Genomic DNA, 57,671 nt, shown 5'->3' on the forward strand with positions numbered 1-57,671 from the left:
ACCTCCTTATTTTTCTGGCATTTGAAACACAGAATAGCTTTGAAAGCTTTCCATCTCATAATTTGCTATCTCCCTCATATTTGATACTCCTACACATTGAGTCAGCTGTTCTTGTATTTCATCTAAAACTTCCATAGCTCTTTCTTCTGTTTCATATTTTCCTAAGGTCCAATTTCTGCACATAATTGTATTACCTACTACCTCAAGTGAAGTTACATCTATTAGTTCTTTTCTACTTTGGCTTCTAATCCACATTGTTTACTCCCCTTTCAACTATTTCATTAATTTTATTGATTATTGTTCTACATAAGTATCTTGATTGCTTGTATTTTAAAATTTCATCTTCAGTTATCTGTGATGATTCAGTTAAATCGTGTTGTCTTATAATAATGTCTCTATCTTTTATCCTTTCTTTAAGTGCTGCTATAATTTCCTCTAATTCTTCATCCTCAAAATCAAATACCTTTTCAGGATGATATTTTTTTATGCTTATAGTTACATTCTTTGAATCTACTGAAATTTCTAATGGATCTCCTTCTCTAATTCTTAGAGTTCTTCTAATCTCTTTAGGAATTACAACTCTACCTAATTCATCTACTCTTCTAACTATTCCTGTGTGTTCCACTGTTACACCTCCTCCCTACACCAATCAGGATAAATTGGATATAAAATAAATCCATACTTCTCATGCTCATACTCAACAGTTCCAAAGCCTTCTTCTCCTTCAAAACTAACTTCTTTTCCATCTATCAAATCTACATGATGACTTAGTACCTTCTGTATCTTTTTAGGTGCATGTCTTTTAAAAAGCTTTTTATCAAATATTATTTTCAAGCCTGTCCCTCCTATCACTAAAAACTTATATTTGTAGTTTCATACCAAAACCTTAAACCTTGCCAGCTTGGTTTAACACCATTGTTTATACATTTTTGCATATAATACTTTAAATATTTGATATTCATTACTTAGACCTCCATTTTCGAAATTACTAAATAATTATCATCAAGTTCCTCGATCCTTAGCTTGTTTCCTTTGTTGTAAAAGCTGCGAACGATACAACTGTTTTCAACAAATACCTCTAAAATTATATTCATCATATCTTCTACAACAGCTACCTTTGCATTTTTAAGTGAAACAAACACTTTATCTAGCATTAATACTTCATATTTATTAAAATCTATTGATAATATTTCTGTTGTATCTAATGATTTTCTTTCCATTTTTTATGCCTCCTTTGAATTTTTACAATGCTCTAGAAATGCATCTCCAAAAACTTCTACTAATGGTCTATAAAATTCATCTTCATCTACTTCCCTTACTTCTTTAATTTCTCTCTTCAATTCTTTTCCTGTATGTCTGCATATTGTTACACTTAACACTTCTATTTGCATTTTGATTCCCCCTATCATTTGATATTTCGTTTTTACTTATTAAGATTGTCCCAAACACCCCTATATGGTAAAATCTAGTAAAGGGGGTGACTTCATTGAAATGGTACTACATTCTAATTTTTACTTTCTTCTATAAGCTACTTTTTAACATTAATGCTTATTTAAAAACTAAGTTTTACTTTAAAAGATACGAACATTGGGTTTCTAAACCGAATGAATCTTTATTAACACACGAAGAATCTATTAAAAAACTTTTCAAACTAGCCAATCTCAAAGATTCTAGACGTCCGTATGTCCAACAAATTACTAACATGCATATATATAAAGATACTGTTTCTGTTATTGACAATATGTTTGCTAGAAGAGCTGATATACAGCATGGAATAATCGGAATGTTTCAAGCGTCTATTGGTGTGTTTCGTAGTCGCATATTAGAGACATTCAGTCCATTCTATTGGATAAATCTTCTATTGTTTTTACCGAGAAATATTTTAGATTACTTAAAGTTCGACCCTGAGAAGGCAAGCTATAGAATTTTAAATGTTATTTTTACCGCCACTTGGTGGATTTTCATCACTTCCTTTTCCATATTTAAGGATCAAATCAAGGTTATGGTAATCAATTTTATAGAAGTACTCCCTTAACATCCTTTCAATTGCATCCAATCTTTTATTTAGGACTACTGCTAAAGATATAATAGTCGTATATACTACTACAGTAGCCCAAAACACCATATCATTAGTCATCCCTCCTCACCTCCTCCTATTTGATACTTCATTGTCTTTCCCCCAATATTCTCCTATAATATAAGTACAGGCTCTGCCAAGCTAAGTACTAAAGAAAGGAGAAATTATATGGTAAATCTAACCAGAGATGCCGATAAACTTTTATGTTGCATATATAAGCAATATTTAGAAAGAAGAAAATCTGGCTATTTAAAACTTCAAGCTAAAAGATTCGAAAAAAATTTTTATACTGAGGATAAAAATATATCTTCATGGAACTGCACAGATGTTTCTGATACATTGTTGGAACTCGGTAGAACAAAATATATTCGTCTTTATATTGGTGCTGATTTTGATTTAGAAGATTCTGCCATTGTCTACATGGAAAATCGTTTTAAAAATGGTCTTATTGAAGTTGTAGACTTCATTTCTAAGCTAATTCCTTAAAGCTCTTCCATCGGGATAAAACTTATTTTTATAATTGATTTCCCATACGCCATTCTTAAAAACAATTACTAACTCATGACATTTATCTGAGAATGGCGTTCCATTTATTTTATATACCTTGTTGGGAATATCAATTTCTATGGTTTCTAGCTTTTCCACCCCTCTCACCTCCTCTCATTTGATTTTACTTATTTATTTTTCGTTTGCTCTCTTATTGTGAACTTGCAATCCAAAAAAAATTTCATCCGTCGATACATTAAAAAACTTTGCAATTTTTCTTGCCCTTGCTAGACTTGGAGTCCTCTCCCCTGTCTCATACATGGCTATAGAACTCAATGGTATTCCTGTCGCTTTATGAAGCTCTATCTGAGTCATATTTTTGTCTTTTCTATATTCTCCTAAAGTTTTCAAACCTTCACCTCCATTTTCTCACCCATTGTGAAGCACCTTGTATTTTTATTATATCACGTTACGTGAGTATGTCAAGCACTTTTTGTATCTTTCTCTCTTTACGTGATTATTGCTTTTAACTCTTGAGTTTGCTCACATGTGGTGATATATTTTATATATAAACTATTACAAGGGGTGAGAATATTGAAAGAAATTTTAAAACATTTAAGACAAGAAAGAGAGATAACACAAAGAGAATTAGCTAAAAAATTAAATATCTCTCCTAGTACCATAGCTATGTATGAGACTGGACAAAGAAAGCCAGATTCTGATATGTTAGAAAACATTGCGAATTTTTTCAATGTTTCAGTTGACTATCTTCTAGGTAGAACAGATATAAAAAATCCATCTGAGGAAATATCTAATGCTGTAGAAAATGACCCAGAACTACTAGACTTCTGGAATGAATTAAAAGAAAGAGAAGATTTGCAAGTATTATTTAAACAAACTAAAGAATTAACCCCAAAGGGAATACAACAAATTATAAGAATTATAAAAGCTATTGAGGATGAAGAAGATAGAGAGAATTAATAGCATATTAGGGTTTAAAGGGGGAAATATAGATGAACATAGATATACTAGATAAAAGCTTACTTAAATCATTATTAGACGAAACTATATCATTCCATGAAATCATGAACGCATATAATGTTAGAACTTCAATAGCATTTAATATTCCAGCTAGTATACTAGGTTTTGTATATGTTAGCAGGCGAGGAAATTATCACTTAATACTTAATGGAAATGTTAACTATAAAACTCAATGTAGGACTTTTGTCCATGAGATTAAACATATTACATATGATTTGCCTAAAATTGGATACATAGTAGGTTTAGATATGCAACATACTTATTTTGAAAATGAAGCTGATATGTTGGCAGAAAAGATAATTACATATTTATAAATAAATTAGATTATAAGGAGGAAATAAGAATGTCTAAAATTTATTATCGAGTAGTAGAAATATTGGATGAACATTCAATATTAGTTAATTATGGAAGGGAATCCGGAGCAAATGAGGATGATGAAGTTAGAATTATATCTAAAGGACCAGAAGTAATAGATCCAGAAACAAATAAATCTCTTGGGACTCTAGACTCTATAAAAGCCGTATTAACAATAGTAACGGCTTACGATAAGTTTTCTTTGTGTAAAAAAATACAAGTGACTACTAAAAATGCTCTTATAAGTCCATTATCTCAATTTGACGTTACTTCTAAATCTATCAAAACAATAAATGTGGATAAGAACAGTATCTCTAATAAAGAATTACCTAATGACAAAGTAATAAAAGTTGGTGACAAAGTTGAAATTTTATAATACTTTATATATATTCCAGTAAGTTATATATCTATTATCGTTATTGCTTATTGATTACCGTTATTATTTATGATATAATGTAACTAAGTTAACTAGCCGATACTTAAATGGACGGCTCAGAAAGCCCCTGTTACATTATTTTGTAACAGGGGCTTTTGGTTGTTTAAAATAATTGATTAGGAGAATCTTAAATGGACAAGCCTTTTTTGACATTTGATGAACAAATTGAAAAATTAAAAAATGATTACAATCTAATAATAGATAATTATGAATTTGCAAGAGAAGCTCTATCTTCTATATCTTACTACGATCTTGTTAATGGATATCAATCTATTTATATGATAGATGCTGAATATATAGAGGGTACTACTATTGAACACCTAACTTCTACACATATATTCAATAAAAATATTCAAGGTGTGCTTTTTAAATATGCCACTTATGTAGAGAATTCTTTTAAAACCTTACTATCTCATATAATTGCAGAACGTTTTACAGAGCATCAAGATGAATATTTAGATATAAAATATTATAAAAAAGGTAAAAATAGTGACCAAAAAACAAAGCTAAGAAAACTCTTAGATAAATTAAAAGGGATCTGTAAGGAATGTGAAGATACACCTACTCAATATTATAGGAATACTAAAGACCATATCCCACCTTGGATACTCTTCCGAAATATAAGTTTTTCAGATACAACGGATCTATTTTATTTTTTAAAGCGAGAAGAGAAAGAATATCTATTTACCTTTCTAAGCATTTTAAATACAGATACATTAGAATTTCAGGATAAAGTCAACATAATGCTTAGTTCACTTAAAGTAGTTAGAAAGTTTAGGAATAAAATTGCACATAACTTAAACTTTTTAGCTTATAGGAAATCTTCCCTCAACAAAAAGGCAAACTTACTTTACGAAAATACTTTGTTTTCAGAGAAGGAAATTACAACGACCTTTAATAATGTATGGGCTATGGTTGTCTCTATAGTTATCTTACTCAATAATAAATATCTATCTCAAAACTTCTTGGCTGAATTTCAATCATTTATGAAGTTTGACGAAAACCTTATTGAAATATACTGTAAAGTTACGGGAATCCCCTTAGACTATGAGAAAAGAATTTGGGATTATATGGATACCTTGGAGTTTTAAAAATCTAATAACTGATAAAAACTTCTCTGAATTAATATATTCAGAAATAAAAAAAGACCCTGAAAACATTATTCAGCATCTTAAAAATAGAATAAATGAAAAAAGTTAACCCCAGGGGCAAAGGAATTCTCGGTTCATCACCTACTCCCATTCGGGAACCCAGCCTTATCCATCACGAGTTAACTTTACTGTATCTATAGTATAACATTTATTATATAAAATGTCAAAACCTATAGTACACTATATTATATGCAATTATTGTATTATTATTACAAAATATTAAAATTAAATATCCCCCATAGTGCTACCAACACTATGGGGGACAAGCCGAGGTTAATGATATAACCCTAAGCTATACAATACTTTTCAGCTTAATTATACCATTAATCACAAAAATACTAAAGAGGTGATTTTATGGAAAGTGCAGTTATTTATGCTAGATATTCAAGTGATAATCAAAGAGAAGAATCTATTACAGCTCAAATAAGAGCAATAAAAGAATGGGCTAAAAGAGAGAAGTACAATATCATTGATATTTATAAAGATGAAGCTCAATCAGCTACAACTGATGATAGAAAAGATTTTTTGAGAATGATAGATGACAGTAAAGAAGGTCTGTTTAATGCAGTAATAGTACATAAGCTTGATAGATTCGCAAGAAATAGGTATGATAGTGCATTTTATAAAAGACAATTAAAGTTAAATGGAGTCAAGGTTATATCTATTTTAGAAAATCTTGATGATAGCCCAGAATCTATTATATTAGAATCTGTACTCGAAGGAATGGCAGAGTATTACAGTGCAAATCTTGCCAGAGAAGTTAAAAAAGGAATGAGAGAAACTGCTCTACAAGCAAAGCATACTGGAGGTAATCCTCCTCTAGGATATGATGTAGGTCAAGATAAAACCCTTATTATAAATGAACATGAAGCAATAGCCGTAAAAATAATATATACAATGTATTCTAATGGTTATAGCTATGGAGATATAATAAATGAGTTAAATAGTAATGGATTTAAGACTAAAGCAAATAAACCTTTTGGCAAAAATAGTCTATATGAAATATTAAGACAAGAAAAATATACAGGTACTTATGTATATAACCGTAGGGTAAAAGGACTCAATGGTAAATATAATAATCATAAAAAGAAACCTAATAACGAAATTATAAGAATTGAGAATGGATGCCCTCAAATTATAAAAAAAGAGGAGTGGTTAAAAGTGCAGGAAAGAATGAATGGTAATAAGAAAATTGGCGGACAAAATACAGCCAAAGTAGATTACCTCCTATCTGGAAAAATATTTTGTGGAAAATGCGGTGCTGCCATGACTGGACATGGTACTTCTGATAGTTCTACCAAAACCAGATATTATTACTATGTCTGCAATAATAAAAAAAGAACTAAGCAATGCGATCTTAAAGGAATTAGAAAAGATGATATTGAAGCCATGGTACTGGATCATCTTTGGAAATATGTATTTTGTGATGAAATGATAGAAAAATCTATAGATAAAATATATGCTTATGCAAATAAGAAAAAAGAAGGTGTTCCTAATTTATTAAAATCATATCAGGATAAACTGTCAGAGATAAATAATTCCATAGATAAGGTAATAGAATTATTAATGTCTGGGTATAAAAATGCTAGTTTAAAAGAAAGACTTGATGGATTAGAACAAGAGAAAAAAGAACTGGAAAATTTAATTATTAAAACAGAATTAAAACTCAATAAAGTAGATTATACAAGAGAAGAAATATCTACTTTTATGTACGCCTTTAAAAATTTCAGATCTATGCCTGCTGCCCAACAAAAAAAGGTTATCAATATGTTTGTTTATAGAGTTGTCATCTATGAAGATAAGTATGATATGGAGATTTTCAATAATCCGATAGACAGTAACAAGAATAAGAAATTTAGACAGCAACGTGGCACGGTTCACCCCGACCATCGACAAAAGGAATTAAACGAAAGTTTGATTCCTTTTTTATTTTTTGTTTTCATATTAATTCCACAATAATATTATATAATTTCTTTAATCTTAATTGATTTTCAATTATCAGTGATTATAATTGTTAACTGATTGTAATATGTTTGTAACCAAATTGATATATTTAAACTATATAATGAAAGGGACAAGCAATATGGCTTACATAAAATATTAAGAGGTGAGATTATGAGAAAAAGTTTTAAAAAGGTCTTTGTGTCTTTATTAGCTGCTACAACTGTTTTTACATCTACTGCACCAGTTTTAGCCAATAAAATTACTGTAAATATGCCCTATACTATATATCAAAATATTGAAAAAAATAATATTTCTGCAGGCGTAGTCCATGAAAAGATAATGAAATTTACTACATCTGGATGGTGGAATATAAATGTTCTTAGGATTAATCTATTAAACCCCTATACAGAATTAAAGGGTTTAGTAAATCCAAACGGTTTACCAAATAGGGATAAGGTTAGTTCTATGGTAGAAAAACATAATGCTGTTGCTGGAATAAATGGTGACTTTTTCAACTATAGCCCATTACCTTCAACTTTAGGTGCATTAATAGATAATGGTGAGTTATTGACTGACCGTAGAGATGATGCAACACCAGCACTTCCTGGTTTTTTTGTTGATTTTTTGAATAATGCTAAAATCGACTATTTTAAAAGGACAATGGAAGCTAACAATGTTACAACAGGCGGTAAAATAAATATAAATGCTGTAAATAACGTATCCACATATTTTGATGTGGTAACCCTTTTAAATAAACACTGGGGTTCTAAATCCATAGGAACTAGATTTCACAATGATTTAGTAGAAGTTGTTATAGATAATGATGTAGTAACAGATGTAAGAGTTGGTCAAGAAGCAGTAAGTATCCCTGAAAATGGTTATGTATTAATTGGAAGAGGACAAAAATCAGAAGAGCTTCTAAAGTTTTCTGTAGGGGATACTGTAGAGATTAATATATCCACCACCCCTGATATTAATAATATTAAATTTTCCATAGGTGGAGGAAGTTATATCTTAAAAAATGGAGAACTAAATAAGCCAGATATTTCTTCTCCAGGAAATCATCCTAGAACTGGAATCGGAATCAACAAAGACGGTACAGAAGTAATTTTAGTGACTATAGATGGCAGAGACTCTTCCTTTAAAGGAGTTAGCCAAGAAATGTTCGGTGCAATTCTTAGAGATCTAGGAGCATATAATGGATTAAATTTAGATGGCGGCGGATCAACTGCCATGGCTATAAAACCAATTGATGCACAAAAAGCAACTATAGTAAATAAGCCTTCTGAAGGCTCAGAAAGACTTGTTGTAAATGGAGTAGGAGTCTTTTCCAATGCTCCAGTAGAAGAACTCTCCTATATTAAGATAATAACAGATGATACAAATATGTTTATAAATACAACACGAAAGTTTTCAGTAAAAGGATATGATAAAAATCATAATCCTATAGCTATTGATGAGTCTCAACTTATATTTACTCATGAAGGTGTAGATGGAAATATATCTGGCAATACATTCAAAGCTCTATCTCAAGGCAAAGCAAAGATTATTGCTAATTACGGTAATATAACTAACTCTATAGATATTAATGTACTAGGAAATGTAAAGGATTTAACTAGTAATTTATCTAATTTCAATATAGACATAAATAGTGAAAAAACCTTACCTACATTCTATGGTAAAGATGAAAATGGATATCAAGCTAAAATATACCCAGAAGACATTGTCTTCACAACCATAAATAATATTGGTCATGTAGATAAAGGTATATTCTACAGTGGTGATACCTCTGTAGCAGGTGTGCTTACTGCTAAGCTAGATGAAGGTATAGAAAACATTTTGGTATCTGTAGGCAGTAATGGTAAGTTAATAGAAGGGTTTGAATCCATCTCCAATTTTAAATTTACTTCACAACCTGAAACTGTTTTAGGTGAAATAAGCCTTAGCCAAGATGCAAAGGAAGGACAATCCTCCTTAGCATTAAAATATGATTTCTCCCAGGGAGAAAATACTCGAGCGGCCTATCTAAATCTAATGAAAGATGGGAAAGATGGATTACCTATAGCAGGTCTACCAAAAAAATTAGGTCTATGGGTAAATGGAGATAATAGCGGCAGTTGGTTAAGAGGAGTTATCAAGGATAGTAAAGGTAATTCCCATACAATAGACTTTGCAAAAACAATTGACTGGACTGGATGGCAATTTGTAAATACCAATATTCCAACAAATGTTTCCTATCCTATTGTATTAGAAAAAATTTATCCTGTAGAAACAGATAGTTTAAAGAAACAATCTGGTGAATTATTGTTTGATGGATTAACAGCTTTTTATCCTCCTACATTGAGTAATGTGGTACTACCTACTCCAAGCTCTTTGAAGGATAGTAAAAATATAAAATCCCCTATAAATAAAGATGGGTTCTCCTTTGCAGTTTTAGCAGAGCCAAAAGGATTAGATGCATTAGTAAAATATGATGCCAGCTCTAAAGTTAAAGCTAGAGTAAATAATCATAAGATAGCTATTTCTCTAAATGGCATATCTAATGAATTTGCAAATGGTCTAAATAATTATTCAAGAATTGATGCCTCTGGAGCATATAAGAAAAATAAACACAAAGATGTTGTTTTTATAAATATAAATACCCAGAAAAATGGCATTAGAGAAACAAACGTAGCTCAATGGACTAATTTAAAAAATGATTTGAATGGAGCAACAGAAAATAATATTGTGCTTTTCTTCTCTACACCTATATTTGGTGCAAATGGATTTAAAGATACTTTAGAAGCTGAACTCCTTCATAAATATTTAGTGGAAGCTAGAGAAAAGGGCAAAAATATATTTGTTGTACATGGAGGTAACTCCAACACTTCAAATTTAAAAGATGGTATAAGGTATATTGAATTAAATACTAAAACATTAACTAAACCAGAAGATATCTATGATTTATCCATTATAGAATTTGTAGTAAATGGCTCAGATTTAACTTATACTATTTCTCCACTATTTGAAAAACCAAATGTTAAAGTAGGTAAATAAAAGTTAAAGACTTAGGCATATGCCTAAGTCTTTAATTCTTATAGTTTTACATAGTTATTTTTAAATTGGTTATAAAGTATTTTTGCTAAACCTAGACTATTATCTCCTTTTGTCATTTCCTTCGATAATTCTTCTAACTGCATTTCTTCAAATATACGGGTTCCTTGAGACTTTTCCACTAAACCGTCCTCATCTGGGATAGTCTTTTTCATCTCTTTCAACATCATATAGAGAAATACACTTTCAAACTCACGACAAGTTTCCATTAGTTTCTTATTGTCTTCCGTTTCTTTTAAATTCTCCATCTTTTTTTGAATTAATGTTGGCTCTTTATCTATATTTATAATATTATTAATTGGTGATATTTCCACTTAACTCACCTCTTATCTCTTCAAATTATTTGCCATCTGTAGCATTTCATCTGAAGTAGTTATGGTCTTTGAATTGATTTCATAAGCCCTTTGTGCCGTAATCATCTTTACCATTTCATCAACTACTTGAACATTTGAAGCTTCTAAATATCCTTGTACCACTCTAGTATTCATTTCCTCTGCTTCTAATGGTGTTTCCTCACCTGAAGCAGCTGTTCCTCTATATAGATTTTGTCCTTCTGATTGAAGTCCTTCTGGGTTCATAAAGTTTACCAGTTTCAGTCTGCCAATTTCTACAGTTTCATCATCTTCATCTTTTCCATAAATATATCCTAACTCATCAACGGTAATATCCTTAACTCCATCTTCTATTGTAATTAAATCATCATCTTCACTAAGTACAAAATATCCATCTGAAGTAACTAAGGTAGCTTCATCTCCATCTATACTTAATTTGAAACTTCCATCTCTAGTATATCTTATATCTCCATTTGGTAATTCTACTGCAAAAAAACCTTCTCCATTTATGGCAAAATCAAAAGCCCCTTGAGTTTCAATAAAACTACTTGTCCTAAAATCTCTCTTAGTAGCTATTGGCATGACACCATGACCTACTTCTAAATTAACTGGTCTTCCTTGATCATCATTTATATTGGCTCTTTTTATATTTGCATAGAATAAATCTTTAAACTCTGCCCTTTGAACCTTATAGCTAGTAGTATTTACATTGGCTAAGTTATTAGATATAGTGTCTATATTAAATTGCTGTGCTTTCATTCCTGTTGCTGCAGTCCATAACGATCTCATCTTCTACCTCCTATACTCTTCCTATTTCATTAGCTGCCTTTTCTAGCATTTCATCTTGCATCCTAACTACCTTTTGATTTGCCTCAAATTCCCTTAGTAAGTTTATCATCTCAACCATACCAGATATAGGGTTCATATTTGAACTCTCTAAATATCCTTGTAATACCTCTCCATTAAACTGTGCTTCCTCAGCATTAACATTTTCTGCCATATAGAAAAGATTATCTCCTCTTTTTCTAAGGAATTCCTTATTATTGATATTTACTATATCTAAGGTATCGACTAAAGCTCCATCTACAAGAACTTGTCCACTAGCTAAAACATCTACATCTCTACCATTTAATGGAATCTGACCATTTCGCCCCAATACCCTTCTTCCGTCTAAATCTGTTAAATATCCTTCTGTTATGGCAAATAAACCATTTCTAGTATAAAGAGTTTCTCCATTCTCTCCTTGAAGTTTAAAGAAACCACTGCCTTTTATACCAAAATCTAGCTTGCCACCAGTATCCATAAGACCTCCATTTGTAAAATCTGTAACTAACTTTTGAAATCTGACTCCACCACTCATTGTCCCTATAACATAGGAAGGAGGAGTATAAACTATACCTTGTAGAAGGGCTTCCATATCCCCGCCCTGCTGTATCCTATTTCCATTATTATCAATAATATAGTTTTCATAATCAGTTTTATGCTGGTCTTCTAAATTCTTATAAGATGTTTTCAAATAACCTTCATTATCTACTACAAATTTTATTTCTTTAACATAAGACTTCCCTCTAGGTGTATTTACAACAAAATACCCTTCTTCAGTTCGTGCACTATGTATCTCTCCATTATTTTCATAAGTAATATTATTTTCTCTAGGTATATTTCTCAACTCAGGAGTTCTACTAGTTCTAGCCAATAGTTTCTCTGGAAAAGACTCTGTCAATGATATATCCTTTTTAAAGCCTGAAGTATTTATATTTGCTAAATTATTTGAAAGAACATCTAACTTTTTTTGATTAGCCACTAAAGAAGTAGCACCAATATATAGACCCCTATTCATCTTTTATCACATCCTAAATATCAATATCTCATATACTATCGGCTAATTTTATTAAAACTTTAGCCCCTATATTTTTTTGCAGTATTATCTTCTACTATATTATTATCAAGATATTTTACCCATGATAAAGCTTTACCAGTTCCCCTAGCAACACAAGAAATTGGCTCATTAGCTATACTTACAGGAATTCCTGTTTTTTCTGTAAGCAGCTTGTCCATGCCATATAGTAAAGCTCCTCCACCAGTCATCAATATTCCCTTATTGCTAATATCAGCAGCTAACTCTGGTGGAGTTCTTTCAAGAACTATATGAACCGTATCTATGATTTCCTGTATTGGCTCCTTTAAAGCTTCAAGCATATCATTAGAGGATATATTTACAGTTATAGGTAAACCTGTAAGTAAATTTCTTCCCCTTACTTCATTAAATTCCTCATTTTCCCTTTTATATGCCGAACCAATGCTAAGCTTTAATTCCTCAGCAGATCTTTCTCCAATCATCATATTATATTTTTTCTTAATATATCGAGATATAGCCTCATCACATTCATCTCCTGCTATCTTTATAGAACGGCTAACTACTATGCCTCCTAATGAAATAACAGCCACATCTGTAGTTCCTCCCCCAATATCTACTATCATATTGCCATTTGGCTCAGTAATGTCTATTCCTGCTCCAATAGCAGCAGCTATAGGTTCTTCAATTACATATGTCTTTATTGCTCCAGCTTGATTGCTTGCATCTATAACCGCTCTTTTTTCCACTTCAGTTATACCACTTGGTACGCATACTATTACCCTAGGTTTAAGTAAGTATTTTCCTACTGCTTTCTTTATAAAATATTTTAACATCCTTTCTGTTATATCATAATCAGATATTACACCATCCTTCATAGGTCTAATAGCTATAATATTCCCAGGGGTTCTACCTAACATCTTCCTTGCTTCCTCGCCAACAGCCAAAAATCTATTAGTGTTCTGGTCAATTGCCACAACAGATGGCTCTTTTAAAACTATTCCTTTTCCCTTAACATATACTAAAACACTTGCCGTACCCAAATCTATACCTATATCAGTTCTGAATCCCAAGTCAATTCCCCCCAATTATACTTATCATATATAGTATTCTACATAAGTTTCAAAATTCCTTCTTTTTTTGTAAATTTCTTCAAAATTTTACAAAATTTAAAAAGTCCCTATTATGGGACCTTTTACTCATTAGATGCACTATACTTTAGTTTAGTTGCTCTACCGCCTCTTATATGCCTTTCTGCCTTGTTAAGGTCTAAAAGTTCTTTTACCATATGGGCTAAATTTGGATTTATCTTTGGCAATCTCTCTGTTAAATCTTTATGAATCGTTGATTTACTGCACCCAAAAACTTTAGCTGTATCTCGAACAGTACTTTTATTCGCAATTATGTATTTTGCAACTTCTATTGTTCGTTCTTCTATATAATCTTTCACCTAATCAACCCCCTGACTTTTTGGGTATTCACTAAATACTTATGCTTTTTTAATTGTTAATAGAACGTGGATTTACTAATTTTCCATTTTTTATAACTTCAAAATGAAGATGTGGTTTCATCATCATTTCAATTTTTGCTGTATTACCTACTTTAGATATACTGTCACCTTTTTTAACCTTAAGATTAACCTTTACCATATCTTTAGTTGCAAGGTTTGAATATCTAGTTTGTAAATCTCCACCATGGTCTATTAATATTACTATCCCCCATAATTCATCCTCATATACCTCCTTAATAACTCCGTCTGCTGCTGCTTTAACTACAGTGCCTTCTGGAGCCTCAATATCTATGCCTTCATGTCCTACCCAAGCTTCTAGAGTTTCTGAATAAATCAGAGAATCCGAAGTATATTCTGTAAGTATAGGTCCATCTACAGGAAGAGAAATCTTTGTAGTTTCCTGAACTAAATCTGAGTCTTTTACCTTTTCTTCATATTCATCTTCTTCAAATTCTAAATCTTCAACTTCCACCTTAGCATAATCATCTTCATTTTCCTCTTTAGCATGATCTTCTTCTAATGAGTCAGCTTCTTTAACATCTTCCAAATTTGAAACATCTACAGGAGCATCTACATCTGAATTAGATACATTAATGGTATAGAGATTCTCATCGTAATCCTTTGATTTTTCTACTTCTTTTTTTTCATCTTCTTCCACAATAACAAAATCCCTATTCCCTACATCCTTATTTGCATTAATATTTCGCATAGATAGAAATAAGGTTCCTCCAGCAATTACACATACACATACAAATAAGAATAAGATAAATCCTTCTTTTTCCATTAATTTTATTAATTTATTTTTCATATCTCCACCTCCATTACCTAGTATTTCCAGATGAGAAAAATACATACAAAAAAAGATACAAAAAATAAAATTTTTAATTGTCAAATGTTAATTCTTTTATCTCCACTCCCGTATAATAATGTTTAAGTATTTCTTCAAATATACTGCCATGTTTGGCCATACCATTGGCTCCCCACTGACTCATACCTACACCATGACCAGAGCCATAGGTTTCTATTTCTATAATATTTAACCTCTTATCTAAAGATATGGTGAAATTAGTTGAATTCAAGCTAAATAATTCTCTCAGTTCTCTACCATCTATTATAATTTTATCTATAGCAACTTTCTTCACCCTACCAGTTAATGTTTTTTCTATAAGCTTAATCTTTTCATGAAGATTCTCTTTGGTTAAATTAACATCTGGATACTTATGTTTTATTTTTCCAATAAATTCTTCTGTTGTTAAGGTAATAGTACTTTTAAACTTTGGTGCTTCTTCTTCATAGGGACTGGTTACAGATTTTAGATAAGGCATTTCTACAGCAAATACATCTTGTACATCTTCTGTCCTACCTCCAGATGTAGAGTGATATAGGGGTTCTATTATTTCTCCATTATAAAAAATCCCCAAATTTCTAGTGGAATTTACAGCTTCCTCAATTTTAGGCCAATATTTCTCAATCCAGCTATCTCCATGAATTTCTTTAAGCTTAGGAAGTGATAAATATGCTTGACAATGGATACCATCACAAAGAGGAGCAAGTTTATGATTGGGATGCCCATCTTTATATTTTATACTTCTACTAATTGCATATGTTCTAGCAGCTACAGCTTGAGCCTTTAATGCTTCCATATGAAATTCTGCAGGCATTTCTGCTGCTACTACACCTTTTACATAGTCCTCTATATTAATCTCATTTACAATTTCTTTCTTTCCATCATAAATCTTTATTGTTTCATATAGCTTATTAGTCTTTACTGGTATCTCTTCTTCTATAACTACTGGTTCCTCTAACTCTAAGGACTCCCCTTTTGCGGTATTTCCCTTAGGTACAAATTTAAAAGTCTTTACAATAACCGTAGGTAATAGTATGGTTATTGTTAGTACTGTACAAATATAAACTCCTAATTTCTTCATCTTTTCCCCCTCTTTACCTTTAGTATGTAATATAATATTCAAATCTTACAAGCAATATGCCTATAAGATTTTAATATTATAATGGAAAAATGAGTGATTAATAGTTTAAAACATAAAAAAATAACTAATGGTTGAAAAGAAAAATCCTTTTCCTACCATTAGTTATTCATTATCCAACGAGCTTTCCCCGCCTTAATTATTCACTTTTCACTATTAATTGTTAATTATTAATTGTTTTTCTATATATTATTGCTCCTAATTTAGTAAACTTCTCTTCTATGCTGTCATATCCCCTATCTATATGATAGATATTGTCAATTTCAGTAATTCCTTCAGATACTAATCCTGCTAATACTAAAGCCGCTCCTGCTCTTAAATCCGAGGCCTTTACTGGAGCTGATGTTAAGTTATCTACTCCTTGTATAATAGCTGACCTGCCATCTATCTTTATATCTGCACCCATTCTCTTTAACTCATCTACATGCATAAATCTATTTTCAAAAACTGTCTCTATACATACAGAAGTTCCTTTACAAAGACTCATAAGTGCCATAAACTGTGCTTGCATATCTGTAGGAAATCCTGGATATGGCATAGTTTTAACATCTATAGCCCTTAGATTGTTAGTACCTATTACTCTAACTGAATCGTCATTTTCAATTACAGTACATCCTGCTTCTTTAAGCTTTGCTATTACAGGCTTTATATGAGATGTTATAACATTTTCTACTATTATATCTCCTTTAGTTATAGCAGCTGCTACCATAAAAGTACCTGCCTCAATCCTATCAGGAATAATTGAATGAACTCCACCACCTAATTTTTCTACTCCTTTAATCCTAATGGTAGATGTTCCAGCACCTTTAATATCTGCCCCTAACTTATTTAAAAAGCTAGCTAAGTCAACTATTTCTGGTTCCATAGCTGCATTATCCAATATAGTTTCACCTTCTGCCAATACTGCAGCCATCATTATATTTTCTGTTGCTCCAACAGAAGGAAAATCTAAGTAAATTTTATCTCCTATTAATTTATCTGCATATGCAGAAATATTTCCATGGTCTACATCTATAGTAGCTCCTAAAGCCTTAAATCCCTTTAGATGTAAATCTATAGGTCTAGTACCTATGGCACAGCCACCTGGTAAAGAATTTTTAGTCCTGCCTAATCTTGTCAACAATGGTCCCATGACCAAAAATGATGCTCTCATTTTACTCATTAGCTCATATTTAGTTTCATAATTATCAATATTAGCTGAATTAATCTTTATAATACCCTTATCCAAATGCTCAACTTTAGCCCCTAGAGATGTAAGTACCTCACATATTACTTCTACATCTTTTAAATTTGGTACATCTTCTAATATTATATCTTCTGTCCCAAGTAAAGATGCTGCCAATATTGGAAGGGCTGAATTCTTAGCACCAGATATTCGCACTCTTCCTCTCAGTGGAGGGCTTTTTTCCACCATTATTTTCTCCAAGCAAATCTCCTCCTAATTTTAATATCCAGTGGTAATAATAGGTGTTCCTATCCAAATGTAGTTCTTGTCTTCATATTCATTATACCTTATTGCTAGATTTAAGTTAATCTTTTTTTCACCAGAAAATATGAAACTTTCTATAAGAGGTGTGTAAGCTGTATAACTAAATATGGATTCATCTGTATATTCTTCTACAACTTTTCCTTTAAATTTTCTCATTGCTTTAGCTACTGCTTTATTTAAATCCATTTTTTCTAATTGTCCCTCAATTGTTCCAATAATACAAGTAGTGATTTCCAAAGATTTCCCATAATCTTTAAATATACCTTCTATCTTTTCTATTATACCATTAATACTAAAATTTTGCTTATCTTTTATTAAGTTAATAAAGAGAGTAGTTTCTCCATTTGTTAATTCAGAGTCTAAATAAGATGATATTCCAATAGTTATTGGATTTCTATGTATATCATATCCATAGACAGACATATGATTAAATCCTTCTTCATAAATTGTTTCACTATAATAATATTTCCCTTCATTTTCTGTAAATTTATTAATATCTACTTCTTCTCCAACAATTCCTAAAGAAATCTTAACTCTTTCTACTAAGGATTCTATTTCCTCTTTAGATATAAACTCATCAAGAAGCACTCCTCCCATATTAAGATCTCCTTCAAGAAATTCTCCATTAAACTCTTTTAATATACCTTCCAAAACATCCTTCTCACTATGTTTCTTTCCTGCCATTGTAAGTGTTGGTACTAATAAAGATAATATAATTGCAAATAAAATAAACTTTTTCATTATACCCCTCCTTGAAATTTAAGGAAAGGTACTTTCTTAAAAATGTAAAGGGGGACAAAACATTTAAATAAAGAAAGTACCCTCTTCCTATGATAAAAGTATTACCATAGTTGGGTACTTTTTATACCTATTTATTCATCAAATTTTTTTAAATTTGAAACCTCTAATCTATTTATAGCACGTCTAAGTGCTAATTCAGCCCGTTCTATATCTATATTGTCTTTTTCGCTCTTTAATAAATTTTCTGCTCTTTCCTTTGCCGCCTCTGCTCTCTCTACATCTATTTCATGAGGCCATTCAGCAGCTTCAGTAACTATAGTAGTTTTATTATCTACAACGGAAATATAGCCATCTACTACAGCAGCTATTTTTTCCTCACCATTTTGGAATATTCTTACCTTTCCTATCTTCAGAGGTGTTGTAATAGGTGCTCTTCCTTCTAGAATAGCCATATCACCTTCTATTCCTCTAACTATGACCATTTCCACTTCATCAGAAAAAAATGGTTTATCGGGGGTTACTATATCCAAATAAAACATAATTAACCCTCCATCTTCTTAGCTTTTTCTACTGCTTCATCAATAGTACCTACAAATAAGAAAGCGGATTCTGGGAGATCATCATGTTTTCCTTCTAGGATTTCTTTGAATCCTCTTACTGTTTCTTTAATAGGTACATATTTACCTTTCATTCCAGTAAATTGTTCTGCTACAGTAAATGGTTGAGATAAGAATCTCTGAATTTTTCTAGCTCGTGCAACTATTAACTTATCATCATCTGAAAGTTCATCTATCCCTAAAATAGCTATTATATCTTGAAGATCCTTATATCTTTGAAGAATCTCTTGTACTTGTCTTGCTACTTCATAATGTTCCTTACCTACTACCTCAGGATCTAAAATTCTAGAAGTCGAATCCAATGGATCAACTGCTGGATAAATACCAAGCTCTGAGATTTGACGTGATAATACTGTAGTAGCATCTAAGTGAGCAAAAGTAGTTGCAGGAGCTGGGTCAGTTAAGTCATCTGCTGGTACATATACTGCTTGAACAGATGTTATGGAACCCTTCTTAGTTGAAGTAATCCTCTCTTGTAAAGCACCCATCTCAGTAGCCAAAGTTGGTTGATATCCAACTGCCGATGGCATCCTACCTAACAAGGCTGATACTTCTGAACCTGCTTGTGTAAATCTAAATATATTATCTATAAATAATAAAACGTCTTGCCCTTCCTGATCTCTAAAATACTCTGCCATAGTAAGTCCAGTTAAAGCAACCCTCATTCTGGCTCCTGGTGGCTCATTCATCTGACCAAATACTAATGCAGTTTTATCTATAACTCCAGATTCAATCATCTCATAGTATAAGTCATTACCCTCTCTAGTTCTCTCACCTACACCAGTAAAAACAGATAACCCACCATGTTGTGTAGCAATATTATTTATTAACTCTTGTATAAGTACTGTTTTACCTACTCCAGCACCACCAAATAATCCTACCTTACCACCTTTAGAATACGGTGCAATAAGGTCTACTACCTTAATCCCTGTTTCAAATATTTCTTTAGAAGTTTCTTGTTCTTCAAAGGATGGAGCTGCTCTATGGATAGGTGCAGTTTGTTTTGCCTTAACTTCTCCTTTACCATCAATAGCCTCACCTAATACATTGAAAAGTCTTCCTAAGGTTTCCTTACCTACAGGAACAGCAATAGACTTTCCAGTATTTGTAGCCTCCATTCCTCTTACAAGTCCATCTGTTGAATCCATAGCAACACATCTTACAGTGTCATCTCCAATGTGTTGAGCTACTTCTACAATTAGTTTTTTTCCATTCATATCTATCTCAATAGCATTTAGTAGCTCTGGTAGACTATCTTCACTAAATCGAATATCAACTACAGGGCCTATAACTTGAACAATTTTTCCTTTTGTCTTTTCCATTTGCCCTCTCCTTTCATACTTACTTTAGAGCATCGGCACCTGAGACAATCTCAGTTATTTCCATAGTAATTGCCGCTTGTCTTGCCCTATTATAGCTGATGTTAAGTTCATCAATCATTTCCTCAGCATTATCCGTAGCAGCCTCCATGGCTACCCTTCTAGCTGCCTGTTCACTAGAAGAAGATTCTATTAGGGCTCCATAGATAGTACTTTGTATATATTTCGGAATCAAAAAATCAAGAACTTCTTCAGTAGAAGGCTCAAACTCTGTAACGGTCTTTCTCTTCTCTGATTCCTTGTGAACTTCCCCAGATGGAAGCAATGTTAAAATACCAGGCTCTTGAGAAATAGTACCCAAGAACTTAGTATATACTATTTTTATTTCATCAACGACCTTATCTTTATATAAATCCAATGCCATATTACCAATCTTTCTAGCATCAGAGAATGTTGGCTCCTCAACTATCCCAACAAATTCACCTATTACATCATAGTCTCTCTTTTTGAAATAATCCCTAGCCTTAGTTCCTACAGTAATAATTTTAGCATCTTTATTTTCTTCCTTTATTTTACCTTCCGCTAGTCTAATTACACCTGCATTATATCCTCCTGCAAGTCCCCTATCAGCGGACACAATAATATATAAGGAAGTTTTAACTTCTCTACTATCTAATAAAGGATGTTTCATATTTCCTGTAGTAGCTAAAATATCTTGGATATTACTAAGAACAGTATTATAATAGGGTCTAGACTTTTCCAATCTTTCTCTGGCACGTTTCAATTTTGCCGATGAAACTAATTCCATAGCCTTTGTAATCTGTCTTGTATTGCTAATTCCTCTTATACGTCTTTTAATATCTCTTGTTGTTTCAGCCAAGATTTACACCACCTTATATCAATTGACTAATTATACCCAAAGGTCACTTCGCAATTGACAATTATTGAAAGCTCTTTTTAAATTCATTTATAGCTACTACTATTCTTTCTGCATTTTCATCTGTCAAATCTTTTGTTGTCTTTATGCTTTCTATTATATCAGGATAATTATTATCCACAAATTTCAAAAATTCTCTTTCAAAAGTAGATATCTTATTAACAGCTATATCCGAAAGATGTTTATTAAGTGCAGCATAAAGTATAATTACCTGATGCTCAACAGGTACTGGACTGTATTGAGGCTGCTTTAGTATTTCAAGCATCCTAGCACCTTGATCAAGTATTGATTTTGTTTCCTTATCTAACTCGGAACCAAATTGAGCAAAGGCAGCTAACTCACGATATTGAGCCAATTCTAATTTAATTCTTCCTGCAACCTTTTTCATAGCCTTAATTTGGGCAGAACCTCCAACTCTGGAAACTGAAAGCCCTGAATTTATAGCTGGTCTTTGACCTGCAAAGAAAAGATCAGTTTCTAGGAAAATCTGTCCATCAGTAATGGATATAACATTAGTTGGAATATATGCAGATATATCTCCCGCTAAGGTTTCTATAATAGGTAATGCAGTAATAGAACCGCCACCAAATTTCTCATCTAATTTTGCTGCTCTTTCAAGAAGTCTTGAGTGAAGATAGAATACATCTCCTGGAAAAGCTTCTCTTCCTGGTGGACGTCTTAATAATAAAGACATTGCTCTATATGCAATAGCATGTTTAGATAAATCATCATATACTATTAAAACATCTTTGCCATTAGCCATAAACTCCTCACCTATGGTTACACCTGCATAGGGAGCAATATATTGTAATGGTGCTAATTCACTAGCCGTAGCAGAAACTACTATTGTATAATCCATAGCTCCTCTTTTTTCCAAGGTACTAACTATTTGAGCTACAGTAGATCTTTTTTGACCTATTGCTACATATATACAAATTACATCTTGACCTTTTTGATTGATTATTGTATCAATTGCAATAGCAGTTTTTCCTGTTTGTCTATCTCCGATTATAAGCTCCCTTTGGCCTCTACCAATTGGGATCATGGAGTCGATTGCTTTGATACCAGTTTGTAGAGGTTGATTAACACTCTTCCTTGTGATAACTCCTGGAGCAATCTTTTCAATAGGGCTAAATTTAGTAGTGTTTATAGCTCCCTTACCATCAATTGGTTGACCAAGAGCATTAACAACTCTGCCTATCATAGCATCCCCTACTGGAACTTCTATAATTCTACCAGTTCTCTTTACTGTATCCCCTTCTTTTATATTATCATCGGAGCCTAAAAGAACACAACCAACATTGTCTTCCTCCAAGTTCATAGCCATACCAAATACTTCTCCTGGAAATTCTATAAGTTCTCCAGCCATACATCCTTCTAGACCATGTATTCTAGCGATACCATCTCCTACTTGAATAACAGTACCTACATCTACCAAATCTAAAGTTTTTTCATATCTTTTAATCTGTTCCTTTATAATGGAACTTATTTCTTCTGGTCTTAACTCCATTTCCTCACCTCACTCCTACCTAATTAGTTGCACCATTAATGGCCTTGCCTATGGATTCTAGCTGACCCTTTACTGTACCATCTAATTGCTTGTTTTGTAGCTTAAGTAGTACCCCGCCAATAATTGTAGTATCTACTTTATTAACAAGCTGAATTTTCTTCTCTAGCTTATTAGATAGAACTTTCTGAAGTTTTGTCTTAGCCTTTTCTTCCATAGGTACTGCTGTTATAGCAACAACTTCAACTATATTTTCATGCTCATTAAACAATTCCTTATACCTGTCTATTATCTCTAAAATAAAGCCTTCACGCCTTTTATCTATGAGAATATATAAAAAATTAACTATCTCTTGTGATACTCTATTTTTAAAAATTTTATCTATTAAATCTCTTTTTTCACTCCTGCTAATTTTAGGATGATGTAATATTTGAAGCAGCTTATTCTCTCCTTCAAATACATCATTTAAAAAATCTAATTCTTCATTGAATTCATCTGTCTTTTCTAAATCCAATCCAGCTTCAAAAAGGGCTAAAGCATATCTATTACTAACTAACTCTGCCATTTTGAATTACCTACCTCATCAATAAATTTATCGATTAGGCCATTTTGTTTATCCATTTTTATTTCTTCTTCCATTATTCTAGAAGCAATCAAAATAGCCATTTCGCCAGCTTGGGATTTAATGTCTTGAAAAGCCATTTCTCTTTCTCGAATTATTTCTCGTCTAGCCCTTGATACTATACCTTCAGCTTCTTTCCTAGCTTCTGCTAAGATATCTTCTTTTAATTCCTCTCCACGCTTTCTAGCTGATTCAATGATTTCTTGACTTTCCTTCTTAGCCAAACTAATTCTTGATTCATAGTCATCTCTCAAGGTAATAGCTTCTTCTTTTAAAGTCTTAGCCCCATCAATATCTGACTGAATCTTTGCCTTTCTATCATTTAGAAATTGTGAAACTGGTTTATATAAGAAATGTCTAAGAAATAAATAGAGCAACAACAACGCCGCCCAAGCTAAAATCATAGATGAAAGTTCTGGCAAGGCTCTAACTACGAACATAAACTAACCTCCTTAGCCTTAGATTCCCACTTTAAGGGTTTTAAATCAGATATTATAATAATCCTGATTGTTTTAGCTCTAAATAAGCTGTTAATAATGGTCTAACGAATAATAAGATTATAGCAATAACCAATCCGTAAATACCTGTTGTCTCTGCTACCGCTTGACCTAAAAGCATTGTGGAAGTTATATCACCTTTTGCTTCTGGTTGTCTACCTACAGCCTCACATCCACGAGCTGCTGCATTACCTTGACCTATTCCAGGTCCTATACCTGCTATCATTGCTAGACCAGCACCTATTGCTGAACATCCTAATATAAAAGCTTCACTTGTTATTCCTTGTAACATTTTGTTTCCTCCCTCCAAATTTTAAAAAGATAATTTATTCTGCTTCTGCCCTACCACCTATGAATATCATAGATAGCATAATGAAAATAAATGTTTGCAACAACCCTGAAAATACATCAAAATAAGCATGTAAAGGTACTGCAATAATTGGTGCAAAGTACCCTAATGCTTGATAAAGCAAGCCCATAATAATACCACCACTCATTATATTTCCAAAAAGACGGAATGATAATGATACAGGATTTGCTAACTCACCTATTACATTTAATGGAGTTAAAAAAGCCATAGGCTCTGTAAACCCCTTTAGGTATCCTAAAAAACCCCCATTATTTCTAAAACTCCAATACTGTGTTAAAACAAAAGTAATTAAAGCTAAAGAAAATGTAACAGAATAATCTGATGTTGGCGGTGTAAAACCTAGTAGCCCAAATAAATTGGCCACTGCTAAGAATAATGCTAATGTTAAAATGTAGGGTACAAATTTAATATTTTGTGTTCCCATAGTGGACTTAACTAAATTTTCTATAGATTCCACAATTAGCTCTACAACATTTAGGAAATTTGACGGTACTTCATCAGTACGAGCTTTTTTGATTTTATTATTAACTATAAAAGCAAATATAATTAATAATATTGTAACTATCCACATATTAACAATAGTGTCGGGTATAATAATTTCCCTTCCAAAGATTTTTAGCAATAATTCCAAACATCTCCCTCCTTTCATCATTCATTATAATATATTACTCTTTCATGATTTCCTAAATGCAATATATAATTAATTGTTAATTAATTATCTTTTAAAGTCTTCATCAAATATGCCTGATAATAATATTACAAACTTAACCATAAGAAGTCCTAAAACAGTTGCTGGAAAACTTAAATAATCTGCCAAAGCAGCAACTGCAAGTACAATGAAATATATTAAATATCTTAACATATATTGTAAGGTTGAATAAGCACTCGCCTTATCTGGTGACATTTCTACAGCCTTATTTATAGTATTATGAAGCAATTTAAAACTTAATATACTGATTATCGCTCCAAATACATACCCAAGTATAATTGGCTTAGGTTCCCTAAATACAAAAACAGAAATTCCAATAAGCAACAGAGATAATATCATTACTCTCTTGGCCACTTTAAATACTAAATCATTATTCATCTGTTCACTTCCTCTTATTTCCTTTTATTCTCGCCAATTTAAATATATTTAAAAACCCTGCACCAACACCTAAAATGATAAAAATAATTGAAAAGATACCATTCATGCCTAACTTTTTATCAATAAATTGACCCAAGTATACACCAATTAAAATAGGTGTTATAACAGAAAAACCAATTTGACTTATTAATGCTAGGCCCTGTAAGGTATCTTTATAATTCTTATTTCCCACATTATCACTCCGTTGAAACATATTTGTTTCCTTAGTATGTTATAATTATAACATTGACATTTGTTTTACAAGAAATACTTTTACAATACTATTAAAATTATATAAAACTTTGACAAATTATGCAAGTGCTTTAGTATAATATTGCAAATTTTCATTTACATAATATAAAAATAGCCTCAAATATTTGAGGCTATTTTTATATTATATTTTCATTTTTATTAAATTTTCTGCAATTATCAACTTAGCTTCTGTAGCAGCTTGAACTTCCTCTACAGTAAATTCTGGATTAATTTCTATTAGTACTAATCCTTCTTCCTTTACTTCTATGACTCCCATTTCAGTAATAATAAGATTTACTTCTCCCGCAGCTGTTAATGGAAGGTTACATTCCTTTAATATCTTATGATTTCCTTTTACAGTATGCTCCATAGCAACTATTACCTTCTTAGCTCCTGTTACTAAATCCATAGCACCACCCATACCTGGCACCATTTTCCCTGGTATCATCCAGTTAGCAAGGTTACCCTTTTCATCTACTTGAAGTGCTCCAAGAACTGTCATATCAACATGCCCACCACGAATAATTCCAAAGGACGTAGAAGAATCAAAGAATACTCCTCCAGGTAGAATAGTTACACATTGTGCCCCTGCATTTACTATATAAGGATCCTCTTTGCCTTCTTCTGGAGCAGGTCCTAAACCTATAAATCCATTTTCTGATTGGAAAAATACATTTATATCTTCAGGTACATAGTTAGCTACCATAGTTGGTAATCCAATACCAAGGTTAACTACATCTCCGTCTTTTAATTCTTTAGCTACACGTCTAGCAATAAACTCCTTCTTATCCATTACTTGTCACCTCCGTTAACGATATAATCCACAAATATTCCTGAAGTAACAACATCATTAGGATCAATTTCTCCAACTTCTACAATATTTTCAGCTTCAACTATTACAATATCAGCAGCAGTAGCCATAAGTGTATTAAAGTTTCTTGTAGCACCATAATATACAATATTACCAAATTTATCTACAGTTTCTCCAGCTATTAAAGCTACATCTGCCCTAAGAGGTAACTCAAGAAGATAAGTTTTTCCATCAATTACTATTTTTTCTTTACCTTCTTCAACTATTGTGCCTACTCCAGTTGGTGTTAAAAATCCACCAAGTCCTGCTCCTCCTGCCCTTACTTGCTCAGCAAGAGTTCCTTGAGGTACTAACACTACTTCCATCTCACCAGAATTCATTTGATTTCCAGTTTCTTTGTTTGTACCAACATGAGAAGCTATAAGCTTTTTAATTTGTTTATTTACTACTAATTTGCCTGAACCTATTTCTGGAAAACCAGAATCGTTGCAAATTAATGTTAAATCTTTAACACCCTTCTTCACAAGAGCATCAATCAATCTGTGTGGTGACCCACATCCTAAGAATCCACCAATCATAATAGTCATACCATCTTTGATATGATCTACGGCTTCATCAATAGACACAATTTTGTTCATAAAAGAACCCCCTTTATTCAATATATAATTAACAATTAACTATAAAAATTTTTATATGGACTCAAGATAACCTTTTAATTGTTAATTATTCTCTAGATAAACAAACTGAGGAATGAACACAAAATTGAAATTTACAATTTTGGTTCCCTGCTTATGTTAAATTATTAATATAATAGTTAAACGCCTTAGCGTTTAACTATCATAGCTATTCCCTGACCTCCACCTATACATAAAGTGGCTAAACCATTTTTAGCATCCCTTTTTGCCATCTCATGTAATAGTGAAACTAATATCCTAGCTCCTGAAGCTCCTATTGGGTGTCCTAATGCTATGGCACCACCATTTACGTTTGTCTTTTCTATATCAAGATTAAGTTCCTTAATAACGGATAAAGCTTGAGCTGCAAAAGCTTCATTTGCTTCTATTAAATCTAGTTCTTCTATAGTCATATTAACCTTAGCTAAAGCTTTTCTTGTAGCTGGAATAGGACCAGTTCCCATAATAGACGGATCTACACCTGCTGAAGCATAGGATGCTATAGTAGCTAAAGGAGTGATTCCTAACTCATCTGCTTTTTCTTTACTCATTACAACTAATGCAGCAGCTCCATCATTGATTCCAGAAGCGTTTCCAGCTGTTACTGTTCCATCCTTTTTAAATGCCGGTCTAAGTTTTGCTAATACTTCTGCAGTAGTACCAAATTTAGGATATTCATCTGTATCAGCAATTATTGGATCTCCTTTTCTTTGAGGAATTTCTACAGCTACGATTTCTTCTTTAAATCTTTCATTTTTTATAGCAGCTTCTGCTCTATTTTGACTATCTAATGCTAACTTATCTTGTTCTTCACGAGTAAAACCATATTTCTCTGCAATATTTTCTGCAGTAATTCCCATATGATAATTATTGAATATATCCCATAGTCCATCTTGCACCATATAATCCTCTATTTGACCATTACCCATTCTTTGACCCCATCTAGCAGATTTTAGCAAATATGGTGCTTGACTCATATTTTCTGTACCTCCAGCTAATACTATATCTGCTTCTCCAGCTAAAATAGCTTGAGCTGCTAATGCAACAGTTTTAAGTCCTGAGCCACAAACCTTATTAACTGTAAAAGAAGGTACTTCTACTGGAATGCCTGCATATATTGACACCTGTCTAGCTACGTTTTGTCCCAATCCTGCTTGCAATACATTACCAAATATAACCTCATCTACCATATTTGGATCTACCTTGGCTCTTTTTAGTGCTTCCTTGGCTACTATTGTACCTAATTGCACCGCAGAAACATCTTTAAATTTACCACCAAATGCTCCAATAGGTGTTCTAACAGCTGAAGCAATAACAACTTCTCTCATCTTTTTACCTCCTGTATTTTATTTATTTTAAAAAACTAATTTACCTCTATAGACTTTATTTCATTCATAGTATTATATAAAGCAATTTTCATGCCATGTTTTATAAATGAGTATTACCCACTATAATATGGTATTTAACCAATATCTATAAAATAAATTTAATTTTAAAATTTCTTAATACAGCATTTTTTAAATAGTGTAGATTATTGGATACAATTATCTTGTTATTATATAAAATTTATGTATCAAAAAATATACACCTGAAGCAAATATGTATAGTTTTGGCTACAGTTTTATTTTCCTATATTATATTTGTCAATTTTCTTATATAAGGCTGTTCTATGTATTCCCAGTTTTTCAGCAGCCAAAGATTTGTTTCCCTTAGTAAATATAAGAGCCTTATTTATAGCTTCTATTTCAGATTCTATTACTACATCCTTTAATAAAGGAATATCTTTTAAATCTTCCGTAGAATAACTTATTTTATCTATAAGTCTTTCAGGTAAATGCTCGGGTAAAATAATTTTACCTGGTGAAAGATTAATTGCCCTTTCCAATATATTTCTTAACTCCCTTACATTTCCTGGCCAACTATAAGATTTTAGAATCTTTATAGTTTCTTTAGCTAAGAATTTTTCTCCTAATTTCATTTCCTTTAGTAAATAAGATAGTATCTCTTCACTTAAAAGTTCTATATCTTCCATTCTTTCACGAAGTGGAGGAATTTCTATTGTTATTACATTTAATCTATAATATAGATCTTCTCTAAATTTCCCTTTTTTTATTGCTTCTTCTATATTTTCATTGGTGGCAGCTATGACTCTAGCATCAAAGGACATCTTTTTATTACTTCCAACTCTTTCAAATTCTTTAGATTCCAAAACCCTAAGAATTTTTGCCTGCATTTCTAAGGGCATATCTCCAATTTCATCTAAAAAAATAGTTCCACCACGGGCAAGTTCAAACTTGCCAACTTTGCCTTGTTTCCTAGCCCCTGTAAATGCTCCACTATCGTACCCAAATAATTCTGACTCCAATAATTCCTTTGGGATTGCAGCACAATTAATGGCTATAAAGGCTTCTCCCTTCCTATAACTAGCTCTATGAATTGCATGGGCAAATAGCTCTTTTCCTGTACCAGATTCTCCTGTAATAAGTACAGTTGAATTTGTTTCTGCTGCCATACTACCAACTTTTTTTAAATAGTTCATCTTTGAATTTCTAGTAATTATACTATCAAAAGAATATTTGCTACCTTCTATTCTTTCAATCTCACCCCTATATTTATTTATCTTTGACTGCAAATCAAGGAGTTGGTGAGCCAACTCCTTTACTTCACTAACATCTTTAAAAAGCACTGTGCCAACAGCTCCAATTACCTTTCCTTGCTTAATAATAGGAATACGGTTGGTTATCATATCATGACCTTGTATCCTCTGTACATCTCTCAGTTCTTTTGCTCCTGTTTTAACTACAATATGCATACGTGTATTTTCTATGATTTCTTCAACTGGTTTACCAATTGCATCTTCTTCTTTTATTCCTAAAAGTTTCTCATAGTTCATCTTAACTATTTTCCCTTGGGGGTCAACTAATACATACCCCTCATATGCGTAGTTTAAAACATCTTCAAGCATTTCAAAACTATCCCTAAGTTCAGCTAATTTATCTACCAATACAATCAACCCCTCTATACAATTGACAATTTTCAAAGAACAATTAACAATTGAAACATTAAAATATTAAAGGATTAAAAGCTAAAATATTTCATAACTGCAAAATGCTCCGTAGGTATAAATTGGAAATTTAGGGGTTTCATTGTTTAAGTCTTGTTATTTGTCCTCTGTTAATTGTGAATTAATTAATATATCTACTATTCTCTCACTTGCTCTCCCATCCCCATATGGATTTACAGCATTGGCCATTTTATTATATTCATCCTTATTGGATAATAGAAGATTAAGTTCATTAAATATAATTTCATAATTAGTGCCTAATAATTTTGCAGTACCTGCTTCTATACCCTCCGGTCTTTCTGTTTCTTCTCGAACTACAAGTACAGGTTTTCCCAAAGTAGGTGCTTCCTCTTGAATTCCACCAGAGTCTGTAACAACCAAATGTACCTTTGACATTATATTTGCCATAGGCTCATAATCTAGTGGTTCAATTAAATGTATCCTATGATTGTTACTTAAAATCCTATTAGCTATCTCCCGTACCTTTGGATTTAAATGCATTGGAAAAATCAATTCCACATCTGTATATTTTTCTACAATATCCTTAACTGCAGTAAATATATTTTCCATAGGTTCTCCGATATTCTCTCTCCTATGGCATGTAAGCAATATTACCCTTTTATCTTTATAATCTAATTTATTTAATAAATCTATATCAAATATGTAATCTTCTTTAATAGCATATTTTAAAGCGTCTATTACAGTATTTCCTGTAATAAATATCTTTTCATCAGGATAGTCTTCTTTAAGTAAGTTTTGCCTGTTTCTCTCTGTAGGAGCAAAATGAAAATCTGTAACTATTCCAGTTAACTTCCTATTAGCTTCCTCTGGATATGGAGAGTATAGATTTCCACTACGAAGTCCTGCCTCTACATGACCAATCTTTACTTTTTGGTAGAATGCAGCTAAAGCCCCTGCAAAAACCGTAGTAGTATCACCTTGAACCAACAATACATCTGGTTTTTCTTTTATAATAACTTCTTCCAAACCCTTTAAAGCTCTTGTTGTAATATCAGTTAAAGTTTGTCCTGGTTTAAAAATATTTAAGTCATAATCTGGCTTTATATCAAATAAACTTAATACCTGATCTAACATTTGTCTATGCTGAGCAGTAATGCATATGATGCTTTCAATTCCTTCTCTCTTTTCCAGCTCCTTTACTATTGGAGCCATTTTTATTCCCTCCGGTCTTGTACCAAAGACAGTCATTACTTTCAAGTTCGTCATCCTTTCACCAATTAACAATGTCCAACTAATACCCAATTAACAATTAATAGTCAAATTAAAAACATTAAAATCAATGAATTAATATCTTAATTATTCTTTGTTAATTGTTTTCTGTTAATTGTTTTTTTGTTCTTTATTAATTATCTTTTCTCAAATATTCCTAATTTTATAGCAACCAATACAGATGCTGCAAGTAATAATATAGATAGATATACTGCTTGTCTGCTATTGGCCTTGGATACTAATATAGCAAATAAGCCAAAACTAGCAGATATTCCATAGAGTATTAATACAGATTTTCTCTGAGAATATCCTCTGTTTAAAAGTCTATGATGTAAATGCCCTTTATCTGCTGCTGATATAGATTGACCATTTAATAGTCTTCTAAATATTGCAAATGTAGTATCAAAAATAGGTACGGATAATATTAATATTGGTGCAACAATTGCTATAGTTGCTACAGATTTCATAACACCTTCTATAGTTATGGCTGCTAGCATAAATCCTAAAAATAAAGCACCAGTATCTCCCATGAAAATCTTTGCCGGGTTAAAGTTAAAGGGTAAAAAACCTAAACATCCACCAGCTATAGCAGATGATAATATAATTACACTGATGTAATTATTAGTATATCCTTTACCTGCTACAATCATAAGAGTGATACTAGATATCATAGCAACTCCTGCAGATAGTCCGTCTAACCCATCTATGAAATTCAATGTATTTGTAATGCCAACTACCCAAAATAAAGTTATAGGTATAGATAGCCAATTTAAATATATTAGAGAACTGTCATTTGTAAAGGGATTTGTAATGAAATCAACTTTAACATCACCATATATTAATATTAGACCTGCTATAATTTGAAATATAAATTTAGTTTTTGGCCTAAGCTCCTTAAGGTCATCTATTATTCCCCCTATTACAATAACCATTCCACCTATTAATATTGCAAGAATTTCTTTCTCTAAAGGTAGAAATATTAAAGTAACTACAACTACTGCTAAAAATATGGCTAAACCACCCATAAGTGGCATAGGTTCTTTATGCACTCTTCTATCATCTTTTGGAATATCCACAGCACCTATCTTAAATGCAAGTTTTCTTACCAAAGGAGTAAACAAATATGAGATAACCACTGCTAGAAAAAATGGTGGTAGAAAGTTTTTCATAACAAATCCCTCTCCTTTTACTTAGTTCCGAATAGCCTATCTCCAGCATCTCCCAATCCTGGAACTATATAGGCATGATCATTTAATTTTTCATCTAAGGATGCTACATAGATATCCACATCAGGATGTGCCTCCGTTACAGCATTCACTCCTTCAGGTGCAGCTATTAGGCAAACTAATCTAATGGAATTAGCACCTCTTTTTTTCAAGAAATCTATGGCTGCTATAGCTGATCCACCTGTTGCAAGCATAGGATCTAAAACTATTAATTCTCTCTCTTCAATATCTTGAGGTAATTTACAATAATATTCTACAGGTTTTAATGTTTCTGGATCTCTATAAAGCCCAATATGCCCTACACGAGCCGCTGGTAGTAGATTTAACATACCATCAACCATGCCTAATCCTGCCCTAAGTATTGGAATAAGTCCTACCTTCTTACCTGATATAACTTCTGATTTCATTTTTGTAAGAGGCGTTTCTATTTCAATTTCCTCCAAAGGAAAATCCCTAGTTACTTCATAACCCATTAACATTGAAACCTCTGTAACTAATTCTCTAAATTCCTTAGAGCCTGTGTTTTTATCTCTTATAAATGTAAGTTTATGTTTAATAAGAGGATGATCAAATACTACTACTTTTGCCATATATAAAACTCCCTTCTAAGTGTTAATTATTTTCCTTGAAAATTATATCATAAATTAGCCTTCAATTTCACTTATTTTTTCTATTCTTTTTTCATGCCTTCCACCTGCAAATTCCGATTCCAACCAAGCAGATACTATTTCAATGGCTAAGTCCCTTCCAATTACTCTGCCGCCAAGAGCTAAAATATTAGCATTATTATGTTCTCTACTCATTCTAGCCGAATAAGTATCCCCACATAAAGCACATCTAATTCCCTTTACTTTATTACAGGATATGGAAATACCAATACCTGTACCACATATAACTATAGCTCTATCTACTTCTTTGGCTACAACGGCTTCAGCTACTTTCCTTCCATAATCAGGATAATCTACTGATTCCAAAGAATTAGTTCCATAATCAATATAAGAAATTCCTTCTTTATCTAAAAATTCTTTTATATACTCTTTTAATTCAAAACCACCATGGTCACTGCCTATACCTATTTTCATTTATATCATCCTTTCCCTCAATCAGTTAACAATATTCCTATTATCCTTTAATTGTTCTTTGTTAATTGTCCACTGTTAATTATCTTTTCTATTGCTCTATAAATCTCATCCCTAGTATTCTCATATACTGTTAATCTGCCCCCAAATGGATCTACTACATCCTTATCTAGCTTATAGGCATATTCTAACAATGTAAATACCTTATCCCTTGATCTAGGAAAATTTAATATAATAAAATCCTTATGGGATTTAGACATAGTTAAAATAAGACGAGCATCATTGACTAATTCCCCATGGATTTGTTTCGCCCTATGTCTAGATATATCTATTCCAATTTTTTTCATAGCCTCTATGGAATTTTTAGAGGCATTATCTCCATGAAACACAGAAATTCCAGCAGATTCTACTTCTATATTTAAATTGTTTTTTTCTATCATGAATTTTAAAATTCCTTCCGCCATAGGACTCCTGCAAGTATTGCCAGTACATATAAATAAAATCTTCATCTAATTCTCCCTTTCTACACATTAATAACCTTTCCACCAGCAGCCTTCATCATTCTATTCATTATGGCTATTCCTAAATCTGATAATTCAACTCCTTCAGCCAAGATAATATCTATATCCTCTTTATCAAATAACCTAAGGGTATTGAATAGATTATGAGCAATAGTTTCTTTATTATTCCTGCTGCCTATAGATATTATTAATCCTTCCTTATAGAATTCTTTTGTTTCATCTGTACAAATAATTCCTACTTTTTTATCATTATCAATATATTTCTTGGTATTTTTAATAATATTCTCTACAATATTTTCAATATCACCACTAAAAACCATCATATCTGATTTCGGTGCATAATGTCTATATTTCTGTCCTGGGGACTTTGGAACTATATTCTCATTTTCCTTTATTATAGCAAGATCTATACTTACATTAGGAATTACTTTTTGTAATTCCTCTTTAGTGACTCCTCCTGGTCGAAGAATCATAGGTAAGTTTCCAGATAAATCTAGTACCGTTGATTCCAATCCTATCCCTGTAGTACCACCATCTATTATTAAGTCTACTTTCCCCATTAAGTCCTCTATTACATGCATCGCTGATGTAGGACTAGGTCTTCCTGATGTGTTAGCTGATGGTGCAGCTATTGGTACATTTGATTTTCTAATTAATTCTAATGCTATTTTATGCTCTGGCATTCTAATGGCTACAGTATTAAGTCCTGCTGTAATTATATCTGGCACTTTATTAGATTTTGGTAAAAGAATAGTTAATGGTCCAGGCCAAAATTTTTCCATGCATATTTTTCCTATATCTGGAACTTCCTCTACTAATTCTTCAACTTGTTTCATTGAATGAACATGAAGAATTAATGGATTATCCTGTGGTCTACCCTTTGCCATAAATATCTTTTTTATTGCATTTTCATCCAATCCATTGGCACCTAATCCATATACTGTTTCCGTTGGAAAGGCAACAGTTCCACTATTTTTAATTATATTTACTGCTTCACTGATTAAGTCTTCATCTACGTTATTTTCATCAATCTTTATTATCTTTGTTTCCATTATTTCCCTCTCATCTCCTATTGCTTTATTTCATTATATATTATTACCTGACAATTAACAATTAACAAAGAACAATTATCAATTAAAAATTAATAATTGATGAAACCTTTTCATATTTATAAATAGGAGGAGATAAAATGAATGAATGGATTATAGGACTTATTGGTCTTTTAGTAGGGGTCATAGGCATTAGTCTAGGTGGCATAATTGGAATATATATTAGAAAAACAGATAAAATGTTAAGCTTTTTATTGGGATTAACTGGTGGATTTATAATGTTTATAGTAAGTTTTCACTTATTTCCCGAAGCATTTTATATAGGAGGAGTTTTTAATGTAGTATTTGGTGTTACTGTTGGCATTTTCATTATTACCCTATTAGAAATCTTATTAGAAAGATTATCTTGTTTTATCAATGCAAGAACAGGTATTATATTAGGTCTAAGCGTAGCCATACATAGTATTCCCGAAGGAATGGCATTAGGTTCCACATTAGTTGGTCTATCTGATTTTGGATTTGTACTTACCATGGCAATGTTACTACATAATATTCCTGAGGGGATATCCATTTCATTACCCCTGAGCATGAATAAAGTTAGACCTTGGAAAATAATTTTATTTAGTATTCTAGTTGGAATACCAACTGGAATAGGAGCATATATCGGAGCATATTTAGGTACTATATCTCATACTATAATCTCCATTTGTTTAGCCAGTGCTGGAGGTATCATGCTATATATAGTCTGTGACGAACTAATTCCAACAGCAAAAACCCTTCACAAAGGAAGGGTTTCTAGTATCGGTACTGTTATTGGTTTTATATTGGGTATAATAATATATTTTAAATAAATAACAAAAATGCTCCCCTCTTAGTATCAGATTTTTATTTTTTAATCTGTCTAACATGGGAGCATATCATTTTTTACCATTTGCCTCTATTTCTTTTAGTAAATATAAATACTCGTTATTATCCATTTTCCGTCAATATATTCAAGCTTAAATTCAGAAACATCGGTATATTCTTCTATGATAGTTTCATTTGAATACAGCTTTTCCGTATATTCAATCAAGTATTTTACATTTGTTTTATCTTTAGATATTTTTTCCCATCTCTTTATATTTATCTTAGATTTATCAAATTTGCCACTTACTAAATTAGAATTAATTAAATAGCGTGAAGCTATTAAACCATCGTAAACTTTTTCAGACAATAAAGGTTTGAAATTTCCAAGGAATATATCCACATCTTCTTGTAAGAATAAGCCTGACACTATATTATCGTAATTTTCATAAAGAGCAGATTTCATATCAAAAAAGTTTTTTATAGTTGTTTTTGGATTGGGTGTTTTATTGTATATATAGAAAACTAAAAGTAGAGCTATAGAAACGATAATTAATAATAATAGTAGGTGCGGCTTACAAATTTTCATGTCATTTTACCTCCAGATAAACATCAATTAAACTTTAAGGTAACTCCATCTCTCTCCCATATGCCTCATACCTCAATCTACAATTTGGTACAGTTGACCCTGATGTAAACTTAATATCATTTGTATAAAGATACGTACCAGCAGCAGGTATAGTATATCCTGCATGCCATAGAGCATAATAACCTACATAATTCACTTCTAAAGGATCATATTCAGTTATTAATACTTCAGTACACCTCTTACATTGCCAACAGCTGCCATCAAATGCAAATACTGCATCTTGACCAAACTTTCCTCTATACACAAACCCCCAGCCACGTGAATACATCAAATGGTAATCATATCCATTACAAATTTCATGTTCTGCTGGAACGATTACAAAGTCTTCTGATGAATCTATATCTGATACATTGTTTCTCTCAAGACTAGCTGCATTTGAAGTAAATGTAATTGCAAATATCAATAATAGTGGTAAAAAAATATGACTTATTAAGTTTCTAGCTAAACTATGCTTATTCATTTAATCACCCCCTTATTAAAACTAATTCTATGTCAACTAGTATTTAAGTACAATAATTAAATCAAGCAAATTAAATCCTTGCATAAGCAATTAACTTTTAATTAAAAAACTCAATATTTTTAATTGGTTTATTCAATAAATTATTCATATATCTATTAAATCAAATACTGTACTTATTGTCAACATGATTATTCAGACAAATATGATTATTCAGATAAATTTGGTATTTTGATATATTAATATCCGAAACTTATCAAAATTTAAAAACAAGAGATGTTTTATAAACATAAACACAAAGGGATGCTAGACCGTTACAGAATTAAGAAAATTGAGGGCTTATGTCTAAGGAGAAAACAATAATATTGCAGGTTGTAGTAGCAGAGCAACTTCACCCCGCAAAAATGACAAAAATGGTGCTAAACACCATTTTTTCACTTATTTAAAACTATTTTTTTATTCTGATCCTAGCTTCTCTGCTTGGTCAGATGTAATTAATGCATCTATCATTTCGTCTAAATCTCCATCTACAAAGGCATCTAATTTATATAATGTTAAATTAATTCTATGGTCTGTAACTCTGCCTTGTGGGAAGTTATAAGTTCTAATTCTTTCTGATCTATCTCCTGTACCTACCTGACCTTTTCTTTCTTCAGCTATTTCTGCTGCCTGATCCGTTAGCATTTTATCATATATTCTAGTTTTTAATATTCTCATTGCCTTTTCTCTATTTTTGATTTGACTTCTTTCATCTTGGCAAGCAACTACTACCCCCGTTGGTATATGAGTAATTCTAACAGCAGAGTCAGTAGTGTTTACGTGCTGTCCACCTGCTCCAGAAGATCTATAGATATCTATTTTTAAATCCTTTTCTTGAATATCTATATCTACATCTTCTGCTTCTGGTAATACGGCAACTGTAGAAGTAGATGTATGAATTCTACCACTTGCTTCAGTTTCAGGTACTCTTTGAACCCTATGTACACCAGATTCATATTTTAGTCTACTATAAGCACCTTTACCCTTTATCATAAATATGACTTCTTTAAATCCACCGATACCTATTTCATTGGTACTCATTACTTCTACTTTCCATCTATTTCTCTCTGCATATCTTGAGTACATTCTAAATAATACTCCTGAGAATAAAGCAGCTTCATCTCCTCCAGCTCCACCTCTTATTTCTACAATAACATTTTTATGATCATTAGGGTCTTTAGGTATAAGTAATAATCTAAGCTCTTCTTCTATAGCTTCTAACGAAGTCTCCAAATCTTTTATTTCTTCTTTAACAAGTTCTTTCATTTCATCATCTAATTTATCCCTAAGCATCTCTTTGGCTTCTTCAAGACCATCCCTAGTTTTTACAAATTCCCTATATTTAAATACAATAGGCTCTATATCGGAATGTTCTTTCATTAGTTTTTGGAATAGTTCTCTATCATTTATCACTTCCATGTCCATTACTTTTTGCCCTAATTCCTCATATCTTTCTTCAATACTAGCTAATTTATCTAACATATTCTATCACTCCCTTAAATTCAATTGACAATTAACAATTATTTAAATCTAGCTATTGAGTCTTTTCTGATGACCACAGGTCGTCCCTAAAATTATCCATTGATAAAATCTTATTTGATTAATTTTAATTTAATAAATAATCGCCCCTACAATTCCAGCTATTATAATAGTAAGTATAGGGTGCATTTTTTTAAATGAAGTTAAATAAAAAAGTACTGCACCTAATAGAAAAGTTTTTATGTCTACAATGGCATTCTTGGATACTGTTAAACTAGCAGAGATAATAAGCCCAAGAACCACTGGTCTTATACCTTTAAATGCCCACTCTACATAGGGGGAATTTTTAAATTTTGATAAGAAATGAGCTATAATAAGTATTACGACAATAGATGGTAAGACTACTCCAATTGTTGCTACAATAGAACCTAATATCCCCCCAACCTTATAACCTAAAAAGGTTGCCGAATTTATGGCAACTGGTCCTGGTGTCATTTCTACTACTGCTAATATATCTATAAATTCATTTAATGTAAGCCAGTTATGAACTTCTATTATCTCTTTTTGTATTAATGGCAGCATAGCATATCCACCACCAAAACTAAAAGCACCAATTTTAAGAAATGATATGAAAAGTTTTAATATAGTCATATTTTTTTCTCCTTATATTTAAAATATATGATTGAGCCAATAGCAGCAATAAGGATTATAATTATTGGACTTATACTAAATAGCATTATTGCTAAGACAGTGAGAAAAGCTCCTGCTATTATGAAAATATTAAATTTCATATTTTTTCCTAATTTATATACTGCAGAAAATATTAAAGCAGCCACTGCTGGTCTTATGCCTAAAAATACTTTTTCGATTATAGGATTTTGCCTAAAACCCCAAAAAAACTTTACAATCAAAAGTATAATTGTAAATGAAGGAAGAATAGTGCCTAATGTACAAAACATTGCCCCTTTAATACCTGCCACCTTATATCCAACATAGGTACTTGTATTAACAGCTACAGGTCCTGGTGTTACTTCAGCTATAGCCAATATATCTATAAATTCTTCCGTTGTCAGCCAATTATTTTCATCTACTACTTCTCTTTGAATTAAAGGAAGCATAGCATACCCTCCACCAATGGTAAATGCTCCTATTTTAAAAAATGCCCAAAATAACTTCAATAGTTTTCTCATTAAATCATACTCCTTTATTATTTAATGCCTAAAACTACCCTAGTATGCCCTTGTAAGTCCTTTAGAATAGATACCTCTCTAAAGCCTTCATCAATTAAAATATTTCGAACTTCCTCTCCTTGATTATACCCAATCTCATATATTAGGAGTCCATTATCTTTTAAATACTTTCTGCTTTCAGGTGTGATTTTTCTATAAAAGTCTAAACCATCCACACCTCCATCTAAAGCACTCCTTGGCTCAAAATCCTTTACAGTAATGTCAAGGGTTTCGATTTCTTCAGAAGCAATATAAGGGGGATTAGATACTATAATTTGAAATTCCTTTTCTAAGTCAAGTGATTCTATTGCTTCAAATAAATCTCCCTTATAAAAATTAACATTGGATAGTCCAAATTTGCTTTTATTAATATTGGCTATTTTAATAGCAGTATCTGAAATATCTACTCCATATACAAAGACATCTTTACAGTAATTAGCAATACTTAAAGAAATAGATCCACTTCCAATTCCTAAATCTAGAACCTTAATTCTTTTATTCTTATATCTTTTATTTATATAATCTATAATATACTCTACTAAAACTTCAGTATCAGGTCTAGGGATTAAAACTCCTTCTTCTAAATAAAAGTCTAATCCCATAAACTCTCTTTCACCTAGTATATATTGTATAGGATATCCTTCAGTCCTTCTTTCTACTAATTGCAAAAACTTAGATTCTATTTCTTCTGAAACTTCTCGCTCACCGTAGGTGTATATATATGATTTATCTACATCTAATAGTTTACACATTATTAAAATAGAATCCAAAATAGGGGCTTTAGATTTCCTCAGTAAATCATTTATCCCTACCATTTATCCTCATCCTTATTATCTGTTAAAACTGCCTTTAAGGATTCTATAGCCACTTGAATTTGCTCACCATCAGGCTCTTTTACTGTGGCTAACTTTTGAATCATCAATCCTGGATAAGATAAGAAATAAGCTAATCTAGAATTGCTCTTTCCAATAAGTTTATTGATTTCATAAGAAATACCTGCAATTACAGGAAACATTAATATTCTTATAATAAATCTTTGTAATGGATTTGGCCAGCCAAAGAATGATAAAACTAATATACTAATAATCATTACCATAAATAAAAAACTTGTTCCGCATCTTGGATGAAGAATAGGATATTTTTTTACGTTTTCAACTGTAAGTTCTTCTTCATTTTCATAACAATGTATAGTTTTATGCTCTGCTCCATGATATTCAAATACCCTTTTTATATCTTCAAATTTCGATACCCCTATTATATATATTAAAAATATTATTATTCTAACTAAGCCCTCCACAAGATTTAAACCTATAGGACTACTAATTTTGTCTTTGAAAAAATTAGTTAAAATAGTTGGCAATATCATAAACATTCCTATAGCAAGTACAACAGAACTAATAACAGCAAATGCCATTTCTGCTTCCTCTGCCTTATCCTTAAATAGTTTTTCCGTAAGACTTTCTTTTCCCGAGTCCTCTTCATCCTCAAAAAATTCTGCTGAATACATAAGAGCCCTAGTTCCAAACATTAAAGCTTCTATAAGTCCTACTACTCCCCTAAGAAATGGCAACTGAAATATTTTATACTTCATTCCTAAAGTATTCAATCTTTCTTTTTTTATTTCAATTTCTTTATTAGGCTTTCTAACAGCAATAGCTATATCCTTTGGTCCACGCATCATAACTCCTTCAATTAATGCCTGCCCCCCAATACTTGTAATATGCTTTGGTGTTCTATCTAGATTTTTTATTTTCATATCATTTCACCCCCATTTATTAGTCACTTTGACTATTAAAATTCACCTCTACTCCTATTTGTTGCCTTTGACCTACTAAAGCTCACTATCGTTCGCTAAGTTAGGTCATTTCCCGCAGTCTCGAAACTCAAATCTATTTGCTCGCTACGCTCACATAGATTTGGTTCTCGTTGCGTTTGACCTACTAAAGCTCACTATCGTTCGCTAAGTTAGGTCATAAAAAATAAAGGTTAGTTGCCCAAGCATCTAACCTAGTTTTCTGAAGAAATTAGTCCATATTGTATTTCTTCTTGAATTTTTCAACACGTCCACCACGTTCAACAAATTTTTGACGACCTGTAAAGAATGGATGACATTCTGAACAAATTTCAACTCTTAATTCATCTTTAACGGAACCTGTTGTAAAAGTATTTCCACAGGCACAAGTTACGGTAACTTCTTTATAATTTGGATGAATATCCGCCTTCATTCCTTTCACCTCTCTTCAACTGCTAGTATATAGCAAAAAAACATTTTTTCATAATTCAACCATTAAATTATAGCATATAAAATTTTTCTTTTCAACTAAAACCAAATTTTATTTCTCATCTCATCTATAAATTTATCATTATTTTTAGTTCTTACTAGGTTTTCTATTAAATTTTCAGTTACATCCTGTGTAGGTGCATTTCCCATTGCCTTTCTTATGGCCCAAATAGTTTCAAGTTCTTTTTGAGATAAAATCAATTCCTCTCTTCTAGTTCCTGATTTATTTATATCAATTGCTGGGAAAATTCTCTTTTCAGATAATTTTCTATCCAAATGGATTTCCATATTTCCTGTACCTTTAAATTCCTCAAATATAACATCATCCATACGGCTACCAGTTTCAACTAAAGCTGTAGCAAGTATGGTTAATGAACCACCTTCTTCCAAATTTCTTGCAGCTCCAAAAAATCTTTTAGGTTTATGTAAAGCCCCAGGATCTAATCCTCCAGAAAGAGTTCTTCCAGTGGCTGGTATAGTCAGATTATATGCTCTCGCAAGTCTTGTAATACTATCCAATAGAATTACTACATCTTTTCCATGTTCTACCAACCTCTTTGCCCTTTCTAATACAATTTCTGCAACCTTTGTATGATGCTGAGGAAGCTCATCAAAAGTTGAGTAAACCACATCTCCCTTTACAGACCTTTTCATATCTGTTACTTCTTCAGGTCTTTCGTCTATTAATAATACAATAACTTCTACTTCTGGATGATTTTTTTCTATTGCATTGGCTACCATTTTGAGAAGAGATGTCTTTCCAGCCTTTGGTGGAGAAACTATCATACCCCTTTGTCCTTTACCTATAGGTGCAATTAAATCTATCATCCTAGTAGCTAATTCAGAGGCATTAGTTTCAAGTTCTAATCTTTTAGTTGGATATATAGGGGTTAAACTATCGAAATTAGGTCTTTTTGTGCAGGTTTCTGGATGCATTCCATTAACTGATTTGATATAAAGAAGAGCTTTGTATCTTTCTCCAGGATTTGGATCACGAGTCACACCAAAGATTTTATCTCCAGTTCTCAACCTAAACCGTCTAATTTGAGATGGAGAAATATATATATCCTCATCACCAGATAAATAATTATCAGATCTTAAAAAGCCATAACCATCTGTGTGTAGTTCGAGGATCCCTTCGGCACCATTTATTATATCCATATTTTCTAGTTCCTCAGTAACCTTCTCAGGTAAATCCTCTGTTTCAATATCTTTAATATCTATTTTTATTTCATTTTCATCAGATAATCCCTTTTCCTTCTCTTCAGAAGCATAACTTTGAAGTATTATGTCTATTAACTCATCCTTTTTATATTTATAGGGACTAGCTATGCCTTGAGATTTTGCTATTTCCCTTAAATCACCTATCTTTTTATCCGACAGATCATGTTCCGTCAAATATAAACACTCCTTTCATCAATTAACAATTAACGGCTAACAATTAACAATTACAAAGCATTAAATATAATAAGTCTTCCTATCTTAATTGTTAATTGTTCTTAGTTAATTGCTCTTTGTTTCTATTTTGCGTATTCTGGTTTTTTATCTAGTTTGTGAGTGGCTTCTATAAATCTAATAGTTCCTGTTTCTGCCCTTAAAACTAATGTATGAGTTGAAGCAACATTATTTTCTAAATATTTAACCCCTTGAAGCAATTCCCCATGGGATACACCTGTTGCTGCAAAAACAACTTCATCTCCCTTTACAAGATCATCTGTTTTATAGACCTTATTTAAGTCAACTCCCATTTCTATACATCTTCTTTTTTGTTCTTCTGTTACAGGATGTAAAACACCTTGGAATTCACCGCCCATACATTTTAAAGCAGCTGCAGTAAGAACTCCTTCTGGAGCTCCTCCTATACCTACCATCATATCTACTCCCGTATTTTCAAAACAAGTATTTATTGCTGCAATAACATCTCCATCTGTAATCATTCTAATCCTTGCACCGGCTTTTCTTATACTTGCTACCAAATCACTATGTCTTGGTCTATCAAGCATAGTTATTGTAACCTCAGACACATCTTTATCTAAAGCTTTAGCAACTCTAGCTATATTATCTTCTATTGGAGCATTAATGTCTATAACTCCTGCTGCCTTTGGCCCTACAGCTATTTTATTCATATAGGTATCTGGAGCATGGAGCATACAACCCCTAGGAGCTATAGCAACTACAGAAACTGCATCTGGACGCCCATATGCTATAGAGCTTGTTCCATCAAGAGGGTCTACTGCTATATCAACCTTTAAGCTATCCTCGCCTGCAATGCCTATTTGCTCTCCAATATATAGCATAGGAGCTTCATCTATTTCTCCCTCACCAATAACCACAACTCCATCTATATTTACAGTATCAAACATACGTCTCATAGCATCAACAGCAGCTTGATCTGCCGCATTTTTATCTCCTCTGCCTAATAACTTTGCACTAGCTAATGCAGCAGCTTCTGTTACTCTTGCTAAATTTAAAGCCAAATTTCTATCCATTCTAACACTCCCTATTTATTTTGTAAACTATCCCAATCCTTTAAAAATTTATCTATCCCACTATCCGTTAAAGGATGGGTTAACATTTGCACAAAAACCTTATAAGGTATAGTTGAAATATGAGCTCCAGCCTTTGCAGCATCTAATACATGAATAGGATGTCTAATGCTTGCTGCAATTATTTCAGTATTTATATTGTGCATATTAAATACTTCAACTATATCTTCAATAATATAAATTCCTTCGTTTCCAATATCATCAAGTCTCCCAACAAAAGGACTAACATAAGTAGCTCCTGCACGAGCAGCAAGCAAAGCTTGATTAGCTGAGAAAATCAGAGTTACATTGGTCTTTATTCCTTCATTGTATAAAACCTTTACAGCCTTTAATCCTTCCTTAGTCATAGGAATCTTAATAATAATATTGGGATGAATTTTTGCTAATTCTCTAGCTTCTTTTAACATTCCTTCCTTATCTAAAGAAATAACCTCTGCACTAATAGGTCCATCTACAATACCAGCAATCTCCTTGACAACTTCCTTAAACTCCCTACCTTCCTTAGCTATTAAGCTAGGATTAGTAGTGACTCCGCATATAACTCCCCATTCATTAATTTCTTTTATTTCATCTATATTTGCAGTATCTATAAAAAGCTTCATAATATTCCCCCTCTATTCAATTGACAATTGAGAATTGACAATGAAAACCTAAAAAATAAATTCTAAAAATAATCAAATACATTAAAATCATAACTTTTTATATTATATTTCACAATCTTTCAATCCTTTAATCATCAATTGTACATTGCCAATTATCAGTTAATAGAGCCTAAGCTCTATTAACTGAACCAAATATATGCATTTTTTCTTTGATTTTTTCCTTCATTTGATTTTTTGCAGGAGTTAATATCTTTCTTGGATCAATATTATCTGGATTAGATTTAAGGAAATCTTTTACGCCGTTAGCAAAGGCTATTCTAAGATCTGTGTCTATATTTATTTTACAAATTCCTAGTGGAATTGCTTTCTTTAAAGCCTCTTCAGGAACTCCTGAAGAACCATGTAATACTAAAGGAATACCAACTTTATCCCTAATCACTTCTATCCTATGAAAATCAAGCTTTGGCTCTCCTTTATATACTCCGTGAGCAGTACCAACAGCTATTGCTAAAAAATCAACATCCGTTTCATTTACAAATCTTAAAGCTTCATCTGGATCAGTGAAAGTAGCATCTTTCTCATCTACAGTTATATGATCTTCCGTACCACCAATTTTCCCTAACTCAGCTTCAACAGAAACACCTACAGCTTTAGCCACTTCTATTACCTTCTTAGTATATGCAATATTTTCCTCTAATGGGAACCTAGACCCATCAATCATAACAGAAGTAAATCCATGTCTAATACATAACATCACTTGATCAAAATCAGTACCATGGTCTAAATGTAATGCTACTGGCACCTTAGCATTTCTAGCCGCTATTTTTCCTAAACCTGCAATATATTCTATTCCGGCATATTTAATTCCACCTTGACTAGCTTGAAGAATAACAGGAGAATTAGTTTCCTCTGCAGCTTCAATAATTGCCTGTACTATCTCCATATTATTCACATTAAAAGCACCAACAGCATATCCATTTTTTTGAGCATCTAATAATAATTCCCTTCCTGTTACTAGCATTTAATTCCCTCCATTTTTCTTATTATATACTATTATATCAGATTTCAAAACTATTACAGTAATAAATTTAGATAAAAACATTATAATAAGTATCATTTTTGATGTATAATGTCAAATATGATACTTATTTAGGCTTATATATTATATTTATTTTTTAACTGAATCAATCTTCCCTAGTAATTCTTTCCACTATGCTTTCCTTTACCATAGATTTTTTTATAATATATGGTAAAACAATACCTAGAATAACTATTATAGGTAAAGCTATGAAAAGTGGATTTAAAGTAAAGTTATAAGTAGCAAAGAAAGATTTGCTAATTAATTTTTTTATTACAGTAATAGATATAACTATGGAAAGTATTACAGATATAATCATAGTCCCTAAAGAATAATATATTCCTTCTCTTATTAGCATAAAATTTAATTGTTTTTTTGTCATTCCTATACTTTCAAGCAATGCAAATTCTCTTTTTCTTGTTATAACACTTGTTATTATGGAGTTAATAAAATTAACAATTCCAACTAACCCCACAATAAAACTTAAAGACCCTCCAACTAATAAAAACATATTTTTAAAATTGTCAAACTCTCCCTTTTGTTTGTTTCTGGAGTCATAGTCTAAAGTATAATCAACATTATTAGTATAATCCTCTAGAAAACTTTCATAATCAGTGATATTTTCAGTATTCACATCAAATTGATATACCATAGTAAAGGGACTAGCTACCATTTCTTTATAAATATTAGAAGGTAAATATAATAGCTGACCTTTCTTTGAATCTGTAACTATTTTTCCATTAATTGCTGTAACATAACTTTCAAGAAAGTATCTAGAAGAATTAGTATAATCATAGGGTATAATAGCCATGATTTCAAATTCTCTAACTCCATTTTCTGTAGTTAATTTAATTTTATCCCCTATATCATACTTAATTCTATCCCAGACAGGAGCACCATTATCATTGGTATATCCACCATAAATAACATAATCTCCAGTGCTTAATTTTTCCATATCAATTTTGCCCTTGACTAATTTTTGTTTTTCCATTAAATATTCATCTAAGCCAAAAAGTTGAATAGGAGTTTTATCCCCAAGTTCTAAATCCTTTTCTTCAAAAAGTTCTATGGATTCTTCTGGAGTATAATAAATTCTACCTCCATTTATAAAACCATCCCTGCTTTTTATTATATTTATTATATTTTCAGGCAAACTATCTTCTTTTAATCTAAAATCAGACTTAAAATATTTTGCTGACCCTAGTACAAAGTCAGAGTTAATAAATTTACTTAAATACTTATTCATATCAAAACTATTTGTCATTGTATATAAAGAATTGAGAAGTACCAAACTTAAAGACATGGATAGAAGAACAATAATAGTTCTAGTCTTATTTCTAAATAAGTTAGAAACTGCCATTTTACTAATATTAACTCCTACTTCTGATTTTCTTATATGATTGTAATTCACATTATTAGTATCTGTAACCTTTATAGCTTCCACTGGTGAAACTTTTCCTGCGATTTTCCCTGGTTTTCTACAGGAAATAAAAACTGTAATCAAGGAGAATACAATGGAAAACAAGAAAATCCAAGGTGATGAACTCTTCACTACTTGATTTCCGATTGATGTAGTAGAAGCAATTCTAGGAAGAATCAGATTCCCTGCAAGATATCCTAAAATTAAACCTATGGGAATACCAACAACAGATATGAACAAAGCCTGTTTCCTTATAATCTTCATTATTTGTTTTTTAGTTGTACCTACAGTTTTTAATAGTCCATAGAATTTAATATCTGAAACTACAGAAATTTGAAATATATTATATATAATCAAATATCCTGTAAGGATTATAATTAATAGAATCAATACCATACCACCTAAAGTAAGAGAATCAGCATCTTCTAATTTTCCTGACATATATCCCCAGTTAACTCCTATGTCAATCTCTGCCCCATTTTCATCAACTCTATATCCCCTATCCATTTCAACTTGTAGCAAATTCCTTTCCATATTTCTTGAATTGGAAAACATTACATCTAAAGAATAGTTATTCTTTGGCAAATCAAGAGAATCTGCGTATTCCTTTGATGTAAATACCATCCTTGCCATCATGGCTTCATCTACATCATAAAATCCTGATAGTATAAATTCATCTTCTATGGTTTCTAACTCTACTCCATTTTCTTCAATAGTATATTTTAATTTAATTTTTTCTCCTACTCTGTGAGGAATATGAAGTAAATCTAAGACCTTAGTATCAGTAATTATTTCATTTCTTTCTATAGGCAATCCTCCTGTGGTTGGATAGGAGAACCCTCTTTTAATGTAATTATCATCCCCATAAGAAATTTCCACATGTTCTTTAATAAATTCATCATTTACTACAAATCCAATCATTTGTCTTATTCCTGTTTCTCTAATAAGTGGATGAGTCTTTAATTTATCTATATCCTCTGTATTTATACGCTTAAACTCACCATGAAATGTTGTTCCTACCATCCTCATAGTTTCCAATTCCATGGAATTTTTCATACCAAGCCCAATGGTAAAAAGACTTGTAAATAACAAAGTAGTCAGTGCAATTGCAATAAATGCAATAATATTTCTCCTATGATTATTCTTCAAACTAGCCATAGCAATTTTATTGATAACTTTTTTATTATTAACCTTATTCATAAATCTCACCACCAAGAATTCTTCCATCTTCAATTCTAATAATACGGTCTGCCATTTGAGCAATTTCTTCATTGTGAGTAATCATAATAACCGTTTGATTAAATCTTTTGCTTGAAATCTTAATAAGTCCCATTACATCTAAGCTAGTTTTACTATCTAAATTACCTGTTGGCTCATCAGCTAATATAATTGATGGTTTAGTAGCCAATGCCCGACCAATAGCAACTCTTTGCTGCTGACCCCCAGAAAGTTGGTTTGGCATACTATATTTTTTATCTTCAATTCCCAAAGTCTTAAATATTTCCTCTATATATTCTTTATCTATTTCATTCCCATCTAAGGAAATTGGTAGTGTAATATTTTCATATACATTTAGGACTGGTATCAAGTTATATGATTGAAAAATAAAACCAATTTTTCTTCTACGAAATATAGTAAGCTCATCATCCTTTAGTTTAAATATATCCTTATCATCCACTATGACTTCTCCAGATGTTGGTCTATCTAATCCCCCTAACATATGCAATAAAGTAGATTTTCCTGAGCCAGATGTTCCTACAATAGCTACAAATTCTCCCCGTTCAACTTCTAAACTCACTCCATCTAATGCCTTTACTAAATTCTTATCATTGCCATAGTATTTTTTTAAATCCATAGTCTTTAAAATCTTCATATAAATAATCCCCCTTAGTTTCATAACTTAAATCTATTTACTCACTATCATTTCCCTAAGTTAGGTCATAAAAAATAGTCTATAACTTCTAATATAGACTATAACAAACTATTCTTTCCAGATTCTTTCTGGATTCTAACAATTGTGAAAGATTTATTTAATTTTTATCCTTTGGTAAGAATACAGAAAATCTAATTTGTTTAGAGAAAGATTTTACTTGAATATATCCCCCTTGTCTTTCTATTATTTCTCTAGATAAATATAGCCCTATGCCTACACCTTCTTTATGTCTTGCATTTTCACCTCTATAAAATCTTTGGAATATTTTATTAATTTCTTCTTCATTAATCCCAATCCCTTTATTTATAATATCAATCCTAAGAAAAATAGTATATTCTACAATTTTTATGTGGATATTTTCATATTCTAAACCATATTTAATCCCATTGTCCACAATGTTATAAATAGCTTCTTCAGTCCACTTAAAGTCAAAAAATGCAAAATACTCTTCATCTTGTGGAAATTCTATATAAATATTTTTTTCCTCAGCTTTCTTTAAACTAGAACTAATAATGTTTTTAATTAAGTCGTTAATACTATTCAAGCTAGGATTTAACTTTATTATTCCCGTTTCTAACCTAGATGTCTTTATTAAGTTTTCAATTAAAAAACTTAATTTATCTGCTTGAAATATTATTTCATCAATATATTCTATAAATTGATTTTCTTTTAAAAGTTGTGAATACAGCATAATATTTGATATTGGAGTTTTAGATTGATGTGAAATATCAGAAATTAAAATTTCTATATTTTTCTTTTGGTCAATTAAATTTTTTTCCTTTAATTGATAGTCTAATAAATATCTATAAAACTTTGATTCTATTTTTGATAACTTGGATTCATCAAAAACCCTTTCATTAAAATTTCCTTTTATAGCTAAGTCTAACATTTCATTAATTCTAATATTTATAAGGCTTATATTTTTTAATATATATAAAATATAAATTATTAAAACTATAATAACTACAATTAAAAAAATATTCATGAATTAATCACCCAAGTATAGCCTACTCCATAGATGGTTTTAATATATTCATGAGCATCTAATTTATTTCTCAATCTATTTATACTAACAGAAAGAGCATTTTCATCTACATATTCAGCATCATCAGACCAAATTTTATCTATCAACGTATTTCTCGATACTACCTTTCCAATATTTTGTATTAATATATTTAGCAATTTATATTCCGTTTTACTTAAAATAATTTCTCTATTATCCTTTAAAAAAATCATATCATCAAAATTAAATGCATAACCATCTATTTCAAATATATTTACAACTTTTTGAGAAGATCGTCTCAAAAGAGCCAATACCCTAGCCCTTAAAATCATAAGACTAAAAGGCTTAGTAATATAGTCATCGGCACCAAGTTCAAAGCCTGTGACTATGTCAATCTCCATATCCTTGGCAGTTAACATTATTATAGGAACTTGGCTTGTTCTGCGAATTTCTCTGCAAAATTCCATACCATCACCATCGGGTAAATTTAAGTCTAGAATAATTAAGTCTATACTGTTTTCTAAAAACAGCTTTCTACCTTCAGATAAATTAAAACCTTGATAAAAATTATAATCCTCATTTTTTAAAGATAAAGCAATCCCTTTATTTAAAGCTATATCATCTTCTATTATCAAAATATTTTTCAATATTTACACCTACCTAATTTAAAATAACTTCACTTTTTGGTGCCTGGCACCAAAAAGTGAAGTTATTACTATTTATCTCTTTTTAAGTCCTAATATTTCTCTTGCTTCATCTGGAGTAGCTATTTGTCTGCCTAGCTCCTTAGCTATTCTTACTACCTTTTCAACTAATTCACCATTTGACTTAGCTAATACTCCTTTTTCTATATATACATTATCCTCAAAACCTACTCTAACATGTCCCCCCATAGCAATAGCAACAGCTGCTAATGGGAATTCATGTCTGCCTATTCCTGCTACGGTCCAAGTAGAGCCTGCTGGAATACTATCTACCATAAATGATAAATCTCTGACAGTTGCAGCCATTTGTACTCCCAGTACAAAATCAAAATGCATTGGTTCTTTTATAAATCCTTGCTTAGCATATTTGATTGCATAATCAACCATACCCTTATCAAATACCTCTATCTCAGGTTTAACGCCTCTTTCAATCATAAGTCTACCAAAGTTTTTAATAGTGTTTTCAGTGTTTACAAATACTTCGTCTCCGCCAAAGTTACAAGTTCCACAGTCTAAAGTTGCCATCTCTGGTCCTAATTCTGTTGGCTGAAGTCTTTCTTCATCAGTCATACCTACTGCTCCACCTGTAGAAGGTTGAATGATAACATCAGGACATCTCTTGTAGATTTCATCCATACAAGCCTTGAATCTAGCCTTATCTTGAGTTGGAGTGCCATCATCTTCCCTAACATGAAGATGAATTATACTTGCTCCAGCCTTATATGCCGCTTCCGCTTCTCTGCCGATTTCCTCTACTGTATATGGAACTGCTGGATTATTTTCCTTAGTTACTTCTGCACCACAAATTGCTGCAGTAATAATTAATTTTTCCATTAAAACGGCCCCCTTATTTCCTAATTTTGTCCTTTGGTACTACACAAGTCCCCTCTGCTATACATACTACCTCTGGTTCTTCTAATACATCACAAGCTGATGGACTAATATCTGGTCTAGGTATTATAACCTTTCTAGCTTCAAATACCATTTTTCTAGAAGTATTTCCTACGCTAACAATCTCTCCTACTGCTTCAATATAATCCCCTGCATATACTGGAGCTTTAAACTCTACCTTATCATAAGCCACAAATAAGCCTTCATCTCCGTCATGTCTAATAAGTAATTCTGTAGCAACATCCCCAAATAATGCCAACATCCTAGCACCATCTACTAAATTCCCACCATAATGAGCATCTTGAGTACTCATTCTAAGTCTAATCATTGCCTTTTCCATATTGTCCCCTCCATTACTTATATAATTAGATTTATTATATCATATTGATAATATACTAACAAGATATTGAATTCTTACTATTTTCCAAGGAATACCTTATATTGTAATAGAATTACAAAACAGTAAGATATGCCTATAAACTTTAATAATATTGTAACCCTTTAATAAACCTTCTTATGATAAAATATACTCAGATTAATTGCATAGGAGTGAATTTTTTGAAGGAATTAATAGTATTAAGTAATCTAAGAAAGATATACAAAATGGGAGATGAAAAAATAGTTGCCCTTGACAATATAAATTTATCTATTAAAAAAGAGGAGTTCATATGTTTACTTGGTACATCTGGTTCTGGTAAATCTACATTATTAAATATGATGGCTGGTCTAGAAAAACCAACAAAAGGTGAAATTATTATAGGTAATTACCCGATACACAAGATGAGTGAAAAAGATGTAACTAAATTTCGCCAAAAATATGTAGGCTTCGTATTTCAATCATATAATTTAATTCCTACTCTTTCAGCTCTGGAAAATGTATGCTTGGGACTAACCTTCCAAGGAGTACCAAAAGCCCAAAGGGAAAAACAGGCAAAACAAATGTTAATTGATGTTGGGTTAGAGAAAAGATTGCATCATAAGCCCTCTGAAATGAGTGGTGGGCAGCAGCAAAGAGTCAGTATTGCAAGAGCCTTCGTTGGTAGACCTCAAATAGTATTTGCCGATGAGCCAACAGGAAATCTAGATACAAAAACTACTCTAGAAATAATGGATTTAATCACTGGTATGGCATATGATTTTAAACAAACTTTAATCATAGTTACCCATGATATAGAAATCTCAGATTATGCCCATAGAGTTGTCTATCTAAGGGATGGTCATATAGAAAAGATAGTAGAAAATCAAAACATAATAAGGGGGCAGTAATTTAGATGAAAAAATTTTTAAGCGTTTTTTTAGTAGTTCTATTAGTTATACTACAAATGCCAACTAAAGGATTGGCTGATAAAGATAATAATGATAAACCAAATCTTACAATTACATCTTCAAATGTATATTTAGCAGAAGCTGGGGAAAGAGTTTCTATATCAATTAAGTTAAAAAACACAAGTGATTATTATGCAGAAAACATCTCAGCAACACTTAGCAGTAAATCATCGGATGTTTATGTTGATGGTAGTGCATATGATGATATACCTAAAATTAAAGAGGGTAAAACCAATTCCCTATCATTTAAAGTAAGGGTAGATGAAAAAGCCGATGAAGGAAATCATGAATTGTCATTAAATATAGTTTACTATAATGAATATGGAGAAAAGATGGAACCAATATCCCATACCATTAATGTAAGGGTAACTAATAAAGCCATAGCACCATTATTAATAGTAGACAAGGTTAATGTAATTCCAAATACGGAAGTTAATGCTGGTGAGACTATAGCCGTAGGTTTTGATATTGAAAATATAGGAAGCGGTCTTGCTAAGGATATAAAAGTAACCTTAGACGGTCTGTCAAATGAAAATTTCGTTTTAGCAAATGGGGTAAATTATAAAGTGATTCCCTCTTTAGATTCAGATAAAAAATACTATTTATACTTCGAATTAAAATCTCTAAAAACTTTAAAACCAGGGAATTATAAAATAGATTTAAGTCTATCCTATAAAGATATAAAAAACCAAGTTATAAAGGACGAAAGTAATTTCTTTATAACTATTGCATCAAATAATAATCGCTCGTCTAATTTAATAATTGAAAATTTAGTATATCCTACAGGCACACTTTTTCAAAATAAAGAATTAGACATTAAATTCAACATTAGAAATCAAGGACAAGTAGCTGCAGAAGAAATCATAATTGAAGCAAAGAGTACAGATCAAACTGGATTAGTTCCAAAATCAGTAAGCATAGTAAAATTAGACTCTTTAGAACCAGATGCTATACAAGAATTAAATTTCAAATTTTTTACTACAAAGGCTGCTGAAACTAAAAACTATCCTATTGAAATTACAGTAAAATATATTGATGAGTTGGGAAAAGAAGACACTGTTAACCAACTCATAGGTATATTCGTAGAAGCACCTGATAAAGATGCAGCTGCCAAAGGAAAACCAAAATTAATAATAGACAAATATAGCTTTGAACCACAATTAGTTAAAGCTGGAGAAAATTTTGATATGACTCTTTCCTTCTACAATACCTCCAGTAAAAAAACCGTTAAAAACATAAAAATATTTTTAACAGCAGAGCCTGGAGGTTCAAAAACTGAAAACAATAGCGGCGGCGGTAGCTCCGCATTTACTCCAGTTGATAGTTCCAATACCTTTTATATTGACTCAATTAAACCTAAGGGCAAAGTAGAAAAGAAAATAACCATGTTTACTATCCCAGATGCCATTGCAAAAACCCATACTATAACAGCAAATTTCGAATATGAAGATAGTGAAGGTACTGAATTAAAAGATGTAGAATTAATTGGAGTTCCTGTAGTTCAACAATCAAGACTTGAAACTGCAGAATTACAGGTGTATCCTGAGGCATTTGTAGGTCAACAATCACCAGTATCTATAGAGTTCTACAATACTGGTAAGGTTACCCTATACAATATGATGGTTAAATTAGAAGGAGATTTTCAAACAGAAAATGGAAGCTATTATATTGGTAATTTCGACACTGGTAATAGTGAGTCCTTTGAAGGAATGGTAATACCTTCACAACCAGGAGAATTAAAAGGAGCAGTGCTATTTACCTATGAAGACTCCACAGGTCAAAAACAAGAGCTAAGAAAAGAATTCTCATTAAATGTAGCAGAGATGCCTCCTATGGAAGAAAATCCAGATGATATGCCTCCTATGGAAGAAAACCGTGGATTTAAGAAAATTTTAAAGTCCAAATGGTTGTGGATTACTTTAATACTTCTAGGAGCAGGTACAGGTGGCTTTTTCTTCTACAAAAAAAAGAAAAAAGAAAAGGAAATGTCCTTAGATGAGTAATATAGATTTATTTAGAATGGGAATTAAAAATCTGTGGAGAAGAAAGCTAAGAACCTTTCTTACAGTTCTTGGAGTAATCATAGGTGCCAGTTCTATTATAGTAATGCTAAGTCTTGGATTTGGAATGAGCAAATCCTTTGAAGAACAAGTATCACAATGGGGCAGTCTGACTACTATAACAGTTCGTAAAGGCTGGGGAGAGCCACAACGTGGAAAAAAAGAAGTTGCATTAGATGATAAAGCTGTTGCTTCTTTTAAAGCATTAAAAAATGTTGTAGCAGTAAGCCCTACAATCCAAACCCATGGTACTATAATTAATGGTAAATATATATCTCAAATACCTATTAGGGGAATTGATTCTGAAACTATGGAGGCATTTGGATATGAAGTATCAGAAGGCAGGTTATTAAATAAATCTGACGAACTTTCTGTAGTATTTGGCAGTGATGTACAAAATAGTTTCCGAGACCCAAAGGCTAGGATGTACAGAGAGCCTAAAATAAATCTTATGAAAGACAAGATGACTTTAACTCTTAATCCAGACTATGGTTGGTCACAGCCTGGAGGAAAAAAGGTAAACTATAAGGAGTATAAAATAAAAGCTGTAGGTATTTTAACCCCTGGAGATTGGGAAACCAATTATGGTATTTTCATGCCCCTTAAAGAAGTTCAAAAACTTATTAAAGAAAAAGAAAAAACTGAAGGAACAAAACCACAAATAGGTAGATCTAAAACAAAAGGTTATGACCAAGTAAATGTTAAAGTAAATGATATGAAAAATGTTCAAGAAGTACAAAAAACAATAAAAGATATGGGACATGAGGCTTACAGTTTAAATGATGAACTAGAGTCTATGAAGAAACAAGCTGCTGTAATCCAAGCAGTACTAGGGGGCATTGGTGCAGTATCCCTTTTGGTAGCAGCAATAGGTATAACCAACACTATGGTCATGAGTATATATGAAAGAACTAAAGAAATTGGTGTCATGAAGGTTATAGGTGCATCACTTAAAGATATAAAAAGACTTTTCCTATTTGAGTCAGCACTTATTGGACTTACGGGAGGAATTTTTGGTGCAGCCTTTGCTTATTTAATATCTTTCTTTGTAAATAAATTTAGTCCTCAATTTGGTCAGGCAATAGGTGCCTATGGTGCTACTAAAATATCCATAATACCAATATGGTTAGCCATTGCAGCCATGGGTTTCTCAGCCTGTATAGGTATTGTATCAGGATATTTTCCAGCTAGGCGAGCAATGAACTTATCCGCATTGGAAGCCATAAAAACAGAATAAAAATAAAAGGTGATTTCAAATATGAAATCACCTTTTTTATTATATTATTTTGCTCCCTCAAGTGCAACATTTACAGCTTCTATAATACCATTACTTGTATTAGTAGCACCTGCTACTATATCAACTTCTGTTGAATTTTTCTCTTCAATACTTGTAGTTACTTGCTCTATAGCAGGCTCACAAATTCCTTCAGTTTCTTCATGAGACAATACCTCTACAGCTGAAATCTTGCCATCCTTTACTTCTACAGAAACCTCAATATCTCCATTCATACCCTTACCAGTTCCCTTATATGTACCATCCTTATATCCTGGAGTTTTTTCACCACATCCAACTAAAGTAACAGTCATAACTAGAACTAAAATATCCATTAGTTTGATTTTACACACTAATGAACTGTTTTTAGCAATTAATATTATTTTAATAAAATAATTGTCTTTGCAATAAAAGTAGAACCATCATAACTTCCAATTATATTTATAATGTCTCCTTTATAAAG

General features: G+C 31.7%; 68 protein-coding genes (1 of these 68 running past the window's edge). 11 read left to right on the top strand and 57 right to left on the bottom strand.

What is annotated here, in order from left to right:
* Window positions 1-6: 6 nt before the first annotated feature.
* The 6 genes from BUB33_RS08910 to BUB33_RS15825 all read right to left on the bottom strand — a co-directional run bounded on the left by BUB33_RS08910 (window position 7) and on the right by BUB33_RS15825 (window position 2,137).
* On the bottom strand, window positions 7-255 hold the full coding sequence (locus tag BUB33_RS08910) for a hypothetical protein (RefSeq protein WP_072975635.1): 249 nt from the start codon (window positions 253-255) through the stop codon (window positions 7-9).
* On the bottom strand, window positions 245-625 hold the full coding sequence (locus BUB33_RS16840; RefSeq protein ID WP_072975638.1) for an AbrB/MazE/SpoVT family DNA-binding domain-containing protein: 381 nt from the start codon (window positions 623-625) through the stop codon (window positions 245-247). The genes BUB33_RS08910 and BUB33_RS16840 overlap by 11 nt, the downstream gene beginning before the upstream one ends.
* A 2-nt stretch (window positions 626-627) precedes the next feature.
* Window positions 628-834 (bottom strand): hypothetical protein, encoded by a 207-nt coding sequence (locus BUB33_RS08920; RefSeq protein ID WP_072975640.1) that lies wholly within the window; start codon window positions 832-834, stop codon window positions 628-630.
* A gap of 131 nt (window positions 835-965) precedes the next feature.
* Window positions 966-1,220 carry a hypothetical protein gene (locus BUB33_RS08925; RefSeq protein WP_072975642.1) on the bottom strand — a complete coding sequence of 85 codons (255 nt, stop codon included), beginning with the start codon at window positions 1,218-1,220 and terminating at the stop codon, window positions 966-968.
* A gap of 3 nt (window positions 1,221-1,223) precedes the next feature.
* Window positions 1,224-1,391 carry a hypothetical protein gene (locus tag BUB33_RS16350; RefSeq protein WP_172463203.1) on the bottom strand — a complete coding sequence of 56 codons (168 nt, stop codon included), beginning with the start codon at window positions 1,389-1,391 and terminating at the stop codon, window positions 1,224-1,226.
* Window positions 1,392-1,927: 536 nt separating this feature from the next.
* Window positions 1,928-2,137 (bottom strand): hypothetical protein, encoded by a 210-nt coding sequence (locus BUB33_RS15825; protein WP_143154893.1) that lies wholly within the window; start codon window positions 2,135-2,137, stop codon window positions 1,928-1,930.
* A 108-nt stretch (window positions 2,138-2,245) separates the two neighbouring features.
* On the opposite strand from BUB33_RS15825, the gene BUB33_RS08935 reads away from it, so the two are divergent.
* On the top strand, window positions 2,246-2,563 hold the full coding sequence (locus tag BUB33_RS08935; RefSeq protein WP_072975646.1) for a hypothetical protein: 318 nt from the start codon (window positions 2,246-2,248) through the stop codon (window positions 2,561-2,563).
* Here the strand turns inward: BUB33_RS08935 and BUB33_RS16060 are convergent.
* The gene (locus BUB33_RS16060) at window positions 2,552-2,722 is read right to left on the bottom strand and encodes a hypothetical protein (RefSeq protein WP_159429182.1); all 171 of its coding nucleotides are present in this window, start codon (window positions 2,720-2,722) and stop codon (window positions 2,552-2,554) included. The genes BUB33_RS08935 and BUB33_RS16060 overlap by 12 nt on opposite strands.
* A gap of 33 nt (window positions 2,723-2,755) precedes the next feature.
* On the bottom strand, window positions 2,756-2,974 hold the full coding sequence (locus tag BUB33_RS08940; RefSeq protein WP_072975648.1) for a helix-turn-helix transcriptional regulator: 219 nt from the start codon (window positions 2,972-2,974) through the stop codon (window positions 2,756-2,758).
* Window positions 2,975-3,157: 183 nt separating this feature from the next.
* Between BUB33_RS08940 and BUB33_RS08945 the strand changes: the two genes are divergently transcribed.
* From BUB33_RS08945 to BUB33_RS08970, 6 genes are all read left to right on the top strand, one after another.
* Window positions 3,158-3,544: a helix-turn-helix domain-containing protein gene (locus BUB33_RS08945; RefSeq protein WP_200778172.1), complete on the top strand. Its 387-nt coding sequence runs from the start codon at window positions 3,158-3,160 to the stop codon at window positions 3,542-3,544.
* Window positions 3,545-3,576: 32 nt separating this feature from the next.
* A complete protein-coding gene (locus BUB33_RS08950) occupies window positions 3,577-3,918 on the top strand; it encodes a hypothetical protein (protein WP_072975650.1) in 342 nt (113 codons plus the stop codon).
* 29 nt (window positions 3,919-3,947) lie between these two features.
* Window positions 3,948-4,334, top strand: coding sequence for a hypothetical protein (locus tag BUB33_RS08955; RefSeq protein ID WP_072975652.1), 387 nt, complete (start codon window positions 3,948-3,950; stop codon window positions 4,332-4,334).
* Window positions 4,335-4,525: 191 nt separating this feature from the next.
* Window positions 4,526-5,485 (top strand): Abi family protein, encoded by a 960-nt coding sequence (locus tag BUB33_RS08960; protein WP_072975654.1) that lies wholly within the window; start codon window positions 4,526-4,528, stop codon window positions 5,483-5,485.
* 414 nt (window positions 5,486-5,899) lie between these two features.
* Entirely contained in the window at window positions 5,900-7,504 is a 1,605-nt protein-coding gene (locus BUB33_RS08965) for a recombinase family protein (RefSeq protein WP_072975656.1), read from the top strand.
* Window positions 7,505-7,660: 156 nt separating this feature from the next.
* Window positions 7,661-10,525 carry a phosphodiester glycosidase family protein gene (locus BUB33_RS08970; protein ID WP_072975658.1) on the top strand — a complete coding sequence of 955 codons (2,865 nt, stop codon included), beginning with the start codon at window positions 7,661-7,663 and terminating at the stop codon, window positions 10,523-10,525.
* Window positions 10,526-10,563: 38 nt separating this feature from the next.
* Here the strand turns inward: BUB33_RS08970 and BUB33_RS08975 are convergent, their stop codons facing one another.
* The 29 genes from BUB33_RS08975 to BUB33_RS09115 form a co-directional block, all read right to left on the bottom strand.
* On the bottom strand, window positions 10,564-10,896 hold the full coding sequence (locus tag BUB33_RS08975) for a rod-binding protein (protein WP_072975660.1): 333 nt from the start codon (window positions 10,894-10,896) through the stop codon (window positions 10,564-10,566).
* Window positions 10,897-10,908: 12 nt separating this feature from the next.
* Entirely contained in the window at window positions 10,909-11,703 is a 795-nt protein-coding gene (gene flgG / locus BUB33_RS08980) for a flagellar basal-body rod protein FlgG (RefSeq protein WP_072975662.1), read from the bottom strand.
* A gap of 10 nt (window positions 11,704-11,713) precedes the next feature.
* Window positions 11,714-12,754 (bottom strand): flagellar hook-basal body protein, encoded by a 1,041-nt coding sequence (locus BUB33_RS08985; protein ID WP_072975664.1) that lies wholly within the window; start codon window positions 12,752-12,754, stop codon window positions 11,714-11,716.
* 59 nt (window positions 12,755-12,813) lie between these two features.
* Complete coding sequence (mreB, locus tag BUB33_RS08990; protein ID WP_072975666.1) at window positions 12,814-13,842, bottom strand: rod shape-determining protein; 1,029 nt, start codon at window positions 13,840-13,842, stop codon at window positions 12,814-12,816.
* 122 nt (window positions 13,843-13,964) lie between these two features.
* Window positions 13,965-14,219, bottom strand: coding sequence for a sporulation transcriptional regulator SpoIIID (gene spoIIID, locus BUB33_RS08995; protein ID WP_072975668.1), 255 nt, complete (start codon window positions 14,217-14,219; stop codon window positions 13,965-13,967).
* 49 nt (window positions 14,220-14,268) lie between these two features.
* Window positions 14,269-15,087, bottom strand: coding sequence for a M23 family metallopeptidase (locus tag BUB33_RS09000; protein WP_072975670.1), 819 nt, complete (start codon window positions 15,085-15,087; stop codon window positions 14,269-14,271).
* Window positions 15,088-15,160: 73 nt separating this feature from the next.
* The gene (gene spoIID, locus BUB33_RS09005) at window positions 15,161-16,207 is read right to left on the bottom strand and encodes a stage II sporulation protein D (RefSeq protein ID WP_072975672.1); all 1,047 of its coding nucleotides are present in this window, start codon (window positions 16,205-16,207) and stop codon (window positions 15,161-15,163) included.
* 220 nt (window positions 16,208-16,427) lie between these two features.
* The gene (murA, locus tag BUB33_RS09010; protein ID WP_072975674.1) at window positions 16,428-17,690 is read right to left on the bottom strand and encodes a UDP-N-acetylglucosamine 1-carboxyvinyltransferase; all 1,263 of its coding nucleotides are present in this window, start codon (window positions 17,688-17,690) and stop codon (window positions 16,428-16,430) included.
* Window positions 17,691-17,708: 18 nt separating this feature from the next.
* Window positions 17,709-18,494 carry a YwmB family TATA-box binding protein gene (locus BUB33_RS09015; RefSeq protein WP_072975677.1) on the bottom strand — a complete coding sequence of 262 codons (786 nt, stop codon included), beginning with the start codon at window positions 18,492-18,494 and terminating at the stop codon, window positions 17,709-17,711.
* A 131-nt stretch (window positions 18,495-18,625) separates the two neighbouring features.
* Entirely contained in the window at window positions 18,626-19,033 is a 408-nt protein-coding gene (locus tag BUB33_RS09020; RefSeq protein ID WP_072975679.1) for a F0F1 ATP synthase subunit epsilon, read from the bottom strand.
* Between the two features lie 2 nt (window positions 19,034-19,035).
* Window positions 19,036-20,433 (bottom strand): F0F1 ATP synthase subunit beta, encoded by a 1,398-nt coding sequence (atpD, locus tag BUB33_RS09025; protein WP_072975681.1) that lies wholly within the window; start codon window positions 20,431-20,433, stop codon window positions 19,036-19,038.
* Between the two features lie 19 nt (window positions 20,434-20,452).
* Window positions 20,453-21,310 (bottom strand): ATP synthase F1 subunit gamma, encoded by an 858-nt coding sequence (gene atpG / locus BUB33_RS09030; RefSeq protein ID WP_072975684.1) that lies wholly within the window; start codon window positions 21,308-21,310, stop codon window positions 20,453-20,455.
* A 61-nt stretch (window positions 21,311-21,371) separates the two neighbouring features.
* Window positions 21,372-22,877 carry a F0F1 ATP synthase subunit alpha gene (atpA, locus tag BUB33_RS09035; RefSeq protein ID WP_072975686.1) on the bottom strand — a complete coding sequence of 502 codons (1,506 nt, stop codon included), beginning with the start codon at window positions 22,875-22,877 and terminating at the stop codon, window positions 21,372-21,374.
* 19 nt (window positions 22,878-22,896) lie between these two features.
* Window positions 22,897-23,439 carry a F0F1 ATP synthase subunit delta gene (locus tag BUB33_RS09040; protein ID WP_072975688.1) on the bottom strand — a complete coding sequence of 181 codons (543 nt, stop codon included), beginning with the start codon at window positions 23,437-23,439 and terminating at the stop codon, window positions 22,897-22,899.
* Entirely contained in the window at window positions 23,427-23,936 is a 510-nt protein-coding gene (atpF, locus tag BUB33_RS09045) for a F0F1 ATP synthase subunit B (RefSeq protein WP_072975690.1), read from the bottom strand. Before atpF ends, BUB33_RS09040 begins: the two co-directional genes overlap by 13 nt.
* 52 nt (window positions 23,937-23,988) lie before the next feature.
* The gene (gene atpE / locus BUB33_RS09050) at window positions 23,989-24,285 is read right to left on the bottom strand and encodes an ATP synthase F0 subunit C (RefSeq protein ID WP_072975692.1); all 297 of its coding nucleotides are present in this window, start codon (window positions 24,283-24,285) and stop codon (window positions 23,989-23,991) included.
* A gap of 34 nt (window positions 24,286-24,319) precedes the next feature.
* On the bottom strand, window positions 24,320-24,994 hold the full coding sequence (gene atpB / locus BUB33_RS09055) for a F0F1 ATP synthase subunit A (RefSeq protein ID WP_234950026.1): 675 nt from the start codon (window positions 24,992-24,994) through the stop codon (window positions 24,320-24,322).
* A gap of 84 nt (window positions 24,995-25,078) precedes the next feature.
* Window positions 25,079-25,450 carry an ATP synthase subunit I gene (locus BUB33_RS09060; protein WP_072975696.1) on the bottom strand — a complete coding sequence of 124 codons (372 nt, stop codon included), beginning with the start codon at window positions 25,448-25,450 and terminating at the stop codon, window positions 25,079-25,081.
* A gap of 4 nt (window positions 25,451-25,454) precedes the next feature.
* Window positions 25,455-25,682, bottom strand: a complete 228-nt coding sequence (locus BUB33_RS09065; protein ID WP_115322116.1) for an AtpZ/AtpI family protein — start codon at window positions 25,680-25,682, stop codon at window positions 25,455-25,457.
* A 201-nt stretch (window positions 25,683-25,883) separates the two neighbouring features.
* The gene (locus BUB33_RS09070; RefSeq protein ID WP_072975701.1) at window positions 25,884-26,534 is read right to left on the bottom strand and encodes a CoA transferase subunit B; all 651 of its coding nucleotides are present in this window, start codon (window positions 26,532-26,534) and stop codon (window positions 25,884-25,886) included.
* Window positions 26,534-27,190: a CoA transferase subunit A gene (locus tag BUB33_RS09075; RefSeq protein WP_072975703.1), complete on the bottom strand. Its 657-nt coding sequence runs from the start codon at window positions 27,188-27,190 to the stop codon at window positions 26,534-26,536. Before BUB33_RS09075 ends, BUB33_RS09070 begins: the two co-directional genes overlap by 1 nt.
* A gap of 185 nt (window positions 27,191-27,375) precedes the next feature.
* Window positions 27,376-28,554: an acetyl-CoA C-acetyltransferase gene (locus BUB33_RS09080; RefSeq protein ID WP_072975706.1), complete on the bottom strand. Its 1,179-nt coding sequence runs from the start codon at window positions 28,552-28,554 to the stop codon at window positions 27,376-27,378.
* 293 nt (window positions 28,555-28,847) lie between these two features.
* The gene (locus BUB33_RS09085) at window positions 28,848-30,230 is read right to left on the bottom strand and encodes a sigma-54 interaction domain-containing protein (protein ID WP_234950027.1); all 1,383 of its coding nucleotides are present in this window, start codon (window positions 30,228-30,230) and stop codon (window positions 28,848-28,850) included.
* A 156-nt stretch (window positions 30,231-30,386) separates the two neighbouring features.
* Complete coding sequence (gene wecB, locus BUB33_RS09090; RefSeq protein WP_072975710.1) at window positions 30,387-31,508, bottom strand: non-hydrolyzing UDP-N-acetylglucosamine 2-epimerase; 1,122 nt, start codon at window positions 31,506-31,508, stop codon at window positions 30,387-30,389.
* Between the two features lie 149 nt (window positions 31,509-31,657).
* Window positions 31,658-32,689 (bottom strand): glycosyltransferase family 4 protein, encoded by a 1,032-nt coding sequence (locus BUB33_RS09095; protein ID WP_072975712.1) that lies wholly within the window; start codon window positions 32,687-32,689, stop codon window positions 31,658-31,660.
* Between the two features lie 17 nt (window positions 32,690-32,706).
* Entirely contained in the window at window positions 32,707-33,336 is a 630-nt protein-coding gene (gene upp / locus BUB33_RS09100; RefSeq protein WP_072975714.1) for a uracil phosphoribosyltransferase, read from the bottom strand.
* A 54-nt stretch (window positions 33,337-33,390) separates the two neighbouring features.
* The gene (gene rpiB, locus BUB33_RS09105) at window positions 33,391-33,828 is read right to left on the bottom strand and encodes a ribose 5-phosphate isomerase B (RefSeq protein ID WP_072975715.1); all 438 of its coding nucleotides are present in this window, start codon (window positions 33,826-33,828) and stop codon (window positions 33,391-33,393) included.
* Window positions 33,829-33,875: 47 nt separating this feature from the next.
* Window positions 33,876-34,334 carry a low molecular weight protein arginine phosphatase gene (locus BUB33_RS09110; RefSeq protein WP_072975716.1) on the bottom strand — a complete coding sequence of 153 codons (459 nt, stop codon included), beginning with the start codon at window positions 34,332-34,334 and terminating at the stop codon, window positions 33,876-33,878.
* A gap of 14 nt (window positions 34,335-34,348) precedes the next feature.
* Window positions 34,349-35,398, bottom strand: a complete 1,050-nt coding sequence (locus BUB33_RS09115; protein ID WP_072975717.1) for an L-threonylcarbamoyladenylate synthase — start codon at window positions 35,396-35,398, stop codon at window positions 34,349-34,351.
* 137 nt (window positions 35,399-35,535) lie between these two features.
* Between BUB33_RS09115 and BUB33_RS09120 the strand changes: the two genes are divergently transcribed.
* Complete coding sequence (locus BUB33_RS09120; protein ID WP_072975718.1) at window positions 35,536-36,246, top strand: ZIP family metal transporter; 711 nt, start codon at window positions 35,536-35,538, stop codon at window positions 36,244-36,246.
* A 95-nt stretch (window positions 36,247-36,341) separates the two neighbouring features.
* Here the strand turns inward: BUB33_RS09120 and BUB33_RS09125 are convergent, their stop codons facing one another.
* The 18 genes from BUB33_RS09125 to kal all read right to left on the bottom strand — a co-directional run bounded on the left by BUB33_RS09125 (window position 36,342) and on the right by kal (window position 52,889).
* Window positions 36,342-36,827 carry a hypothetical protein gene (locus BUB33_RS09125; protein ID WP_072975719.1) on the bottom strand — a complete coding sequence of 162 codons (486 nt, stop codon included), beginning with the start codon at window positions 36,825-36,827 and terminating at the stop codon, window positions 36,342-36,344.
* Between the two features lie 34 nt (window positions 36,828-36,861).
* A complete protein-coding gene (locus BUB33_RS09130) occupies window positions 36,862-37,347 on the bottom strand; it encodes a hypothetical protein (RefSeq protein WP_072975720.1) in 486 nt (161 codons plus the stop codon).
* A gap of 453 nt (window positions 37,348-37,800) precedes the next feature.
* Window positions 37,801-38,865: a peptide chain release factor 1 gene (gene prfA, locus BUB33_RS09135; RefSeq protein WP_072975721.1), complete on the bottom strand. Its 1,065-nt coding sequence runs from the start codon at window positions 38,863-38,865 to the stop codon at window positions 37,801-37,803.
* Between the two features lie 129 nt (window positions 38,866-38,994).
* On the bottom strand, window positions 38,995-39,513 hold the full coding sequence (locus BUB33_RS09140) for a chromate transporter (protein ID WP_072975729.1): 519 nt from the start codon (window positions 39,511-39,513) through the stop codon (window positions 38,995-38,997).
* Window positions 39,510-40,052 carry a chromate transporter gene (locus BUB33_RS09145; RefSeq protein WP_072975731.1) on the bottom strand — a complete coding sequence of 181 codons (543 nt, stop codon included), beginning with the start codon at window positions 40,050-40,052 and terminating at the stop codon, window positions 39,510-39,512. The genes BUB33_RS09140 and BUB33_RS09145 overlap by 4 nt, the downstream gene beginning before the upstream one ends.
* A 17-nt stretch (window positions 40,053-40,069) precedes the next feature.
* Window positions 40,070-40,906 (bottom strand): peptide chain release factor N(5)-glutamine methyltransferase, encoded by an 837-nt coding sequence (gene prmC, locus BUB33_RS09150; protein WP_072975733.1) that lies wholly within the window; start codon window positions 40,904-40,906, stop codon window positions 40,070-40,072.
* A complete protein-coding gene (locus BUB33_RS09155; protein ID WP_072975735.1) occupies window positions 40,900-41,847 on the bottom strand; it encodes a DUF1385 domain-containing protein in 948 nt (315 codons plus the stop codon). The genes prmC and BUB33_RS09155 overlap by 7 nt, the downstream gene beginning before the upstream one ends.
* Before the next feature lie 268 nt (window positions 41,848-42,115).
* The gene (gene rpmE / locus BUB33_RS09160) at window positions 42,116-42,316 is read right to left on the bottom strand and encodes a 50S ribosomal protein L31 (protein ID WP_072975737.1); all 201 of its coding nucleotides are present in this window, start codon (window positions 42,314-42,316) and stop codon (window positions 42,116-42,118) included.
* 95 nt (window positions 42,317-42,411) lie between these two features.
* Window positions 42,412-43,770: a transcription termination factor Rho gene (gene rho, locus BUB33_RS09165; protein WP_072975739.1), complete on the bottom strand. Its 1,359-nt coding sequence runs from the start codon at window positions 43,768-43,770 to the stop codon at window positions 42,412-42,414.
* Window positions 43,771-43,892: 122 nt separating this feature from the next.
* The gene (glpX, locus tag BUB33_RS09170) at window positions 43,893-44,861 is read right to left on the bottom strand and encodes a class II fructose-bisphosphatase (RefSeq protein WP_072975741.1); all 969 of its coding nucleotides are present in this window, start codon (window positions 44,859-44,861) and stop codon (window positions 43,893-43,895) included.
* 11 nt (window positions 44,862-44,872) lie between these two features.
* Entirely contained in the window at window positions 44,873-45,520 is a 648-nt protein-coding gene (fsa, locus tag BUB33_RS09175; RefSeq protein WP_072975743.1) for a fructose-6-phosphate aldolase, read from the bottom strand.
* Window positions 45,521-45,689: 169 nt separating this feature from the next.
* Window positions 45,690-46,541, bottom strand: coding sequence for a class II fructose-1,6-bisphosphate aldolase (locus tag BUB33_RS09180; protein WP_072975745.1), 852 nt, complete (start codon window positions 46,539-46,541; stop codon window positions 45,690-45,692).
* Between the two features lie 163 nt (window positions 46,542-46,704).
* Complete coding sequence (locus tag BUB33_RS09185; protein ID WP_072975747.1) at window positions 46,705-49,218, bottom strand: FtsX-like permease family protein; 2,514 nt, start codon at window positions 49,216-49,218, stop codon at window positions 46,705-46,707.
* Complete coding sequence (locus BUB33_RS09190; protein WP_072975750.1) at window positions 49,211-49,891, bottom strand: ABC transporter ATP-binding protein; 681 nt, start codon at window positions 49,889-49,891, stop codon at window positions 49,211-49,213. Before BUB33_RS09190 ends, BUB33_RS09185 begins: the two co-directional genes overlap by 8 nt.
* Window positions 49,892-50,048: 157 nt before the next feature.
* Entirely contained in the window at window positions 50,049-50,936 is an 888-nt protein-coding gene (locus BUB33_RS09195) for a sensor histidine kinase (RefSeq protein WP_072975752.1), read from the bottom strand.
* Window positions 50,933-51,601: a response regulator transcription factor gene (locus BUB33_RS09200; protein ID WP_115322115.1), complete on the bottom strand. Its 669-nt coding sequence runs from the start codon at window positions 51,599-51,601 to the stop codon at window positions 50,933-50,935. The genes BUB33_RS09195 and BUB33_RS09200 overlap by 4 nt, the downstream gene beginning before the upstream one ends.
* Before the next feature lie 72 nt (window positions 51,602-51,673).
* Window positions 51,674-52,492: a 3-keto-5-aminohexanoate cleavage enzyme gene (gene kce, locus BUB33_RS09205; RefSeq protein ID WP_072975756.1), complete on the bottom strand. Its 819-nt coding sequence runs from the start codon at window positions 52,490-52,492 to the stop codon at window positions 51,674-51,676.
* A 13-nt stretch (window positions 52,493-52,505) separates the two neighbouring features.
* Entirely contained in the window at window positions 52,506-52,889 is a 384-nt protein-coding gene (gene kal / locus BUB33_RS09210) for a 3-aminobutyryl-CoA ammonia lyase (RefSeq protein ID WP_072975758.1), read from the bottom strand.
* A gap of 218 nt (window positions 52,890-53,107) precedes the next feature.
* Between kal and BUB33_RS09215 the strand changes: the two genes are divergently transcribed.
* From BUB33_RS09215 to BUB33_RS09225, 3 genes are read left to right on the top strand one after another with little or no spacing between them, the layout of a single operon-like run.
* The gene (locus BUB33_RS09215; RefSeq protein ID WP_072975768.1) at window positions 53,108-53,815 is read left to right on the top strand and encodes an ABC transporter ATP-binding protein; all 708 of its coding nucleotides are present in this window, start codon (window positions 53,108-53,110) and stop codon (window positions 53,813-53,815) included.
* A gap of 5 nt (window positions 53,816-53,820) precedes the next feature.
* Entirely contained in the window at window positions 53,821-55,878 is a 2,058-nt protein-coding gene (locus BUB33_RS09220; protein ID WP_072975771.1) for a COG1361 S-layer family protein, read from the top strand.
* Entirely contained in the window at window positions 55,871-57,172 is a 1,302-nt protein-coding gene (locus BUB33_RS09225; RefSeq protein ID WP_072975773.1) for an ABC transporter permease, read from the top strand. Before BUB33_RS09220 ends, BUB33_RS09225 begins: the two co-directional genes overlap by 8 nt.
* Before the next feature lie 44 nt (window positions 57,173-57,216).
* Here BUB33_RS09225 and BUB33_RS09230 read toward each other — a convergent pair whose 3' ends face one another.
* Entirely contained in the window at window positions 57,217-57,543 is a 327-nt protein-coding gene (locus tag BUB33_RS09230; protein ID WP_084725323.1) for an FMN-binding protein, read from the bottom strand.
* A 44-nt stretch (window positions 57,544-57,587) separates the two neighbouring features.
* Window positions 57,588-57,671 carry the final stretch of an S-layer homology domain-containing protein gene (locus tag BUB33_RS09235; RefSeq protein WP_072975777.1) on the bottom strand. It continues 1,815 nt past the right edge of the window, so 84 of the gene's 1,899 nt are visible here — the last part of the coding sequence; its start codon lies off the right edge, out of view; the stop codon is at window positions 57,588-57,590.

This window comes from Tissierella praeacuta DSM 18095, from assembly GCF_900128955.1.
Classification (GTDB): domain Bacteria; phylum Bacillota; class Clostridia; order Tissierellales; family Tissierellaceae; genus Tissierella; species Tissierella praeacuta.

Bases quoted from the DNA above. Each gene is read 5' to 3' on its own strand.
- BUB33_RS08925 (WP_072975642.1), bottom strand. From the start codon at position 1,220: ATGGAAAGAAAATCATTAGATACAACAGAAATATTATCAATAGATTTT.
- atpA (WP_072975686.1), bottom strand. From the start codon at position 22,877: ATGGAGTTAAGACCAGAAGAAATAAGTTCCATTATAAAGGAACAGATT.
- BUB33_RS09220 (WP_072975771.1), top strand. From the start codon at position 53,821: ATGAAAAAATTTTTAAGCGTTTTTTTAGTAGTTCTATTAGTTATACTA.
- BUB33_RS09180 (WP_072975745.1), bottom strand. From the start codon at position 46,541: ATGCTAGTAACAGGAAGGGAATTATTATTAGATGCTCAAAAAAATGGA.
- prmC (WP_072975733.1), bottom strand. From the start codon at position 40,906: ATGGTAGGGATAAATGATTTACTGAGGAAATCTAAAGCCCCTATTTTG.
- prfA (WP_072975721.1), bottom strand. From the start codon at position 38,865: ATGTTAGATAAATTAGCTAGTATTGAAGAAAGATATGAGGAATTAGGG.
- BUB33_RS08950 (WP_072975650.1), top strand. From the start codon at position 3,577: ATGAACATAGATATACTAGATAAAAGCTTACTTAAATCATTATTAGAC.
- BUB33_RS08970 (WP_072975658.1), top strand. From the start codon at position 7,661: ATGAGAAAAAGTTTTAAAAAGGTCTTTGTGTCTTTATTAGCTGCTACA.
- fsa (WP_072975743.1), bottom strand. From the start codon at position 45,520: ATGAAGCTTTTTATAGATACTGCAAATATAGATGAAATAAAAGAAATT.
- flgG (WP_072975662.1), bottom strand. From the start codon at position 11,703: ATGAGATCGTTATGGACTGCAGCAACAGGAATGAAAGCACAGCAATTT.
- rpmE (WP_072975737.1), bottom strand. From the start codon at position 42,316: ATGAAGGCGGATATTCATCCAAATTATAAAGAAGTTACCGTAACTTGT.
- BUB33_RS09015 (WP_072975677.1), bottom strand. From the start codon at position 18,494: ATGAAAAAGTTTATTTTATTTGCAATTATATTATCTTTATTAGTACCA.
- BUB33_RS08960 (WP_072975654.1), top strand. From the start codon at position 4,526: ATGGACAAGCCTTTTTTGACATTTGATGAACAAATTGAAAAATTAAAA.
- upp (WP_072975714.1), bottom strand. From the start codon at position 33,336: ATGGCAAAAGTAGTAGTATTTGATCATCCTCTTATTAAACATAAACTT.
- BUB33_RS09130 (WP_072975720.1), bottom strand. From the start codon at position 37,347: ATGAATAAGCATAGTTTAGCTAGAAACTTAATAAGTCATATTTTTTTA.
- BUB33_RS09080 (WP_072975706.1), bottom strand. From the start codon at position 28,554: ATGAGAGAAGTTGTTATTGCTTCAGCTGTTAGAACACCTATTGGAGCA.
- BUB33_RS09155 (WP_072975735.1), bottom strand. From the start codon at position 41,847: ATGAAAATAAAAAATCTAGATAGAACACCAAAGCATATTACAAGTATT.
- BUB33_RS08985 (WP_072975664.1), bottom strand. From the start codon at position 12,754: ATGAATAGGGGTCTATATATTGGTGCTACTTCTTTAGTGGCTAATCAA.
- glpX (WP_072975741.1), bottom strand. From the start codon at position 44,861: ATGGATAGAAATTTGGCTTTAAATTTAGCAAGAGTAACAGAAGCTGCT.
- BUB33_RS09125 (WP_072975719.1), bottom strand. From the start codon at position 36,827: ATGAAAATTTGTAAGCCGCACCTACTATTATTATTAATTATCGTTTCT.
- BUB33_RS09075 (WP_072975703.1), bottom strand. From the start codon at position 27,190: ATGAACAAAATTGTGTCTATTGATGAAGCCGTAGATCATATCAAAGAT.
- BUB33_RS09020 (WP_072975679.1), bottom strand. From the start codon at position 19,033: ATGTTTTATTTGGATATAGTAACCCCCGATAAACCATTTTTTTCTGAT.
- BUB33_RS08965 (WP_072975656.1), top strand. From the start codon at position 5,900: ATGGAAAGTGCAGTTATTTATGCTAGATATTCAAGTGATAATCAAAGA.
- BUB33_RS09040 (WP_072975688.1), bottom strand. From the start codon at position 23,439: ATGGCAGAGTTAGTTAGTAATAGATATGCTTTAGCCCTTTTTGAAGCT.
- BUB33_RS16350 (WP_172463203.1), bottom strand. From the start codon at position 1,391: ATGCAAATAGAAGTGTTAAGTGTAACAATATGCAGACATACAGGAAAA.
- atpE (WP_072975692.1), bottom strand. From the start codon at position 24,285: ATGTTACAAGGAATAACAAGTGAAGCTTTTATATTAGGATGTTCAGCA.
- atpD (WP_072975681.1), bottom strand. From the start codon at position 20,433: ATGGAAAAGACAAAAGGAAAAATTGTTCAAGTTATAGGCCCTGTAGTT.
- BUB33_RS08955 (WP_072975652.1), top strand. From the start codon at position 3,948: ATGTCTAAAATTTATTATCGAGTAGTAGAAATATTGGATGAACATTCA.
- BUB33_RS09145 (WP_072975731.1), bottom strand. From the start codon at position 40,052: ATGAGAAAACTATTGAAGTTATTTTGGGCATTTTTTAAAATAGGAGCA.
- BUB33_RS09060 (WP_072975696.1), bottom strand. From the start codon at position 25,450: ATGAATAATGATTTAGTATTTAAAGTGGCCAAGAGAGTAATGATATTA.
- kce (WP_072975756.1), bottom strand. From the start codon at position 52,492: ATGGAAAAATTAATTATTACTGCAGCAATTTGTGGTGCAGAAGTAACT.
- BUB33_RS09000 (WP_072975670.1), bottom strand. From the start codon at position 15,087: ATGAAAAATAAATTAATAAAATTAATGGAAAAAGAAGGATTTATCTTA.
- rpiB (WP_072975715.1), bottom strand. From the start codon at position 33,828: ATGAAAATAGGTATAGGCAGTGACCATGGTGGTTTTGAATTAAAAGAG.
- BUB33_RS09070 (WP_072975701.1), bottom strand. From the start codon at position 26,534: ATGGATAAGAAGGAGTTTATTGCTAGACGTGTAGCTAAAGAATTAAAA.
- BUB33_RS15825 (WP_143154893.1), bottom strand. From the start codon at position 2,137: ATGACTAATGATATGGTGTTTTGGGCTACTGTAGTAGTATATACGACT.
- BUB33_RS09095 (WP_072975712.1), bottom strand. From the start codon at position 32,689: ATGAAAAACTTTCTACCACCATTTTTTCTAGCAGTGGTTATCTCATAT.
- BUB33_RS09225 (WP_072975773.1), top strand. From the start codon at position 55,871: ATGAGTAATATAGATTTATTTAGAATGGGAATTAAAAATCTGTGGAGA.
- BUB33_RS08935 (WP_072975646.1), top strand. From the start codon at position 2,246: ATGGTAAATCTAACCAGAGATGCCGATAAACTTTTATGTTGCATATAT.
- BUB33_RS09185 (WP_072975747.1), bottom strand. From the start codon at position 49,218: ATGAATAAGGTTAATAATAAAAAAGTTATCAATAAAATTGCTATGGCT.
- spoIID (WP_072975672.1), bottom strand. From the start codon at position 16,207: ATGAAGAAATTAGGAGTTTATATTTGTACAGTACTAACAATAACCATA.
- BUB33_RS08910 (WP_072975635.1), bottom strand. From the start codon at position 255: ATGTGGATTAGAAGCCAAAGTAGAAAAGAACTAATAGATGTAACTTCA.
- atpF (WP_072975690.1), bottom strand. From the start codon at position 23,936: ATGTTCGTAGTTAGAGCCTTGCCAGAACTTTCATCTATGATTTTAGCT.
- BUB33_RS09190 (WP_072975750.1), bottom strand. From the start codon at position 49,891: ATGAAGATTTTAAAGACTATGGATTTAAAAAAATACTATGGCAATGAT.
- BUB33_RS09230 (WP_084725323.1), bottom strand. From the start codon at position 57,543: ATGGATATTTTAGTTCTAGTTATGACTGTTACTTTAGTTGGATGTGGT.
- BUB33_RS09115 (WP_072975717.1), bottom strand. From the start codon at position 35,398: ATGGAAACAAAGATAATAAAGATTGATGAAAATAACGTAGATGAAGAC.
- BUB33_RS09195 (WP_072975752.1), bottom strand. From the start codon at position 50,936: ATGAATATTTTTTTAATTGTAGTTATTATAGTTTTAATAATTTATATT.
- BUB33_RS09110 (WP_072975716.1), bottom strand. From the start codon at position 34,334: ATGAAGATTTTATTTATATGTACTGGCAATACTTGCAGGAGTCCTATG.
- kal (WP_072975758.1), bottom strand. From the start codon at position 52,889: ATGGAAAAGGCAATGATTAGACTTAGAATGAGTACTCAAGATGCTCAT.
- BUB33_RS09140 (WP_072975729.1), bottom strand. From the start codon at position 39,513: ATGACTATATTAAAACTTTTCATATCATTTCTTAAAATTGGTGCTTTT.
- BUB33_RS09120 (WP_072975718.1), top strand. From the start codon at position 35,536: ATGAATGAATGGATTATAGGACTTATTGGTCTTTTAGTAGGGGTCATA.